Origin of the sequence: Actinomadura sp. B10D3 (genome assembly GCF_039871695.1) — a bacterium.
Taxonomy (GTDB): domain Bacteria; phylum Actinomycetota; class Actinomycetes; order Streptosporangiales; family Streptosporangiaceae; genus Spirillospora; species Spirillospora madurae.
Genome location: NZ_JBDPLY010000032.1, coordinates 1 through 56,195, shown reverse-complemented (window position 1 = coordinate 56,195; position 56,195 = coordinate 1). Strand labels below are relative to the sequence as shown.

The 56,195-nt window shown below is 73.0% G+C and carries 52 protein-coding genes and 1 pseudogene (1 of these 53 running past the window's edge); 27 read left to right on the top strand and 26 right to left on the bottom strand.

What is annotated here, in order from left to right:
- The 8 genes from ABGB11_RS34825 to ABGB11_RS34790 all read right to left on the bottom strand — a co-directional run.
- A protein-coding gene (locus tag ABGB11_RS34825) for a family 78 glycoside hydrolase catalytic domain (protein ID WP_347639737.1) crosses the window boundary here: on the bottom strand, nt 1–1,426 show its 5' portion. The gene continues 1,817 nt to the left of window position 1, outside the view; the window shows 1,426 of its 3,243 coding nt (coding positions 1–1,426); its start codon is at nt 1,424–1,426; its stop codon lies off the left edge, out of view.
- A gap of 26 nt (nt 1,427–1,452) precedes the next feature.
- Nucleotides 1,453–2,934: a BNR repeat-containing protein gene (locus ABGB11_RS34820; protein ID WP_347639736.1), complete on the bottom strand. Its 1,482-nt coding sequence runs from the start codon at nt 2,932–2,934 to the stop codon at nt 1,453–1,455.
- A gap of 2 nt (nt 2,935–2,936) precedes the next feature.
- A complete protein-coding gene (gene rhaI / locus ABGB11_RS34815) occupies nt 2,937–4,148 on the bottom strand; it encodes an L-rhamnose isomerase (RefSeq protein ID WP_347639735.1) in 1,212 nt (403 codons plus the stop codon).
- 105 nt (nt 4,149–4,253) lie between these two features.
- Nucleotides 4,254–4,589: an L-rhamnose mutarotase gene (locus ABGB11_RS34810; protein WP_347639734.1), complete on the bottom strand. Its 336-nt coding sequence runs from the start codon at nt 4,587–4,589 to the stop codon at nt 4,254–4,256.
- 10 nt (nt 4,590–4,599) lie between these two features.
- Nucleotides 4,600–5,685: a rhamnose ABC transporter substrate-binding protein gene (gene rhaS / locus ABGB11_RS34805; RefSeq protein ID WP_347639733.1), complete on the bottom strand. Its 1,086-nt coding sequence runs from the start codon at nt 5,683–5,685 to the stop codon at nt 4,600–4,602.
- Nucleotides 5,686–5,767: 82 nt separating this feature from the next.
- Nucleotides 5,768–6,757 (bottom strand): ABC transporter permease, encoded by a 990-nt coding sequence (locus tag ABGB11_RS34800; RefSeq protein ID WP_347639732.1) that lies wholly within the window; start codon nt 6,755–6,757, stop codon nt 5,768–5,770.
- Complete coding sequence (locus tag ABGB11_RS34795) at nt 6,754–7,866, bottom strand: ABC transporter permease (RefSeq protein WP_347639731.1); 1,113 nt, start codon at nt 7,864–7,866, stop codon at nt 6,754–6,756. Before ABGB11_RS34795 ends, ABGB11_RS34800 begins: the two co-directional genes overlap by 4 nt.
- A gap of 79 nt (nt 7,867–7,945) precedes the next feature.
- Nucleotides 7,946–9,484, bottom strand: coding sequence for a sugar ABC transporter ATP-binding protein (locus ABGB11_RS34790; RefSeq protein WP_347639730.1), 1,539 nt, complete (start codon nt 9,482–9,484; stop codon nt 7,946–7,948).
- Nucleotides 9,485–9,786: 302 nt separating this feature from the next.
- Between ABGB11_RS34790 and ABGB11_RS34785 the strand changes: the two genes are divergently transcribed.
- The 8 genes from ABGB11_RS34785 to ABGB11_RS34750 all read left to right on the top strand — a co-directional run bounded on the left by ABGB11_RS34785 (nt 9,787) and on the right by ABGB11_RS34750 (nt 22,274).
- Nucleotides 9,787–10,851, top strand: a complete 1,065-nt coding sequence (locus tag ABGB11_RS34785; RefSeq protein ID WP_347639729.1) for a substrate-binding domain-containing protein — start codon at nt 9,787–9,789, stop codon at nt 10,849–10,851.
- Between the two features lie 52 nt (nt 10,852–10,903).
- The gene (locus ABGB11_RS34780; RefSeq protein ID WP_347639728.1) at nt 10,904–11,617 is read left to right on the top strand and encodes a (Fe-S)-binding protein; all 714 of its coding nucleotides are present in this window, start codon (nt 10,904–10,906) and stop codon (nt 11,615–11,617) included.
- Between the two features lie 26 nt (nt 11,618–11,643).
- Nucleotides 11,644–13,068, top strand: coding sequence for a LutB/LldF family L-lactate oxidation iron-sulfur protein (locus tag ABGB11_RS34775; protein WP_347639778.1), 1,425 nt, complete (start codon nt 11,644–11,646; stop codon nt 13,066–13,068).
- Complete coding sequence (locus tag ABGB11_RS34770; RefSeq protein ID WP_347639727.1) at nt 13,065–13,685, top strand: LUD domain-containing protein; 621 nt, start codon at nt 13,065–13,067, stop codon at nt 13,683–13,685. The genes ABGB11_RS34775 and ABGB11_RS34770 overlap by 4 nt, the downstream gene beginning before the upstream one ends.
- 203 nt (nt 13,686–13,888) lie before the next feature.
- Nucleotides 13,889–15,268, top strand: coding sequence for a rhamnulokinase family protein (locus ABGB11_RS34765; RefSeq protein ID WP_347639726.1), 1,380 nt, complete (start codon nt 13,889–13,891; stop codon nt 15,266–15,268).
- A 247-nt stretch (nt 15,269–15,515) separates the two neighbouring features.
- On the top strand, nt 15,516–18,458 hold the full coding sequence (locus ABGB11_RS34760) for an AAA family ATPase (protein WP_347639725.1): 2,943 nt from the start codon (nt 15,516–15,518) through the stop codon (nt 18,456–18,458).
- A gap of 135 nt (nt 18,459–18,593) precedes the next feature.
- Nucleotides 18,594–19,688 carry an alpha/beta fold hydrolase gene (locus tag ABGB11_RS34755; protein ID WP_347639724.1) on the top strand — a complete coding sequence of 365 codons (1,095 nt, stop codon included), beginning with the start codon at nt 18,594–18,596 and terminating at the stop codon, nt 19,686–19,688.
- Between the two features lie 3 nt (nt 19,689–19,691).
- A complete protein-coding gene (locus ABGB11_RS34750; RefSeq protein ID WP_347639723.1) occupies nt 19,692–22,274 on the top strand; it encodes a GMC family oxidoreductase in 2,583 nt (860 codons plus the stop codon).
- A gap of 118 nt (nt 22,275–22,392) precedes the next feature.
- On the opposite strand, the gene ABGB11_RS34745 is transcribed toward ABGB11_RS34750, so the two are convergent.
- From ABGB11_RS34745 to ABGB11_RS34735, 3 genes are all read right to left on the bottom strand, one after another.
- Nucleotides 22,393–22,860, bottom strand: coding sequence for an SRPBCC family protein (locus tag ABGB11_RS34745; RefSeq protein ID WP_347639722.1), 468 nt, complete (start codon nt 22,858–22,860; stop codon nt 22,393–22,395).
- Between the two features lie 31 nt (nt 22,861–22,891).
- A complete protein-coding gene (locus tag ABGB11_RS34740; protein WP_347639721.1) occupies nt 22,892–23,434 on the bottom strand; it encodes a CGNR zinc finger domain-containing protein in 543 nt (180 codons plus the stop codon).
- A gap of 233 nt (nt 23,435–23,667) precedes the next feature.
- Nucleotides 23,668–24,345, bottom strand: a complete 678-nt coding sequence (locus tag ABGB11_RS34735; protein WP_347639720.1) for a hypothetical protein — start codon at nt 24,343–24,345, stop codon at nt 23,668–23,670.
- Between the two features lie 434 nt (nt 24,346–24,779).
- On the opposite strand from ABGB11_RS34735, the gene ABGB11_RS34730 reads away from it, so the two are divergent.
- From ABGB11_RS34730 to ABGB11_RS34720, 3 genes are all read left to right on the top strand, one after another.
- A complete protein-coding gene (locus ABGB11_RS34730; protein WP_207939555.1) occupies nt 24,780–25,268 on the top strand; it encodes a sigma-70 family RNA polymerase sigma factor in 489 nt (162 codons plus the stop codon).
- The gene (locus ABGB11_RS34725; protein WP_347639719.1) at nt 25,265–25,990 is read left to right on the top strand and encodes a zf-HC2 domain-containing protein; all 726 of its coding nucleotides are present in this window, start codon (nt 25,265–25,267) and stop codon (nt 25,988–25,990) included. The genes ABGB11_RS34730 and ABGB11_RS34725 overlap by 4 nt, the downstream gene beginning before the upstream one ends.
- A gap of 127 nt (nt 25,991–26,117) precedes the next feature.
- On the top strand, nt 26,118–26,867 hold the full coding sequence (locus tag ABGB11_RS34720; protein ID WP_347639718.1) for a hypothetical protein: 750 nt from the start codon (nt 26,118–26,120) through the stop codon (nt 26,865–26,867).
- Here ABGB11_RS34720 and ABGB11_RS34715 read toward each other — a convergent pair.
- Both ABGB11_RS34715 and ABGB11_RS34710 read right to left on the bottom strand, forming a co-directional pair.
- Complete coding sequence (locus ABGB11_RS34715; RefSeq protein WP_347639717.1) at nt 26,864–27,658, bottom strand: ABC transporter permease; 795 nt, start codon at nt 27,656–27,658, stop codon at nt 26,864–26,866. The two genes, ABGB11_RS34720 and ABGB11_RS34715, sit on opposite strands and share 4 nt — an antisense overlap.
- Entirely contained in the window at nt 27,655–28,611 is a 957-nt protein-coding gene (locus ABGB11_RS34710) for an ATP-binding cassette domain-containing protein (protein WP_347639716.1), read from the bottom strand. Before ABGB11_RS34710 ends, ABGB11_RS34715 begins: the two co-directional genes overlap by 4 nt.
- A 93-nt stretch (nt 28,612–28,704) precedes the next feature.
- Between ABGB11_RS34710 and ABGB11_RS34705 the strand changes: the two genes are divergently transcribed.
- Complete coding sequence (locus tag ABGB11_RS34705) at nt 28,705–29,454, top strand: TetR/AcrR family transcriptional regulator (protein WP_347639715.1); 750 nt, start codon at nt 28,705–28,707, stop codon at nt 29,452–29,454.
- On the opposite strand, the gene hrpB is transcribed toward ABGB11_RS34705, so the two are convergent.
- Nucleotides 29,441–31,942, bottom strand: a complete 2,502-nt coding sequence (gene hrpB, locus ABGB11_RS34700; RefSeq protein ID WP_347639714.1) for an ATP-dependent helicase HrpB — start codon at nt 31,940–31,942, stop codon at nt 29,441–29,443. The two genes, ABGB11_RS34705 and hrpB, sit on opposite strands and share 14 nt — an antisense overlap.
- A 296-nt stretch (nt 31,943–32,238) precedes the next feature.
- Between hrpB and ABGB11_RS34695 the strand changes: the two genes are divergently transcribed.
- Entirely contained in the window at nt 32,239–33,003 is a 765-nt protein-coding gene (locus tag ABGB11_RS34695; RefSeq protein WP_347639713.1) for a nuclease-related domain-containing protein, read from the top strand.
- A 210-nt stretch (nt 33,004–33,213) separates the two neighbouring features.
- Here ABGB11_RS34695 and ABGB11_RS34690 read toward each other — a convergent pair whose 3' ends face one another.
- Both ABGB11_RS34690 and ABGB11_RS34685 read right to left on the bottom strand, forming a co-directional pair.
- Complete coding sequence (locus tag ABGB11_RS34690; RefSeq protein ID WP_347639777.1) at nt 33,214–33,621, bottom strand: hypothetical protein; 408 nt, start codon at nt 33,619–33,621, stop codon at nt 33,214–33,216.
- Nucleotides 33,622–33,757: 136 nt separating this feature from the next.
- Entirely contained in the window at nt 33,758–34,123 is a 366-nt protein-coding gene (locus ABGB11_RS34685; RefSeq protein ID WP_347639712.1) for a hypothetical protein, read from the bottom strand.
- A 74-nt stretch (nt 34,124–34,197) separates the two neighbouring features.
- On the opposite strand from ABGB11_RS34685, the gene ABGB11_RS34680 reads away from it, so the two are divergent.
- Nucleotides 34,198–34,959, top strand: coding sequence for a histidine phosphatase family protein (locus ABGB11_RS34680; RefSeq protein ID WP_347639711.1), 762 nt, complete (start codon nt 34,198–34,200; stop codon nt 34,957–34,959).
- On the opposite strand, the gene ABGB11_RS34675 is transcribed toward ABGB11_RS34680, so the two are convergent.
- A complete protein-coding gene (locus ABGB11_RS34675; protein ID WP_347639710.1) occupies nt 34,919–36,358 on the bottom strand; it encodes a GAF domain-containing protein in 1,440 nt (479 codons plus the stop codon). The genes ABGB11_RS34680 and ABGB11_RS34675 overlap by 41 nt on opposite strands.
- 522 nt (nt 36,359–36,880) lie before the next feature.
- On the opposite strand from ABGB11_RS34675, the gene ABGB11_RS34670 reads away from it, so the two are divergent.
- The 4 genes from ABGB11_RS34670 (at nt 36,881) to ABGB11_RS34655 (ending at nt 40,862) form a co-directional block, all read left to right on the top strand.
- On the top strand, nt 36,881–37,441 hold the full coding sequence (locus ABGB11_RS34670) for a hypothetical protein (RefSeq protein WP_347639709.1): 561 nt from the start codon (nt 36,881–36,883) through the stop codon (nt 37,439–37,441).
- A 52-nt stretch (nt 37,442–37,493) separates the two neighbouring features.
- The gene (locus tag ABGB11_RS34665) at nt 37,494–38,552 is read left to right on the top strand and encodes a low specificity L-threonine aldolase (RefSeq protein WP_347639708.1); all 1,059 of its coding nucleotides are present in this window, start codon (nt 37,494–37,496) and stop codon (nt 38,550–38,552) included.
- A 108-nt stretch (nt 38,553–38,660) separates the two neighbouring features.
- A complete protein-coding gene (locus tag ABGB11_RS34660) occupies nt 38,661–39,848 on the top strand; it encodes a beta-ketoacyl synthase N-terminal-like domain-containing protein (protein ID WP_347639707.1) in 1,188 nt (395 codons plus the stop codon).
- Between the two features lie 102 nt (nt 39,849–39,950).
- Entirely contained in the window at nt 39,951–40,862 is a 912-nt protein-coding gene (locus tag ABGB11_RS34655) for an oxygenase MpaB family protein (RefSeq protein ID WP_347639706.1), read from the top strand.
- On the opposite strand, the gene cqsA is transcribed toward ABGB11_RS34655, so the two are convergent.
- Entirely contained in the window at nt 40,859–42,025 is a 1,167-nt protein-coding gene (cqsA, locus tag ABGB11_RS34650; protein WP_347639705.1) for an alpha-hydroxyketone-type quorum-sensing autoinducer synthase, read from the bottom strand. The two genes, ABGB11_RS34655 and cqsA, sit on opposite strands and share 4 nt — an antisense overlap.
- A gap of 150 nt (nt 42,026–42,175) precedes the next feature.
- Here cqsA and ABGB11_RS34645 point away from each other — a divergent pair, with 150 nt between their 5' ends.
- Both ABGB11_RS34645 and ABGB11_RS34640 read left to right on the top strand, forming a co-directional pair.
- Entirely contained in the window at nt 42,176–42,763 is a 588-nt protein-coding gene (locus tag ABGB11_RS34645) for a TIGR03086 family metal-binding protein (RefSeq protein WP_347639704.1), read from the top strand.
- A 105-nt stretch (nt 42,764–42,868) separates the two neighbouring features.
- Nucleotides 42,869–43,915: a lysylphosphatidylglycerol synthase domain-containing protein gene (locus ABGB11_RS34640; RefSeq protein ID WP_347639703.1), complete on the top strand. Its 1,047-nt coding sequence runs from the start codon at nt 42,869–42,871 to the stop codon at nt 43,913–43,915.
- A gap of 18 nt (nt 43,916–43,933) precedes the next feature.
- Here ABGB11_RS34640 and ABGB11_RS34635 read toward each other — a convergent pair whose 3' ends face one another.
- Nucleotides 43,934–44,743 carry an amidohydrolase family protein gene (locus ABGB11_RS34635; RefSeq protein WP_347639702.1) on the bottom strand — a complete coding sequence of 270 codons (810 nt, stop codon included), beginning with the start codon at nt 44,741–44,743 and terminating at the stop codon, nt 43,934–43,936.
- Nucleotides 44,733–45,305 carry a TetR/AcrR family transcriptional regulator gene (locus ABGB11_RS34630; RefSeq protein ID WP_347639701.1) on the bottom strand — a complete coding sequence of 191 codons (573 nt, stop codon included), beginning with the start codon at nt 45,303–45,305 and terminating at the stop codon, nt 44,733–44,735. The genes ABGB11_RS34635 and ABGB11_RS34630 overlap by 11 nt, the downstream gene beginning before the upstream one ends.
- Before the next feature lie 263 nt (nt 45,306–45,568).
- Here ABGB11_RS34630 and ABGB11_RS34625 point away from each other — a divergent pair, with 263 nt between their 5' ends.
- On the top strand, nt 45,569–46,738 hold the full coding sequence (locus tag ABGB11_RS34625) for a Cmx/CmrA family chloramphenicol efflux MFS transporter (RefSeq protein WP_347639700.1): 1,170 nt from the start codon (nt 45,569–45,571) through the stop codon (nt 46,736–46,738).
- Here ABGB11_RS34625 and ABGB11_RS34620 read toward each other — a convergent pair.
- Entirely contained in the window at nt 46,684–47,460 is a 777-nt protein-coding gene (locus ABGB11_RS34620; RefSeq protein WP_347639699.1) for an SGNH/GDSL hydrolase family protein, read from the bottom strand. The two genes, ABGB11_RS34625 and ABGB11_RS34620, sit on opposite strands and share 55 nt — an antisense overlap.
- Before the next feature lie 921 nt (nt 47,461–48,381).
- Nucleotides 48,382–48,660: a PGPGW domain-containing protein gene (locus tag ABGB11_RS34615; RefSeq protein WP_347639698.1), complete on the bottom strand. Its 279-nt coding sequence runs from the start codon at nt 48,658–48,660 to the stop codon at nt 48,382–48,384.
- Nucleotides 48,661–48,813: 153 nt separating this feature from the next.
- Between ABGB11_RS34615 and ABGB11_RS34610 the strand changes: the two genes are divergently transcribed.
- The 4 genes from ABGB11_RS34610 to ABGB11_RS34595 all read left to right on the top strand — a co-directional run bounded on the left by ABGB11_RS34610 (nt 48,814) and on the right by ABGB11_RS34595 (nt 52,081).
- A complete protein-coding gene (locus ABGB11_RS34610) occupies nt 48,814–49,320 on the top strand; it encodes an NUDIX domain-containing protein (protein WP_347639697.1) in 507 nt (168 codons plus the stop codon).
- Nucleotides 49,321–49,338: 18 nt separating this feature from the next.
- A complete protein-coding gene (locus ABGB11_RS34605) occupies nt 49,339–49,740 on the top strand; it encodes a PPOX class F420-dependent oxidoreductase (RefSeq protein WP_347639696.1) in 402 nt (133 codons plus the stop codon).
- A 164-nt stretch (nt 49,741–49,904) separates the two neighbouring features.
- A complete protein-coding gene (locus ABGB11_RS34600) occupies nt 49,905–51,428 on the top strand; it encodes a hypothetical protein (protein WP_347639695.1) in 1,524 nt (507 codons plus the stop codon).
- A complete protein-coding gene (locus tag ABGB11_RS34595) occupies nt 51,425–52,081 on the top strand; it encodes an NUDIX hydrolase (protein WP_347639694.1) in 657 nt (218 codons plus the stop codon). Before ABGB11_RS34600 ends, ABGB11_RS34595 begins: the two co-directional genes overlap by 4 nt.
- Before the next feature lie 31 nt (nt 52,082–52,112).
- On the opposite strand, the gene ABGB11_RS34590 is transcribed toward ABGB11_RS34595, so the two are convergent.
- The 4 genes and pseudogenes from ABGB11_RS34590 to ABGB11_RS34575 form a co-directional block, all read right to left on the bottom strand.
- Complete coding sequence (locus ABGB11_RS34590) at nt 52,113–52,379, bottom strand: hypothetical protein (protein ID WP_347639693.1); 267 nt, start codon at nt 52,377–52,379, stop codon at nt 52,113–52,115.
- Nucleotides 52,376–52,564 (bottom strand): hypothetical protein, encoded by a 189-nt coding sequence (locus ABGB11_RS34585; protein WP_347639692.1) that lies wholly within the window; start codon nt 52,562–52,564, stop codon nt 52,376–52,378. The genes ABGB11_RS34590 and ABGB11_RS34585 overlap by 4 nt, the downstream gene beginning before the upstream one ends.
- Nucleotides 52,531–53,139 (bottom strand): annotated as a pseudogene (locus ABGB11_RS34580) (AfsR/SARP family transcriptional regulator). The gene ABGB11_RS34585 and the pseudogene ABGB11_RS34580 overlap by 34 nt, the downstream one beginning before the upstream one ends.
- Before the next feature lie 42 nt (nt 53,140–53,181).
- Nucleotides 53,182–53,340 carry a hypothetical protein gene (locus ABGB11_RS34575; RefSeq protein ID WP_347639691.1) on the bottom strand — a complete coding sequence of 53 codons (159 nt, stop codon included), beginning with the start codon at nt 53,338–53,340 and terminating at the stop codon, nt 53,182–53,184.
- A 369-nt stretch (nt 53,341–53,709) separates the two neighbouring features.
- Between ABGB11_RS34575 and ABGB11_RS34570 the strand changes: the two genes are divergently transcribed.
- Both ABGB11_RS34570 and ABGB11_RS34565 read left to right on the top strand, forming a co-directional pair.
- Complete coding sequence (locus ABGB11_RS34570) at nt 53,710–54,615, top strand: hypothetical protein (protein ID WP_347639690.1); 906 nt, start codon at nt 53,710–53,712, stop codon at nt 54,613–54,615.
- Between the two features lie 109 nt (nt 54,616–54,724).
- Nucleotides 54,725–56,101, top strand: a complete 1,377-nt coding sequence (locus ABGB11_RS34565; protein WP_347639689.1) for an alkaline phosphatase D family protein — start codon at nt 54,725–54,727, stop codon at nt 56,099–56,101.
- The last annotated feature ends 94 nt before the right edge of the window (nt 56,102–56,195 follow it).

Here is a 56,195-nt window from a genome sequence, read left to right as displayed (position 1 = left end):
GCTTCTCCTCGCGGGCGTCGTAGGTCTCGCCGCCGTAGAGGGAGTCGAAACGGACCGGGCCCTCGGCGTACCGCCACGTCCCGTCGGTCGCGACGGTCTGGGTGCTGCCGTCGTCGTAGGTGACGACGAGCTGGGCCAGCAGCCGCGGCTCGGCCGTCCAGGGCGTGGAGTGCCAGTTCCAGACGTTCTGCTGGGTCATCCCGTAGAAGCCGCGGCCGAGGCGCGCCCCGATCACGTTGCCGCCGCGCCGCAGCATCCGGGTGACGTCGTGGGTGGTGTACTCGACGCGCTTGTCATAGCGGACGAAGCCGGGTTCGAGGACCTCGTCGCCGACGCGCTTGCCGTTCAGGCTCAGCTCGGCGTACCCGGCGGCAGCCGCGTACAGCCTGGCCTTGGCGATCTTCTTGCCCCGGACGGCGAAGTCGCGGCGCAGCAGCGGCTCGGGAAGGGTGGGCCGCTCGGGGTTCACCTCGCCCCACGGCGCGCCGCCCCAGGCGGTCAGGACCTTCGCCTCGGCCCAGCCCGCGTCGTCGTAGTCCGCCGCCCGCCAGTCGCCGGACGGCTCCTCGTTCGCGGAGCGCCAGTCCGCGCCGGTGTCGAACCGTCCCGGCTCCTGGCCGGGCAGTTCCAGCCTGCCGAGGAGCCCGGCCGGGCTGACCCGGCCGTTGGTGGCCTTGACGGCGATGACGTTGCGGCCCTGCCGGAGCTTGGACGTCACGTCGACGACGATCGGGCGCCGCCAGTTCTCCGCCTCCGGGGCGGGGTCGCGGGACCCGGCCTCGGCGCCGTTCACCCACGCGGTGAAGCCGTCGTCACCGGTCATGACCAGGCGGGCGCCCTGCGGCACCGAGGCGAGGTCGAACGTCCCGCGGAAGTAGCGCGACGCGGCGGGCGCCTCGGTGGCCGGCTCTCCCTCGGGGTACCAGATCCAGTTGGTGCCTTTCAGGTCCGGGGTGGACGCGGCGTCGCCGGGGGCGCCGATCCAGGAGCCGCGCCAGCCGTCCTTGGCGAGCGCGGTCTCGAACCAGGTCCGCTTGCTCCAGCCGGTCCAGTCGCCTTCGGCGTCGGCGACCTTGACCCGCCAGGTGTAGCGGGTCGCGGGCTTGAGCGCCGGGCCGCCGTAGCGGACGTCGTAGGAGCGGGCCCCGGAGACCGGGCCCGAGTCCCAGACGGTGCGGCCGCCGTCGGCGGTGGCGACCGAGATGCGGTAGGCGGTCTGCCGCTGGCCCCGCTCGTGCGAGGTCAGCAGCCAGCCGAGCCGGGGCTTGGGGTCGGCGACGGAGATCGGGGCGGTGGCGTGCTCGGTCTCCAGCCCGGCGACGCTCAGCGCCGCCTTCTCCCGGGCGTGGGCGGGGGCGGCGACGGCGAGGACGAGCCCGGCCGCGAGAGCGGCGGCGGTCCAGCGACGTGGTGAGGTTGGGGGCATCCTCGGGTGCTCCTTGTCGACCTTGTCTAGCCGAGCTTGAAGTCGATGACGCGGATCGGGGACGGGGTGGTGCCGGTGGACTTCTGCTGGTACATCACGGACAGGACGCCGTCGGAGGCGACCCGGGAGTCGTCGACGAGGACCTCGCCGAAGGCGTTGAGCGTGCGGTCGCCGCTGTAGTGGGTGCCGTCGAACAGCAGCTTCCAGTCGGTCCAGCCGCCGGCCTTGCTCGCGGCGGCGATCCGTCCGAACGGCATGATCACGTAGGCGTTGTCCGCCTTGTCGAACACGATCCGGGAGCGGCCGAACGCCTCGTTCGGCACCGGGATCTCGACCTTGCGCCATGTCCCGGCGGCGTCGCGGGTCAGGTGGAAGGTGCGCGAGTACGCCTTGCGCTGGGCGGTGAAGTCGGTGACGCACTGGGTGAACCGGCCCGGCACGTAGCTGATGATCACGTGCGGGCGGCCGGCCGCGTCCACGGCCTGGCTCTCCTGGTTCATCAGCGCGTGGTTCGGGTCGAGCGGGTCGACGACCAGGCCCGGGTCGTCGAGGGCGACCTGGTCCGCGGTGCCGGTGGTGCCGACCGTCTGGCCGGCGTCGTTGCGCCACGTGCGGCCGCGGTCGTCGGAGTACACGTAGCCGGTGTCGTGGTTGGACAGGCCGCCCGGGTGGCACAGGACGCCGAAGTTCTGCTCGCGCCAGGTGAACGCGGCGTGCAGGCGGCCGTCCGGGCCGTAGGTGATGCCGTGCACGTACATGTTCCGGGCGTTGCTGGTCTGCCCGTTGCCGGAGTAGGTGCCGGCGGCGCTGGACCACTTGCCGAGCTTGGTCCAGGCGCCCCCGCCCGCCGCGTCGTACTCGGCGATCTCGTTGGTGCCGTTGCCGGAGCCGCCCGTCCGGTAGACGAGCTGGAGCCTGCGCTCTGGCGTGACGGCGAACTGGGGATAGGTGATGCCGCCCAGGTCGGTGCCGTCGAGGGTGCGCTGGACCGGTCCGAAGCGGGACGCGTCCCAGCGGCTCGGACTCGGATCGGACGCCAGCCCCGGCTCGGACCTGGTGTAGTAGACCTGGTTGCCGTGGGTGTCCATCGCCACGTGCAGGCGGCCGTCCTGCGGCGACACGCCCATGGAGATGACGTTGTGCGAGTCGTTGGTGCTGAGCTTGTGCGGCAGCGTCACGGGCTTCCACGCGCCGTTCGGCAGGTGCCGCCGCGCGATGACCGCGCTGCGGTCGGCCGTGTACCAGCCGGCGTACTGGTAGCCCGCGTAGGTGAGGATGCCGCTCTGCTGGAACGAGCCGTTGTTGACCAGGCCGTCGTAGGACACGAAGTACAGCGCCTCCGCGTCCAGCCGCGTGTCCTTCAGCCTCTGCAGGGCCGGGCCTCCGGCCCGTTCCCCGGCGGGCGCGGCGGCGTCGGCCCGGCCGGCGCCGGTGAGCGCCGCCGCGACCAGGGCTGCGGTGGCCAGGGCCGCGGTCGCGGCGCCGCCCCGGCGGAGCGTCCCGGCCATGGTCAGGCTCCCCAACCGGCGGCCTGGCCGTCCTTGCGCTCCTCGGCCACCCGCTCGTAGTAGCCGGACGCCTTGTAGGCGGCGACCGGGTCCGGGTGCAGGCCCATCTCCTCGCGCAGCTCGGCGAGCAGCGGCCGGACGTCGGTGTTGTAGGCGTCCATGAACACCGCGTTCGCCCCGAGGACGTCGCCGGACTCCTGCGCGGCGCGCAGCGCGTCCATGTCGACCAGCAGCGCCTTGGCGGTGGCCTCCTGGACGTTCATCACCGAGCGGATCTGGCCCTGGATCTTCGGCTCGATGTTGTGACATTGGTCGAGCATGAAAGCCACGCCGGCTCCGCGCTCTTGCCGGGGGGTGTGGGGGGTCGCCACCCCACCGGTGTACGCGTCGTAGCCGCCGCCGCGCACCACCTCGTGCATGATGCGGAACAGCTGGAAGGGGTCGGCAGCGCCCACCATCAGGTCGTCGTCGGCGTAGAAGCGGGAGTTGAAGTCGAACCCGCCGAGCTTCCCCTCGCGCAGCAGGAACGCCACGATGAACTCGATGTTCGTGCCGGGCGCGTGGTGCCCGGTGTCCACCACGACCTGCGCCTTCGGGCCGAGCCTCACGCAGTGCGCGTAGGAGGCGCCCCAGTCCGGCAGGTCGGTCATGTAGAACGCGGGCTCGAACAGCTTGTACTCCAGCAGGAACCGCTGGTCGTCGCCGAGCCGCTCGTAGACGGCGGCGAGGGCCTCGGCCATCCGGTCCTGGCGGGCGCGGATGTCGTCCTGCCCCGGGTAGTTCGTGCCGTCGGAGAACCACAGCTTCAGGTCGCGGGAGCCGGTGAGGTCCATGATGTCGACCGCTTCGAGGAGGTGGTCGAGGGCCTTGCGGCGGACGGCGGGATCGGGGTTGGTGACGCTGCCGAGCATGTAGTCGTCGTCCTGGAAGACGTTGGTGTTCACCGCCCCGATCCGCACCCCCCTCTCCTCGGCGTGCGCGGCCAGCGCGGCGTAGTCGTCCACCTTGTCCCAGGGGATGTGCACGGCCACGCTGGGCGCGACGCCGGTGAAGCGGTGCACCTGCGCGGCGTCGTCGATCTTCTCCTGCGGGGTGCGCGGCACGCCCCGCTGGGCGAAGACCTTGAACCGGGTCCCCGAGTTCCCGTACGCCCACGAGGGAGTCTCGATCTGCTGGCGGCGCAGGGCGTCCTTCACCGCGCTGGTGTCTGTCACGGTTACCTCTCTCCTATAAAGCTGGGGGGGCGACCCCCCAGACCCCCCGGCAAGTGCGACTGACCGGTGCCCTCCACTCCGCTGGCGCTCCGTTCCAGTCACCGGTCAGTCCAAGTGGAAGACCTCGGTCAGCGGCCGCATGCCCTCATCGGGGCGGCCGTCGAGGTCCTCGAAGTACTGCGCCATCTCCGCCTGCCACCGGGCGTTCACCTCGGTGCGGGCCATGGCCTCCTGGGCGGCCTCGAAGTCGTCGGTCTCCAGGTAGCCGACGAGGAGGCCGTCCTCCCGCAGGAACAGCGAGTAGTTGTGCCAGCCGGTCTCGCGCAGAGCGTTCTGCATGTCGGGCCAGACCGCCTGGTGGCGCAGCTTGTACTCCTCCAGGCGGTCCTGCCTGACCTTCAGCAGGAAGCACACGCGCTTCCGGCTTCCGGGCGACGTCATCTGATCGGGATCAGAAGTGGTACTGGTCGATGTTCTTGGCGTCGAACACCGTGGGCGGGCCGAGGATGACCTCGCCGTTTGCGCCGATCGTGCGCTCGCCGAGCTTGCCGGCCTTGAACTTCTCGCCCTGCGCCCCGGTGATCTGGCCGGACGACAGCGCCGCCGCCGCGTAGGCCGCGAGGTACCCGAGGTTCTTGGGGTCCCAGAGCTCGAACGCCTCGACCGTGCCGTCCTTGACGAACTTGCGCATCTGGTCCGGGGTGCCGAGGCCGGTCAGCGCGACCTTGCCCTTGTACTTGGAGCCGGAGATGTAGCGGGCCGCGGCGGCGATGCCGACCGTGGTGGGCGAGATGATGCCCTTCAGGTTCGGGTAGGCCTGCAGCAGGCCCTGCGTCTGCTGGAACGACTTCTGGTCGTCGTCGTCACCGTAGGCGATCTTGACGAGCTTCAGGCCGGAGTACTCCGGCTTCTTCAGCTCGTCCTGCATGAACTTGATCCAGGTGTTCTGGTTGGTGGCGTTCGCGGTCGCCGACAGGATCGCGATCTCGCCCTTGCCGCCGATCTGCTCGGACAGCAGCTTGACCTCGCTGCGGCCGATCTCCTCGGAGCTGGCCTGGTTGATGAACAGGTCGCGGCAGTCGGGGTTGGTGTCGGAGTCGTAGGCGACGATCTTGATGTCCTTGGACATCGCCTGCTTGAGCGGGCCGCACACCGCGTTCTCGTCGTTGGCGGCGATGAGGATCGCGTCGTGCCGCTGCTGGATCAGCGTGTTGATGTAGGAGACCTGCGAGGACGCGGACGCGTCGGACGGGCCGACCTCCTTGGCCTCGCCGCCGAACTCCTTGGTCGCCGCGATGCCGGCGTTGTCGACGATCGTCTCGTAGGGGTTGTTGACCTGCTTGGGGAGGAAGGCCAGCTTCAGGCCCTTCTTCAGCGGCGCGTTCGGGTTCGCGGAGGCGTTCCCGCCGGCCTTGGCGTCCCCCGAGCCGGACGAGGAGTCCTTGGTGGTTCCGCCGCAGGCGGCCAGGCTGAGGGCCAGGACGCTCGCCGTGGCGACGGCGGCCAGCCGGCGCGGGGCGCGCAAACGAGTGGTCATCAGGATGCCTTTCAGAATTCCGGGTCGTGCTTCGGGGTGGGGGTGGACGCGGCGGGGGACGGTCTCGGCGGGTCTCGGCGGGTCATGGTGCGGCGGCGGGGACCGCGGGTCGCGCGCCCCGCCGCCGGCCCTGTGCCTCGCGCACCACGGCGATCAGCCGCGGCGTGAGGACGCTGATGATGAGCAGCAGCCCGGTGACGATGGACTGGACCTCGGTGGACACGTCGTTGAGCATCAGCAGGTTGCGGAGCAGGCCGATGAGCAGCACGGCCGCGATGACGCCGCCGAGGGTGCCCTTGCCGCCGTCGAAGTCGACGCCGCCGAGCAGCACCGCCGCGATGACGGTGAGCTCCAGGCCGAGGCCGTTGTCGGCGCGGGCGCTGCCGTAGCGGAGCGTGTAGACGATGCCGGCGAACCCGGCGACGAGGCCGGAGACCACGAACAGGATGAGCTTGATGCGCTTGACCCGGACGCCGGCGAAGTAGGCGGCGTCCTCCTGTGCGCCGATCGCGAACAGCGACCGCCCGATGCCGGTGGCGTGCAGGACGACGCCGGTGAGGAGGGCGAGCACGGCGAACAGCGCGATCGGGTACGGGATCGGGGTGCCCGGGATGGACTGGGTCGCGAGGTCGGTGTAGGCGACGGGGAACTCCGAGATCGCCCCGGTGCCGAGGGTCACGTACGCCAGCCCCCGGTAGAGGGTCATCGTGCCGATCGTCACGGCGAGGGACGGCAGCCCGAGCCTGGTGACGAGCAGGCCGTTGACCAGCCCGCAGACCAGGCCGACGACGAGCACGATCGGGATGATCGTCTCGATCGCCATGCCGCCGTCCCACAGCTTGCCGGTCAGGGCGCTGCACAGGCCGAGGATCGAGGCGACCGACAGGTCGACCTGCCCGCAGACCACCAGCAGCGTCATCGGCAGCGCGATCAGCGCGATCTCGCTGAGGTCGTCCAGCGCGAACGACAGGTTGTCGTTGTTGGCGAAGTCGGGCGAGAACCCGGCCCCGCTCGCGAACACCACGATCAGCAGCGCGGTGACGGCGGTCTCCCACCGCATCAGGCGGCTCATGCCCGGCCCTCCTTCGAAGCCTCGGCGGTCCCGGCCGCGCCGCCGCCGTTCACGTCCCGGTGGACGGTGGACTCCAGCGACCGCTGTCTGAGCGCGCGGGTGACGCGCAGCGCCAGGAGCCGGTCGACGCTGATGGCCAGCAGGAGCAGGACACCGGTGATGGCGTCCTGCCAGAACGAGTTGACCTTGAGCACCACCAGCACGCTGCCGATGGTGGTGAGCAGCAGCCCGCCGAGCGCCGCCCCGTACACGGTGCCGACGCCGCCGGTGATGGCGACGCCGCCGACGACCACGGCGCTGACGACCGTCAACTCCCAGCCGTGCGCGGCGTCCGCGACGACGGTGCCGAACCGGGCGAGCCACAGCACCCCGGCGAGGCCGGCCAGCGCGCCGCTGACCAGGTAGGCGGTCAGGACGCGGCGGCGGATCGGCACGCCCGCGAGCATCGCGGCCTCGGGGCTGGACCCGATCGCGTAGAACTCGCGTCCGGAGGAGTAGGAGCGCAGGTAGTAGCCGACCGCGAGCATCACGACCACGGTGATGATCGGCAGGTACGGGACGCCGAGGACGCCGTCGTTGCCGAGCTTGAGCACCGAGGACGGCAGCTCGGCGGCGCCGATCTGGTCGCCGTGCGCGATGCGGTAGTCGAGCCCCTGGATGACGTACAGCGTGCCGAGGGTGACCACCAGGGCGGGGACGCGGCAGAAGCTGACGAGCAGGCCGTTCACCAGCCCGCAGACCAGGCCGATGAGGACGCCCACCAGGACGACCAGCACGACGTTGCGGTCGCCGCCGGAGGCGAACTTGCCGGCGCTGAACGCGACGAGCCCGACGACGGACCCGACCGACAGGTCGATGTTGCGGGTGACGACGACCATGCTCTGCCCGACGGCGAGCAGCACCAGGATCGAGGCGTTGAGGAAGATGTCCTTGACGCCCTGCCCCGACAGGAACCGCGGGTTGGCGAGGGTCGTGCCGACGACGAGCAGGACGAGCGCGCCGAGGATGCTCAGCTCGCGGGCGCGCAGCACCAGGTCGACGAGGCGGCGGCCGCCGCCCGGCGGCCCGCCCGAGCCCGGCTTGGCCGGGGACTGTGCGAGGACGGTCATCAGGCCCTGCCTTTCTGGGGGGCGACCCCCAGACCCCCGGGCGGGCGGCCTGAAGATCCTCGCTTCGCTGCGGGGATCATCAGGCCGCCTTTCCACTGCCGGGCCGGCCGGTCGCGGCGGCCATCACGCTCTCCTCGGTCGCGTCCGCGCGGGCGATCTCGGCGGTGAGCCGGCCCTCGTGCATGACCAGGACGCGGTCGGCCATGCCGAGCACCTCCGGCAGGTCGGAGGAGATCATCAGCACCGCCAGGTCCTGCGCGGCCAGCTCCGACAGCAGCCGGTGCACCTCGGCCTTGGTGCCGACGTCGATGCCGCGGGTCGGCTCGTCCACGATCAGCACGGCCGGCTCGGTGGCCAGCCACTTGGCGAGCACGACCTTCTGCTGGTTGCCGCCGGACAGCACACCGACGGCGTCGGTGAGGCGGGAGTACTTGAGCTGGAGGCGCAGGCCCCAGTCGGCGGCGCGGTCGCGTTCGACCCTGCGGGAGATCAGCCCGCCGCGCCCGGTCTGGCGGCGCAGCGCCTTCAGCTGGGTGAGGCCCATGTTCCGCTCGATGGACATGTCCATGACGAGGCCCTGCTGGCGGCGGTCCTCGGGGACGAGGGCGAGCCCGGCCGACATCGCCGCGGTGGGGCTGCCGGCGGGCAGCGCACGGCCGTCGACCTCGACGCGGCCGGCGTCCCAGCGGTCCACCCCGAAGATCGCGCGGGCGACCTCGCTGCGGCCCGCGCCGACGAGCCCGGCCAGCGCGACGATCTCGCCGCGGCGGACCTCGAAGGAGACGTCGGTGAAGGCGCCCTCGCGGGTCAGCCGGCCGACCTTCAGCGCGACCTCGCCGGGCGTGACGTCCTGCTTGGGGTAGAGCGCGTCCAGGTCGCGGCCGACCATCCGGCGGACGAGGTCGTCGGCGGTGATGTCCTCGGTGCGGTCGGTGCCGACGTAGGTGCCGTCGCGCAGCGTGGTGACCCGCTGGCAGAGCTCGAAGATCTCCTCCAGCCGGTGCGAGATGAACAGGATGGCGCAGCCCTGGTCGCGCAGGGTGCGGGTGACCGTGAACAGCCGCGCGACCTCCTGGCCGGTGAGCGCGGCGGTGGGCTCGTCCATGATGAGGACCCGCGCGTCCCGGGAGATGGCCTTGGCGATCTCGACGACCTGCTGGTCGGCGATGGACAGCCCGCGGGCGGGCTGCTGGGGGTCCAGCGCGACGCCGAGCCGGCCGAACAGCCGGGCGGCCTCGGCGTGCATGGCGCGGCGGTCGATGCGGCCGAGCGCGCCGCGCGGCTGGCGCCCCATGAAGATGTTCTCGGCGACCGACAGGTCGGGGAACAGCGTGGGCTCCTGGTAGATGACCGCGACGCCGGCGGCCTGCGCGTCGGCGGGCCCGCCGAAGGCGACGGCCGTGCCGTCCACCCGCACCTCGCCCGCGTCGGGACGGTGCACGCCTGCGAACGTTTTTACGACGGTGGACTTGCCCGCGCCGTTCTCGCCGGCCAGTGCGTGCACCTCGCCCGCGTGGAGCTCCAGCGTGACGCCCTGGAGGGCGCGCACGGCGCCGAACGACTTACTCACGTTGACCAGTGCCAATGTCGGCGGCGCCGACCGGCCCGGTGCACCCATCGCGGCCCTCCTCGCGGGGGACGTCTGTGACGTATGAATGAAAAACGTTTTAACAGGATGTTGCGGAGGACGCTAGATGTGAGCCGGAGCACTCGTCAAGAGGTGATCTCCCGGCAGGCACCCGCTGAGCCTGCACAAAGCCCGTGCTCGCAAGGGCGCCGGAGTTTTCGAAATCGACCGCGGCCGGGACCGGCCAGCGAGGTTTGGCGCGCCCGCGTCCCGACTCCGGGGTTGACACGTTTTAATCCGATGACCCAAAGTGAGCGGCGACACAGGACGCGGACGGACCGGGGGCACACGGATTGAGCACTGACGACACCGGACGTCCCGAGAGCCCGCGCAGGACGGTCGGGATCAAGCAGGTCGCGGCGCACGCCGGTGTCTCGCCGGGCACCGTGTCCAACGTGCTCAACCGGCCCGAGCGGGTCGCCGCGGCGACCCGGGACCGGGTCGAGCGGGCGATCCGCGAGCTGGGCTTCGTCCGCAACGGCTCGGCGTCCACGCTGCGCGCCGGGCACAGCAGCACGATCGGCCTCATGGTGCTCGACCTCGGCAACCCGTTCTTCACCGACGTGGCGCGCGGGGTGGAGGACACCGCCAGCGAGCGCGGCTACGCGGTGATCCTGTCGTCGTCGGGCGAGTCGGACGAGCGGGAACAGCGCAACCTGCGGGTGTTCGCCGAGCAGCGGGTCCGCGGCGTGCTGCTGACCCCGGTCGGCGACGACGGCGAGACCGCCGACCGGCTGCGCGAGCGCAACGTCCCGGTGGTGCTGCTCGACCATCCGACGCCGCGCGCCAACCAGTGCTCGGTCGCCGTCGACGACGTCGCGGGCGGCGAGCTGGCCGTGGGCGAGCTGCTGGACGGCGGCGCCCGCACGCTCGCGTTCGTCACCGGGCCGACGGTGCTGCGCCAGTGCGCCGACCGCCGCAAGGGCGCGCTGCGGGCGCTGCGCGGCGCCGGCCTCGGCCGCGAGGCGATGCGCGAGGTGGCCGTCGGGGCGATGAACGCCCGGTCCGGGCAGGAGGCGGCGCGGCGGCTGCTGGAGGCGGGCCCGCCGCTGCCCGACGCGATCTTCTGCGCGAACGACCTGCTCGCGCTCGGCGTGCTGCGCGTCCTGCTGCAGGCCGGGGTGAAGGTGCCGACTGACGTCGCCTTGATCGGGTACGACGACATCGAGTTCTCGGCCGCGGCGGCCGTCCCGCTCAGCTCGGTGCGGCAGCCCACGTACCAGCTCGGCCGGATCGCGACCGAGCTGCTGCTGGAGGAGTGCGACGAGTCGGGCGGGCACGCCCACCAGCAGGTCATGTTCCAGCCCGAACTGGTGGTCCGCGAGTCCAGCCGCTCCCCCTCCGGAGGAAGCAAATGAGCGAAGCGAACCGGGGGGCGTGGGGGGCCGCCCCCCGCAGGAGGCCCGCCTCATGAAGGTCGCGCTGTTCCTCACCTGCGTCAACGACACGATGTTCCCGGGGACCGGCAAGGCGGTGGTCCGGCTGCTGCGGCGGCTCGGCCACGACGTCGAGTTCCCCGAAACGCAGACCTGCTGCGGGCAGATGCATCTCAACACCGGCTACCGGCGGCAGGCGCTCCCCCTGGTCAAGGGGTTCGCCGAGACGTTCGAGCCCTACGACGCGATCGTGACGCCGTCCGCCTCCTGCGGGGCGATGATCCGGGACTGGCATCCCCGGCTGGCGCCGCGCTCGGCCGGGGTGGCGTCGCGGGTGTACGAGCTGTCGGAGTTCCTGGTGGACGTCCTCGGCGTCACCGACGTCGGGGCGTACTTCCCGCACCGCGTCACCTACCACCCGACGTGCCACTCGCTGCGGATGCTGCACGTCGGCGACCGCCCGCTGCGGCTGCTGCGCGAGGTCCGCGGCATCGACCTGGTCGACCTGCCGGACGCCACCGAGTGCTGCGGGTTCGGCGGGACGTTCGCACTGAAGAACTCCGAGGTGTCGGCGGCGATGTGCGCGGACAAGGTCACCGCCGTCCGGGAGACGAAGGCCGAGGCGCTGTGCGCGGCCGACAACTCCTGCCTGATGCACATCGGGGGCGCGCTCACCCGCACCCGCGCGGGGGTGCGGGCCGTCCACCTGGCCGAGATCCTGGCCTCCACCGAGGAGGACCCGTCATGAGCGAAGCGATGCCGACCTATGTCGGGATGCCGTCCTTCCCGGACGCCGCCCGGCGCGCGGTGGCCGACACCCGGTTGCGCGGCAACCTGGCGCACGCGACCACGACGATCCGGGGGCGGCGCGCCTCCGCGGTCGCGGAGCTGGACGACTGGGCCGCGCTGCGCGAGGCGGGCAAGCAGATCAAGGACCACGTCCTGGAGAACCTCTCCCACTACCTGCGGCTGCTGGAGGAGAAGGTCACCGAGGCCGGCGGGACGGTGCACTGGGCGCGGGACGCGGCCGAGGCCAACCGGATCGTCGCCGACCTGGTGAAGGCGACCGGCGAGACCGAGGTCGTCAAGGTCAAGTCGATGGCCACGCAGGAGATCGGCCTCAACGAGTTCCTCGCCGAGGAGGGCGTCACCGCCTACGAGACCGACCTCGCCGAGCTGATCGTCCAGCTCGGGGACGACCGCCCGTCGCACATCCTCGTCCCGGCGATCCACCGGAACCGGTCCGACATCCGCGACATCTTCCTGCGCACGATGGAGGACGCGCCGGAGGGCCTCACCGACTCCCCCGCCGAACTGGCCGAGGCCGCCCGGCGGCACCTGCGCGCCAAGTTCCTGTCGGCGAAGGTCGGGGTGTCGGGGGTGAACTTCGCGGTCGCCGACACCGGCTCGCTCGTCGTGCTGGAGTCGGAGGGCAACGGGCGGATGTGCCTGACGCTCCCCGAGACGCTGATCTCGGTGATGGGCGTGGAGAAGATCGTGCCCAGCTGGCGGGACCTGGAGGTGTTCCTGCAGCTGCTGCCCCGATCGTCGACGGCCGAGCGGATGAACCCCTACACCTCCACCTGGACGGGCGTCTCCCCCGGCGACGGCCCGCGCGACTTCCACCTCGTCCTGCTCGACAACGGCCGCACGGACACGCTGGCCGACGAGGTGGGCCGGCAGGCGCTGCGCTGCATCCGCTGCTCCGCGTGCCTGAACGTGTGCCCGGTCTACCAGCGCGCGGGCGGCCACGCCTACGGGTCGCCGTATCCGGGGCCGATCGGCGCGATCCTGTCCCCGCAGATCAGGGGCATCGGATCGAAGGTGGACGCCTCGCTGCCCTACGCGTCGTCGCTGTGCGGGGCGTGCTTCGAGGCGTGCCCGGTCGCGATCGACATCCCGGAGGTGCTCGTCCACCTGCGGGCCCGCGCCGTCGAGAAGGGCCCGCGCCATCCGCTGGAGCGGGTGGCGATGGCGGCGGCCGGGTGGACGCTGCGCTCCCCCACCCGGCTGGCGCTCGCGCAGCGCGCCGCGTCCGCGAGCCGCCGCGCCGTCGCGCGCCGCGGCCGGATCCGGCGGCTGCCCGGCCCGCTGAACGCGTGGACCGAGACGCGGGACGCGCCCGCGCCGCCGCCCGAGTCGTTCCGCACCTGGTGGGCCCGCACGAACGGCGGCCGCGAGGAGGGGAAGGACACGTGAACGCACGCGAGGAGATCCTCGGCCGGATCGAGCGGGTGATGCCCGCCCGCCCGGCCTCCGACGTCGCCGCCTCCTACGACCGGATCGACCGCGGCTACCTGCGCCGCCACCACGAGGACGGCGTGCTCGACCTGTTCGCCGAGCGGGTCGCCCACTACCGGGCGACGGTCCTGCGGGTCACCCCGGCAGAGGTCGCCGCGACGGTCGCGGAGCGGCTCTCGGCCCGTCCCGGCTCGTACGGCGTCCCGTCCGATCTGCCGGAGGAGTGGACGTCCGCAGCGGGGGACGTGATCGTCCGCGACCCGTCGGTCCCGTCCCTGGACGGGCTCGCGGGCGCGGTCACCGGCTGCGCCGCCGCCATCGCCGAGACGGGCACGATCGTGCTCGACCACGGCGCCGCGCAGGGGCCGCGCGCGCTGTCGCTCGTCCCCGACTACCACCTGATCGTCGTCCTGGCGGACCAGGTCGCCCCGGACGTGCCGGAGGCGCTCGAACGGCTTGACCCGAGGCGCCCGCTGACGTTCGTGTCGGGCCCATCCGCCACGAGCGACATCGAGCTTTCGCGAGTCGAAGGCGTGCACGGTCCGAGGACGCTGGAGGTGTTGGTCGTTAAATGAGCGAAGCGAACCGGGGGGCGTGGGGGGTCGCCCCCCCACAGGAAGGGGCGAGCGAAGCGAACCGGGGGGCGTGGGGGGTCGCCCCCCCACAGGAAGGGGCGAGCGAAGCGAACCGGGGGGCGTGGGGGGTCGCCCCCCAGCAGGACGGGGCGAGCGAGGCGACATTCGCCGCCGTCGACCTTGGGGCTTCGAGCGGCCGTGTGATGGCGGGGCGCGTCGGGCCGGGGACCCTCGCCCTGGACGAGGTCAGGCGCTTCGCGAACCGCCCGGTCCGGGTCAACGGCACCCTGTACTGGGACATCCTCGGCCTCTACGGCAACGTCCTGGACGGCCTGCGCGCCGCGCCGTCCGGCCTGGTGTCGGCCGGCATCGACTCGTGGGCGGTCGACTACGGCCTGCTGGACGCGGACGGCGACCTGCTCGGCAATCCCGTCCACTACCGCGACGGCCGCACGGCCGGGGTGATGGAGCGGATCCGCGCCGAGCTGGGCGACGACCTGCTCTACCAGGCGTCCGGCCTGCAGTTCCTGCCGTTCAACACGATCTACCAGCTGGCGGCGGACGACCTGGCCGCGGCGGGCACGCTTCTCCTGGTCCCGGACCTGCTGGCCTACTGGCTGACGGGCGAGATCGGCGCGGAGCGGACGAACGCGTCCACGACCGGCCTCCTCGACGTCCGCGACGGCACCTGGTCGCGCGAGCTCGTCGACCGGCTGGACCTGCCGGCGGCGATCCTCCCGCCGCTGCGCGACCCCGGCTCGGTGATCGGCGCGCTCCGGCCGGACGTGGCGGCCGAGACCGGCCACGGCGCCCTGCCCGTCACGGCCGTCGGCTCCCATGACACCGCGTCCGCGGTCGTCGCCGTGCCCGCGACGACGGACCGGTTCGCCTACATCTCGTGCGGCACCTGGTCGCTGGTCGGGGTGGAGCTGGACGCGCCCGTCCTGACCGAGGCGAGCCGCAAGGCCAACTTCACCAACGAGGGCGGCGTCGACGGGACGGTCCGCTACCTGCGGAACGTGATGGGGCTGTGGCTGCTCCAGGAGTCCCTGCGCACCTGGGGCGGTCCGGACCTGCCCGCCCTGCTCGCCGAGGCCGCGGAGGTCCCGGGCCTGCGCTCCCTCGTCGACCCCGACGACCCGGAGTTCCTGCCGCCCGGCGACATGCCCGCCCGGATCGCCGCGCACTGCCGCCGCCGGGGGTTCCCCGAGCCGTCGACCCGGGCCGAGACCGTCCGCTGCATCCTGGACAGCCTCGCCCTGGCGCACCGCGCCACGCTCCGCCAGGCGTCCCGCCTCTCGGGCCGGGAGGTCGACGTCGTCCATCTGGTCGGCGGCGGCAGCCGCAACGACCTGCTGTGCCGGCTGACCGCCGACGCCAGCGGCCTGCCGGTGGTGGCGGGCCCGGTCGAGGCGACCGCGCTCGGGAACGTCCTGATCCAGGCCCGCGCCCACGGCGCGGTCGGCGACCTGGCCGAGTGCCGCGCGCTGGTGGCCGCGACCCAGGACGTCCGCCGCTACACACCGTCCGGGGACGAGGCGCGCTGGAGGGAAGCTGCCGCCCGCCTGGGGCTGGAGGGCTGACCCGTGCCTCAGGGCACCCCGATGTCACGGTGCCGGGACGGTTTACCTTCCCAAGGTTGACATGGGGCGCCCGAGGGCCGTTCATTGCTAATGGACGGAGGAGACGAGCCTGCGGGGACCCCTCGCGGGCGGGGGCGTGTTGCCCCCCCTTATTGACGTTCCACCCGATAAGGTAAGTCCGCCAGTTCTCAGGGACCACGACGACGAGCAGGATCACGGCGTATCGACCGCCTGGTGGGGTGTGAGCATGGAGGGTCGTGCGGCCCGCGGCGCCGGGGGGCGGCCCGGCAACGCTCCGCTGGTCGGCCGGCGCGACGCGCTGCGCGAGATCGACCGTGTGCTGGACGCGGCCGAGGGCGGCTACGGTTTCCTGGCGATGGTCGGCGAGCCCGGCGCGGGCAAGTCGCGGCTGCTCAACGAGCTGGCGGACGCCGCGGGCGCGCGCAAGCTGCCGTGCGTGGCGGGACGGGCGGCCGAGTTCGAGCAGGAGATGCCGTTCGGCGCCGTGGTCGACGCCCTCGACGACCACCTCGAAGACCAGACCCTGCACCTGTCGCCCGGCGCGCTGCGGCTGCTCGGCACGGTGTTCCCGGCGCTCGCCGACATTACCGGCGAGCCGCCCGCCGCCTCCCCGGAGTCCCGGACGGCGCGCTACCAGCTGCACCGGACCGTCCGGCACCTCCTGGAGGACCTGGCCGAGCCGTCCGGGCTGGTGCTGATCCTGGACGACCTGCACTGGGCCGACGACGCGACCATCGAGCTGCTGGACCATCTCGTCCGGCATCCGCCGCGCGGCCGGGTGCTGGTCGCGGTCGCCTACCGGCCCGCGCAGGCCTCGCCGCGGCTGGCGGCGCTGGTGGACGCGGCCGGCCCGCAGGGCGTGCGGATCGCCGCCGACCCGCTCAGCGAGAGCGAGGTCAGGGAGTTCCTCGGCCCGGACGTCAGTGGCACCCGGTGCAGGGCCCTGTTCAAGGCCAGCGGCGGCAACCCCTTCTACCTGGAGGCGCTGTCGAAGATGCCCGACGGGGCCGCCCCGGCGGGCGGCGACGGCATCGACCGGCAGAGCTGGCAGAAGGGCGTGGCGAGCCTGACCGAGGTGCCGCCGCCGGTGCGGGCGGCGCTGCAGGTGGAGCTGAGCGCGCTGCCGCCCGAGGCGCTGCGGATGGCGCGCGGCGCCGCCGTCGCCGCGGACGTGTTCGAGCCCGCGCTCGCCGCCGTCGCCGCCGAGATGGAGCAGAACGCCGCGCTCACCGCCCTGGACGTGCTGACCGGCCACGACGTGGTGCGGCCCGCGCCGGGCGGCCGGTTCCGGTTCCGGCACCCCCTCGTGCGGCACGTCGCCTACGCCTCCACGGCGGCCGGCTGGCGGATCGCCGCGCACTCGCGGGTCTCCTCGCGGCTGGCCGAGCTGGGCGCCCCGGCCGCCGTGCGCGCCCATCACGTGGTGCGGTCGGCGCGGTTCGGCGACGCCGAGGCGATCCGGACGCTGGTGGAGGCCGCGCGCGTCGTGGCGCAGCAGGCACCCGGCACCGCCGCGTACTGGCTGCAGGCCGCCCTCGACCTGATGCCCGACGGCGCCGACGCCGCCTACCCGGACCGCCTCGCGCTGCTGGTCGAGCTGGCCCACGCGCAGGCGGTCAGCGGCCACGCCGAGGAGGGCCGCGACAGCGCCCGCACCCTGCTCGGCCTGCTGCCGCCCGACGACACCGTCCGCCGCGCCCGCACCGTGCACATGTGCGCGGTGATGGAGCGCCAGCTCGGCCGGATCCACGAGGCGCGCGCCCTGGTGCTGGACGAGCTGCGCCGCATCACCGACCGGCAGACGCCCGAGGCGGTGCTGCTGCGGATCCGGCTCGTCGCCGACCGCATCCAGAAGATCGACACCCGCGGGTCGCAGGCCGTCCTGGACAGCATCCCCGAGCGCGACCCCGGCTGGGGCCCCGGGCTGACCGCGGCGGTGGCGTCGATGCGCCCGATCGTGTCGTACGGGCGGGGCGAGATCGACGAGGCGATCGCCTACGCGCGGACCGCCGACCAGCTGTTCTCCGCCGCGTCCGACAACGACTTCGCCGACTGCCTGGACTGCTTCGCCTGGCTGGTGTTCGCCGAGTCGTTCCTCGGCATGTACGACGAGGCGCTGCGGCACGTCGAGCGGCTGGTGTCGATCACCCGGACGACGGGCCAGACCTTCATCCTCGGCTACATGCTGGCCGGGCAGTCGCGCGTCCTGGCCCAGGTCGGGCGGCTGGAGGAGGCCTCCGCGGTCGCCGACGAGGCCACCGCCGTCGGCCGCGACCTGCGGTCCAAGGAGGTGCTGGCCTACGGGCTGATCCAGCAGTGCCTCACGGCGAGCTGGATCGGCGACCACGAGCGGGCGGTCCGCGCCGGGGACGAGGCCGTCGCCAACGACACCGGCTCGGGCGAGTGGTGGACCCACATGGCGCACGTCGCACGCGCCATCGCGGTGATCAACGAGGGGCGGCTGGAGGAGGGCGCGGCCGCGCTGATCGCCGCGTGCGGCGACGGCACCCAGGGCCTGGACTTCAGCACGCTGGTGATCTGCGCCGAGGCGCTGGCGGCCGTCCGCGCCGCGCAGGAGGACCACGACGACGCCGACGCGTGGGCCGGCATCGCCGACACGATCGCCAACCCGGCGCTGACCGGCGACATCGGGCTGGCCAGGCTGACCCGCGCGCACGCCGTCCGGGCGAGCGACCCGGCCGGCTCGGCCGCGCTGGCCGCGGAGGCCGCGGGCCTGCTCGCGAAGGCGGGCCGCCGGCCCGAGGCCGGCCGCGCCGAGCTGGCCGCCGGCCTCGCGCACGCGGCCGCCGGCGAGCGCGCCGCGGCCCGCGAGCGGTTGCGCGCGGCGGCGGAGATCTTCGAGGCGTGCGGGATGCGCGGGCTGCTGGCCCAGACCGCCCGCGAGCAGCGCCGCCTCGGCGTCCGGGTGCCGACCACGCCCGCGCCCCAGGGCCGGCCGAAGACCGCCGGGAAGGACCTGCCGTTCGGGCTGTCGCCGCGCGAGCACGAGATCGCGCTGCTGGTCGCCGAGGGCAAGAGCAACCAGCAGATCGCCGAGCAGCTGTTCCTCAGCGTCCGGACGGTGGAGACCCATCTCTCCCGCGTGTTCGCCAAGATCGGCGTCTCCTCGCGCGTCGGTGTCGCGACCGCAATGAACCGTTCCGACTAGATCCGACTCTTACATCACGTACGTCCCGTACGCGCGCCAAACCCCGCGGCGCACGTAAGTACGGGTTCTCCACGATGCCGCGCCGATATGCGGGTTTGGCAAGGTTGGGGCGTCGGAAACGCCGGAGGGATCACCATGGACCAGCAGCGGATCGCGCGCTTCACGCACGCGGGCGTCGGCGACGCCGAGGTGTCCGTGCACCCCTTCGCGACGGGGGACGGCCTCGGCCTGACCCTGAGCCGGTTCCGCCGCGCCGACTGCGACGACGTGGTCCTGCTGGTGCACGGCCTGACGACGTCCAGCGACATGTACATCATGCCGGAGCACACCAACCTGGTGAACTACCTGCACGACGCCGGGTTCGGCGACGTGTGGGCGCTGGACTTCCGGATGAGCGGCCGGTTCCCCTACAACGCCGAGACCCAGCGCTACAACCTCGACGACATCGCGCTCTTCGACCACCCGGCGGCGATGGCCGAGCTGCGCCGCCACATCGGGGACCGGCGCGTGCACGTGATCTCCCACTGCCTGGGCGCCATCTCGTTCTCCATGGCCCTGTTCGCCGGGACCGTCACCGGGGTCACCAGCCTCGTCTGCAACAGCGTCTCGCTGACGCCGCGGACGCCGCTCTGGTCGAGGGTCAAGCTCGCGTACGGGCCGGCGCTGATGGAGTACGTCGTCGGACCGTGCCATCTCGACCCGCGCTACGGCGCCGCACCCGTGCTCACCCGGGGCTGGACGCTCGCCAAGGCCGTCTCGCCGTTCCACCGCGACTGCTCCGAGCCCGCCTGCCACATGCTCAGCTTCATGTGGGGCGGCGGCGAGCCGATCTTCACGCACGAGAAGATGTCGCCGGTCACGCACGGGCGCCTGCCCGACCTGTTCGGGGCGTGCAACGTCCACTACTACCGGCACATCCACGCGATGGTGAAGGCCGGCCGCGCGGTGAAGTACGCCCCCCGCTCTCCCCGGCACGCGAGCCTGCCGGACGACTACCTGGCCGGCGCCGCCGAGGTCGCCACGCCGATCCTGTTCCTCACCGGAGACCGCAACAACGTGTTCACCGACTCCAACATCGTCTGCCACCGCACCCTGGAGAGGATCGCGCCGGGCCGGCACGAGCTGGCGATCCTGCCGGGCTATGGCCACCAGGACGTCTTCATGGGCAAGAGCATCGACATCGAGGTGCTGCCGCAGGTGCTCGACTTCCTCAAGCGGAAGGCGGGCTGACGCATGGAGCACGTGGACGCCGTCGTGGTCGGGTCCGGCTTCGGCGGATCCGTCGCCGCCTACCGGCTGGCCGAGGCGGGCCGGCGGGTGGTGCTGATGGAGCGCGGCCAGCCGTACCCGCCGGGCGCCTTCCCGCGCTCGCCCTCGGAGATGGGGCGGGCGTTCTGGGACCCGGCCGCCGGGCTGTACGGGATGTTCGACGTGTGGAGCTTCAAGGGCTGCGACTCCGTCGTCTCCTCGGGGCTGGGCGGCGGCTCCCTGATCTACGCGAACGTGCTGCTGCGCAAGGACGAGCGCTGGTTCGTCCACGACCAGCCGCTGCCCGGCGGCGGGTACGAGTCGTGGCCGATCTCCCGCGCCGACCTCGACCCGCACTACGACGCGGTCGAGAAGATGATGGGCGCGACGCCGTACCCGCTGGAGCAGGTGCCGTTCGACGACACTCCGAAGACGCACGCGATGCAGGACGCGGCGGCCGAGCTCGGCCTGCAGTGCACGCTGCCTCCGCTCGCGGTCAGCTTCGCCTCCCGGCCCGGCGGCACGCCCGGCCTGAGCCTGCCGATCGTGGACGCCGGGTACGGCAACATCCACGGCGCCCCCCGGCGGACGTGCCGGCTGTGCGGCGAGTGCGACATCGGCTGCAACGAGGGCGCCAAGAACAGCCTCGACCACACCTACCTGTCGGCCGCGGCGCACCACGGCGCCGACATCCGCACCTCCCACGAGGTCAAGGCGATCCGGCCGCGGCCGGGCGGCGGGTACGAGGTCGACTACGTCCACCACGCGGACCTGCGGGCCAAGAAGCCCCGCCTGCCGATCCAGACGATCTCCTGCGACCGGCTGGTCCTGGGCGCCGGCACCTACGGCACGACGTTCCTGCTGCTGAAGTCGCGGGAGGCGTTCCCCGGGCTGAGCGACGCGCTCGGCACCCGGTTCAGCGGCAACGGCGACCTGCTGACGTTCCTGATGCGGGCCAAGGACCGCAACCGGGTCCGGCCGCTGAACGCCAGCCGCGGCCCGGTGATCACCACGGCGATCCGGCTGCCGGACGAGCTGGACGGCGTGTCCGGCGCGGGCCGCGGCGCCTACATCGAGGACGGCGGGTACCCGGGGTTCACCGACTGGATCGTCGACGGCTTCGACGTCGGCAACGACTTCGAGCGCGCGGTGAAGTTCCTGTGGAACCGGTTCACCGACTTCTTCCGGGACGCGCCGGACACCAACCTGTCCAAGGAGATCTCCGACCTGATCGGCGACGGGGCGCTGACCGTCAGCTCGCTGCCGCTGCTCGGGATGGGGCGCGACACCGCCGACGGGCGGCTGCGGCTGAAGGACGGCCGGCTCGCCGCCGACTGGACGGCGGAGACCAGCGAGGAGCTGTTCGCCCGGGTCCGCAGGACGATGCAGGGAATCGCGGACGTGCTCGGCGCCCACTACGCCGACAATCCGATGTGGTTCCGCAAGCGGATCATCACGGTCCATCCGCTGGGCGGCGCCCCTATGGGCGCCCACCTGGACGAGGGCGTCTGCGACGCCTTCGGCGAGGTGTTCGGGTTCCCGGGCCTGTACATCGCCGACGGGGCGGCGATGCCGGGTCCGGTGGGCCCGAACCCCTCGCTCACCATCGCCGCGCACGCCGATCGGCTGGCGACGCGGCTGCTAGAGAGCTCGTCCGCACGACGGGGTGCGAGCGGTTCCACGACAACCGTCCCGTCCGCCACGGGGGCCGAGCCGGTCGGGGGACCCGGCTCGCCAGGCGGGGGCGGGGGGGAGAACGGCTCGGCGTACGAGTCGGTTTCCGGGGGGCGTGGGGGGTCGTCCCCCCACACGGCGTACGAGTCGGTTTCCGGGGGGTGTGGGGGGTCGTCCCCCCACACGGCGTACGAGTCGGTTTCCGGGGGGTGTGGGGGGTCGTCCCCCCACACGGCGTACGGTCCGGTATCGGGGAGTCGCGATGGGACAGGGGGACCGTCCCATGCGGCTGCCGGCCGTACGTCGCTGTCGTTCACCGAGGAGATGAAGGGCTTCGTCACCTACGGCGAGACCGATTCGCGGATCGGCGAGCTGGCCGAGGGGCGGCGGCACCTGGCGTTCCGGCTGACGATCACCGCGGAGGACACCGACCGGTTCCTGGCCGAGGCCGAGCACGAGGCGAAGGCCGAGGGCTGGGTGGAGGCGGCCGGCGACGGCGGTCGCCGCCCGGTCGAGAAGGGCACGTTCAACCTGTTCGTCGCCGACACCGAGGACGACCGCCGGCTGATGAAGTACCGGCTGTTCTACACCGACGGGGAGGACAGGCCGCGCACGCTGAGCGGGCACAAGAACGTCCTGCACGGGCCGCCGACGCGGATCTGGCCGGACACCAGCACGCTCTACGTGCGGCTGCTGGACGGGCACGTGGGCGAGGACGAGGAGGAGGCGGCCGAGATCGTCGCGGCGGGCGTGCTGCACATCCAGCTGACGGATTTCGCGCGGCAGCTCACGACGTTCCGCACGTCGGGCCCGGACGGGGCGGGCAAGCTGCTCGACTTCGGCAGGTTCTTCGCCGGGGAGCTGTGGGAGGTCTACGGCCCGGACCCCGCCTGAGAGGGGTCCGAGGGGGGCCAAGGTCGTGCAGGCCGAGGGAACTGCGGGGTGCTCTCGGCCTGCACCTTTTTCGCCGGAGGTCGCGCGGGGGGTCGCGCGGCCTCCGGCCCTTCTGGGGTCAGATGTCCCCGGCGCGACGGGCGGGGCAGTCGGCGGGGCAGTCCTCGACGTGCGCGGGCAGCCACTTGACGAACGTCTTCAGCATCAGCCGCAGCCCGAACCCGACCAGCGCGCCGGTTCCGGGGATCAGCGGCTCGAACGTGGCCTCCCACCGGATGAGCGTGCGCTGCCCGCCGTTCTCCGGCTGCTCGCCGTTCTCCAGGTGGACGTCGGAGCGGTAGCGGCGGACGGGGAGCCCCTTCAGCGCGATGTAGCCGAAGTGCGTGTAGGGCTCGTAGGCGACGGTCTGCTCGCTGGCCGGCCAGATCTTCTTGACCGTCCCGACCCCGTAGGTGGTCGTGTCGCCCTTGCGCGCCTGCCTGGCCGACGTGGGGAATCTGCCCCAGGCCCCCCATGCCTCGGGGACGGCCAGGTGCCGGAACAGATCCTCGGGCGCGGCGGTGGTGGTGGCGGTGGCCTGGATCATCGCCACACGCTACACCGCCGTTGGCGGGGTGTCAGGAGGAGTGGGCGCGGGCGCGGAACGCGGCGGCCTTGACGCGGTTCTGGCAGGCGGTGCCGCAGAACCGGCGGGTGCCGTTGCGGGAGGTGTCGACGTAGACGCGGTCGCAGTGCGGCGCGGTGCAGACGCCGAGGCGGTCGTACATCTCGCCGCCGAGGACGACCGCGAGGCCGGTCGCGCAGGAGGCACCCCAGTCGGCGGTCAGGGTACCGCCCGCGCCGGGGAAGTGCAGGTGCCACGGCTGGCCGTCGTGGCGTTCCAGCCGGGGCCTGGCCCGGGTCTGCGCCAGCAGCCGGTTCAGCTGCCCGGCGGCGGTGTCCACGTCGCCGGCGGCGACGGCCTCGAACACCACGCGCAGCTCGCGGGCGACGGCGGCCAGCTCGGCGGCCTCGTCGGCGGTCAGGCCGCTGCGCCCGCTGATGCCCTGGAGGACCTCCGTGGCCACGGCGACGAGGCCCTCCCCGGTGGGCAGCGTGTAGGGCCGGCCGCGCCGCTCCCCCTCGGTCAGCCCGTTGACGAGCTTCACGGTGGACGCCACCACGACATCGGTATGACTGTTGAAGTCCACTTGACCAGTTACACCCTTCCGAGCCAGCCTGTCACTGGTCAAAGGCTACATGACAGTTACAGGAGGGTCGGCGACGGCCTGCACGCGGACGACCTGAACGCCGACCCCGGGACGCCCGGCCTGGACCGGCTGGAGGGCGCGCTGCGCGAACGGGCGGCGACCCAGCGGCCCTCCGCCCGGCCGCGGACTCGCTCGCCCTGCCTTCACCTCACGGCGAGGGCCGGGAAGTCCAGGACGCGGGCGTGCGGGACGAGCCCCGGGTCCGGGCCGCCCCGCGCGGACCGCGCGCCGGGGCGGGCCGCGCAGCCGGTGAGGATGTGGCCGCGGAACGACGCGCCCTTGGCGACGACCTTGACCGCGTGGAACTCCCCCGGCGGCAGGGAGCAGAACCCGGTCCGCACGACGTCGTCGAACAGCGAGTCCGACACGACGTAGGCCAGGTCGCGGTCCTCGTCGTCGGCCAGCAGGCGGCGCAGCGGCGTCGCGTCCAGCAGCCGCTGGACGACGATCGGCGCGTCGCCGGCCGGGCCGAACGGCCCGGCGGTGAGCGTGCCGTGGTGCAGCGCCAGCCGCACCCGCAGCCGGAACCGGCCGGCGTCCTCGTTGGCCTCGCCCAGCGCCTCGTCGAGGCCGATCACGAAGTCGCCGGCCACCGTCGCCGGGTCGACCCCCTCGGGCAGCGTGGCGAGCTCCCCGTCCCCGCCGACCTGCTTGTCCCAGCCGGCGCGGTCGAGGCCGACGCCCCGCGCCGCGCGGTCGAGCGCGTCCGAGAGCAGCCGCTGCGCGCGCAACTGCTCGCGGGTGTCGCGCCGGCTGTACCCCTGGATGTCCACCGCCGCCAGCAGGCGGTAGCTGAGCTGTGCTTCCCCGTTTCCCTTCACTCTGCCGCCCCTCGTCATCGGTTGGGCAAATGGGCTCGGCGCCCTCATTCGCTCCACCACCGGAATGAATGTGCCCCCCGACGAAGACCCTGGCGCGGGCGTTCGGATCCTGCCGTCCCCCTTGCGAACCTGAGACGCGGTCCGGGGGACGCCCGGCCCCAGGGGTAAGGAAAAGGTGGCGAACTAGTAAGGGATCAACTGGAAAATTCACCTCGAAGCGGTCTCAGTTGAACCGGCGGGCCCAGGGGTCCCGTACTGCCTCCCAACGTGACACCCACGGTCACCGCGTCGACCCTCCCCTCGCACCCGCCCGGAGACCCCCGATGGCCCACAGATCACCGGCCGCCGCGTCGGCCACCCGCGAACGCCCTCCCGGACCGTGGAGCTGGTTCCGCGGCCCGCAGCCCGCCGGGGGCGTCGACGACCAGGTGATCGTGACCGAGCTGTACCGCGTGTACGGCCGTCCGCTGCTGTCGTTCGTCCTCCGTCTCACCGGCGGCGACCGGCACTGGGCCGAGGACGTCGTGCAGGAGACGATGATCCGCGCGTGGCGCAGCGCGCACCAGCTCGACGAGAACGCGGCCTCCCTGCTGCCGTGGCTCGCGACGGTCGCCCGCCGGATCGTCATCGACGACCAGCGCCGCAAGAACGCACGGCCGCAGGAGGCGGGCGAGGGCCCGCTGGAGAACATGCGCGTGCCCGACGGGTTGGAGGATCTGCTGCGCTCCGTCGTCGTGTCCGAAGCACTCCTCGCGCTGTCCCCCGCCCACCGCGAGATCCTCAACGAGACGTTCTTCCGGGACCGCTCGGTCAACGAGGCCGCCAAGCAGCTCGGCATCCCCGTGGGCACCGTGAAGTCCCGGGTCTACTACGCGCTCAGGGCGCTCCGCGTCGCCCTGGAGGAGAGGGGCGTGACGCCATGAGAGCGCCGGACATGCCGCACGTCGACGTCGGCGCCTACGCCCTCGGCCTGCTGGAGGAGCCCGACCGCCGCGCCTTCGAGGCCCACCTGTCGACCTGCTACTCCTGCCACGAGGAGCTGGGTGCGCTCCGCGGGCTGGCGGAGACGCTGGACGGCATCGGCCCGATCGACGACCCGGTGGACGCGATGCCCGCGCCGCCGGAGCCCGCGGTGGTCACCGACATGATGCGGCACCGCATCCGCCGCCGGAGGCGGCACCGCGCCGCCAGGTCGCTGGCCGCCGCGGCGGCCGGGATCGTGCTGCTCGGCGGCGCGGCCGGCACCGGGTTCACCCTCGGGGCCGACCGCGAGCGGGCGCCGGCCGGTCAGGACGGCGACACCGCCGCGCTGATGCGCGAGGGCCGGCTGATGTCGGCCTCCGACGAGGGCACCGGCGTCACCGGCACGGTCGCGATGCAGCAGAAGGCGTGGGGCAGCCGCGTCGGGCTCCAGCTCAGCAAGGTGGACGGGCCGCTGCGCTGCGAGCTGGTCGCGGTGGGCAAGGACGGCAAGGCCCACACCGTCGTCGGCTGGGCCGTCCCGGCCAAGGGCTACGGGCTGCCGGGCTCGGCGCAGCCGCGGCTCGCGGTGCAGGGCGGCACGGCCCTGCGGCCGCAGGAGATCAGCCGGTTCGAGGTCCGGACGATCGGCGAGGGCCGCACGCTGCTCACCGTCCCCGCCTAGACTCGAGCTTCGCCAGGACCCGCGGCGCGTCCACGCCGGCCCGGCCGCACCGGCCGCGCGGACGCGCCGCTGCGTCACGTCCCATGGGGCTGCGTCACGTACGGCACGGGTCTCATAGGCTGGTGCGGTGAGTGCGATCCGGCCGTCCGCGGGCCCCGGGCTGATGCTGCCGGGGCTGCGCGAGGTGTACGCCGCCTACGTCCGGGAGGCGGACGCCCTGCCCGCGCTGCCGGGCCCGCTGCAGGCGGAGGTGTGGACGTCCGCGCGGCTCGGCGATCTTGAGGCGGCGGCCCCGCACGCCCAGGGGCGGCGTGCCGCGCTCGGCGACCTGATCGGCTGCCTGCGGGCGGCGGCGACGCCGGGCGCCCGGACGTTCCTGCGGGCGCTCGCCGCGATCGGCCCGGCGGAGGCCCGCCGGGCGGCGGGGCGCGCGGCGGACGGCCTCGGCGACGTCCCGGCGGCGCCCTGGGAGGGCTCGCTCGGGCGGGCCGTCCCCGGCCAGGCGTGGCTGATCCAGGAAGGGCCGCTGGACGGCGACCGCCTGGTCTGCGAGTTCCGCTACGAGGACGCCGGAACCGCCGGGATGCACGCGCTGGCCGTCCGGCTGTCCCACGGCGACGTCCCGGCGGAGGTCGTGATCGTGGGCGACGTCCCGGCGCTGATGTCGGCCGCGCGGCAGGCGATGCAGGCCGAGCTGTGCGTCGTCCAGCCGTACGAGGCCGCGGCCGTGGGGGCGAGGCTCCGCGCGGCTCTCGATGCTTCGAGTCCCGGGGGGCGTGGGGGGTCGTCCCCCCGCAAGGGACACGCGGAGCCTCTGCCCGAGGCGTGCTACCCGGCGCTCGCGCTGGCGCGGCACCGGGCGTCCCTGCTCCCCTAGCGGCCGAGGGCGCGGTAGCGGCGGACCGACAGCGGGACGAACACCGCCGCGATCACCAGCGGCCACGCCACCGCGAGCGCCAGGCTGTGCTGCGCCGCCCACGATCCGCCCGTGACCGGGTCGCCGAACAGGTCGCGGCACGCCGTCACGGTCGCCGACATCGGGTTCCAGTCGGCGATCGCGCCGAGCCAGCCCGGCATCGTGCTCGGCGCGACCAGGGCACTGGACAGGAACCCGATCGGCCACACCAGGATCTGGATCGCCGCCACCGACTCCGGCCCCTTGGCGACCAGGCCGAGGTAGACGCCGAGCCAGATCAGCGCGAACCGCAGGAGCAGCAGCAGCCCGAGCCCGGCGAGGGCCCGCGCGGCGCCGTCGTGGACGCGCCAGCCGATGAGCACGCCGCACGCCGCCATGACGGCAAGGGCGACGACCGAGTGCAGCATGTCGGCGGTGGCGCGCCCCACCACGACCGCGGACGGCGACATCGGCATCGACCGGAACCGGTCCGTCACGCCCTTGGCCGCGTCGCTCGCGACCGCGGTGAACGTGGTCTCGACACCGAACGCCATCGTGAGGGCGAACATGCCGGGGACGATGAACGCGCGGTAGCTCCCGCCGCCGGGCACGTCCATCTGGCCGCCGAACAGGTAGCCCATCATCAGCACGACCATCACCGGGAACAGCAGCCCGACCGCGACCTCGCCCGGCCTGCGCGCCCAGTGGGCGAGGGCCCGCCCGGTCAGGGTCCGCCCGTCGGCAACGGCCCACCGCAACGTCTGGACGCTCATGAGGGCACCTCCTCTTTCTCCGTCAGGTGCAGGAACACCTCGTCCAGGGTGGGTCGGCGCAGGCCGATGTCGGCGACGGCGACGCCCGCCTCGTCCAGGGCCCGGACGGTCTCGGTCAGCGCGGCGGCCCGGCCGGACACCGGCGCCCCGACGCGCAGGGCCTCGGCGTCGACGTCCACCTCGCCGGAGGCGACCTTCCCGACGATCCCCGCGGCGGCGGTGAGCGACCCGGGATCGTCCAGGACGACCTCGATGCGGTCGCCGCCGAGCCGCGACTTCAGCGCGTCGGGGGTGCCCTCGGCGATGACGCGGCCGCGGTCGATCACCGAGATGCCGGAGGCGAGCCGGTCGGCCTCCTCAAGGTACTGGGTGGTGAGCAGGACGGTCGTGCCGCCGCCGACCAGCGCCCGGATCGCCTCCCACACCTCGCCCCGGCTGCGCGGGTCGAGGCCGGTGGTCGGCTCGTCCAGGAACAGCACCGGCGGCGCGAGGATCATGGACGCGGCAAGGTCGAGCCGCCGCCGCATGCCCCCCGAGTACTCCCCGGCGGGCTTGGCGGCCGCGTCGGCCAGCCGGAACCGCTCCAGCAGCTCGTCGGCGCGCCGCCGCGCCTCCTTCGCGCCGAGGTGGTGGAGGCGGCCGAACATGACGAGGTTCTGCCGGCCGCCGAGGATCTCGTCGACCGCCGCGTGCTGCCCGACGAGCCCGATCCGGCGCCGCACCTCGTCCGGCTCGCGGACCACGTCGTGCCCGGCGACGCGGGCGGTGCCGCCGTCCGGCCGGGCGAGCGTGGTCAGGATCCGGACGGCGGTGGTCTTGCCCGCGCCGTTCGGGCCGAGCAGCCCGTGCACGGTGCCGGCGGGGACGCGCAGGTCGAGCCCCGCCAGGGCCTCGGTGTCGCCGTAGCGCTTGCGCAGGCCTTCGGCGGCCACCGCGAGCCGTGGTTCCGTCACCCCGTCCTCCAAACTATGTACGCTGTACGGAATTACTGTCCCGGCCAATATAGCGTACGGAGTACAGAGTTTCATCCCTGAGAGGATCCCGGCGTGACCGAGTACAGCGGGGGCGGGGACCCGAAACGCAGTCTGGAGCTCCTGTGGGGCGTAAAGGCGCGCTCCAGGCGGGGGCCCAAACCGCGACTGACCCCGGAGGACATCGTCCGGACGGCGATCGCCCTGGCCGACGCCGAGGGGCTGGAGGCGCCGTCCATGCGGCGGATCGCCGACGAGCTCGGCGTGTCCCCCATGTCGATCTACACCTACGTCCCCGGCAAGGCCGAGCTGATCGACGTCATGGTCGACCGCGCGTTCGGTGAGCTGACGCCTCCGGAACAGGACACGTGGCGGGCCAGGCTGGAGCACATCGCCGAGGACGGCTGGGCGCTGTACCACCGCCACCCGTGGCTGCTGCGGGTGACGCTCGCGCGCCCGCCGATGGGCCCTAACACGCTCGCCAAGTACGAGTTCGAGCTGCGCGCCGTGGAAGGCCTCGGCCTCACCGACGTGGAGATGGACTCGGTCGTCGCGCTCGTCACCGGCTTCGCCGAGAGCGCCGCCCGCGTCTCGGTCAACGCCGCCGAGGCCGAGCGCCGCAGCGGCATCAGCGACCTGGAGTGGTGGGAGGCCACCGCGCCGCTGCTCGCCGAGCTCGTCGACGAGGCCGACTACCCGATCGGCACCCGCGTCGGCACCGCGGCCGGGCAGGAGTACAACGCCGCCGTCGCGCCCCGGCGCGCCTTCGAGTTCGGCCTCGCCCGCGTCCTGGACGGCATCGAGGTACTGATCAACTCCCGCTAGCCCGTTTCGTCCGCTTCGTCGGGGAGGCCCGTGCCGGGTCCTCGGGCCACGGGTGCTTCGGGTACCGGCCGCGCAGCTCCGCCCGGACCGCCTTGTAGCCCTCGCGCCAGAACGAGGCCAGGTCGGCGGTGACCGCGGCCGGGCGCCCAGCCGGGGACAGCAGGTGCACCACCAGCGGCACCCGCCCGCCCGCGAGCCTCGGCACCTCCTCCCAGCCGAACAGCTCCTGCAGCTTCACGGCCAGGACGGGCTGCTCGCCCGAGTAGTCGACGCGGATCCGCGACCCCGATGGCACCTCGATCCGCTCCGGCGCGTACTCGTCCAGCCGCGCGGCCTGCTCCCAGGGCAGGAGCCCCCGCAGCACGGCGGCGACGTCGACCCGTGCCAGGTCGGCGCGGCGCCGCGCTCCCGCCAGCCATTCCGGGAGCCGCTCCAGCAGCGCCGCGTCGTCGACGGCGGGCCAGGGGTCCCCGAGCGCGCCGCGTAGGAACGCCAGCCGCTCGCGGAGCGCGGCGGCCGCCGGGGTCCAGGTGAGCAGGCCCAGCCCCTCGGCGCGGACCCCGTCGAGCAGCGCGGCCCGCACCGCCGCCGGGTCGGGCCCCCGCAGCGGCCGGACGTCCAGCTCGATCGCGCCGAGCCGCTCGACGCGGCGCGCGACCACGTCCCCATCCCGCCACGCGACCTCCTCGTCCGCGCCGAGCAGCGGCGCCGCGGCCGACCGCGCCACGTCCTCGCCGATCACGACGGCCTGCCGCACCCGCGCCGACGCCGACCCGGCCGGGCGGTCGGCCGCCGCCACCGCGAGCCACTCCGGCCGCACTCCGGCCAGCGCCGACCCGTCCGCGAGGACGGCCCCCGTCCCGGACGCCATGAGGTACCCGCCGCCCCGCCTGCGCGCCACCCGTTCGGGGAACGCCAGCGCCACCACGACTCCGGCCACCCGGTCGTCCTCGTCCCGCCCGCGGGGCCCGCCGCCCGGAGACGCGGAGGCGAGCGCCTTCTCCAGGCGGGCGGTCTCGTCCCGCCAGCGGGCGGCGTGGGCGTCGGCGGGACGGCCGCGGCGGCGCAGGGCGCGCCAGGCGGCGGTCAGGTCGTCGCCGGCGGCGCGGGGCGGGGGCTCGGAGAGCAGCGCGACGACCTCGGCCGCGGCGCGGGCGCCGACCTCGCCGGCGCCGTCGACCAGGGCGCGGGCGAGGCGCGGGTGCAGCCCGACGCGGGCCAGCCTGCAGCCCCGGTCGGTGGCGCCTCGGGAGGACACCGCGCCGAGGGCGCGCAGGGTGGCGCGGGCGGCGTCCATGGCGGCGGGCGGGGGCGGGTCGGGCAGGGCGAGGCCGCTCGCGCCGGGGTCGCCCCAGCAGGCCGCCTGGAGCGCGAAGCCGGCGAGGTCGGCCAGCTCGATCTCGGGGCGTGGCCGGGCGGGGAGGCGGTCGTGCTCGGCCTCCGTCCAGCACCGGTACACCGCGCCCGGAGCCTCCCGCCCGGCGCGGCCGGCACGCTGCGCGGCGGTGGCGCGGGACGCGCGGACGGTGGTGAGGGAGCCGAGGCCGCGGGCGTGGTCGGTGCGGGGCTCGCGGGCGAGGCCGGAGTCCACGACGGTCCGGACGCCGGGCACGGTGAGGCTCGACTCGGCGACCGAGGTGGCCAGCACGATCCGGCGGCGGGAGGAGGGCGCGAGCACCTCGTCCTGCACGGACCGGGGCGCCTGCCCGTGGATCTGCAGGACGTCGGCCCCGGCGCCGACGAGCATCCCGGCGACGCGGGCGATCTCCCCGACGCCGGGCAGGAAGCACAGGACGTCGCCGTCGCGTTCGGCCACGGCCCGCCGGACGGTCGCGGCGACGTGCGCGAGGAAGGCCGGGTCGACGCGCATGCCGTGGGGCGGCGGGACCGGGCGCGGCGGCGGCGCCCAGACCGTCTCGACCGGGTGCAGCGCCGCCTCGGTCTCCACGACGGGCGCGCCGCCGAGGAGCCGTGCCCAGGGCCCGGTGTCGGCGGTGGCGGACGCGGCCACCAGCCGCAGGTCGGGGCGGACCGTGGCGCGGACGTCCAGCAGGAACGCCAGCGCGGTGTCGGCGTCCAGGTGCCGCTCGTGGCACTCGTCCAGGATCACCGTGCCGACGCCGGGGAGGTCGGGTTCGGACTGGAGCCGCTGCAGGACGACGCCCGTGGTGACGACCTCGACGCGGGAGCCGGGACGGGACTCGCCGCGCACGGTGACGCCGACCCGGCCGCCGACGCGCTCACCGAGGAGCCAGGCCATGCGGCGGGCGGCGGCGCGGGCGGCGAGGCGCCGCGGTTCCAGCACGAGCACCGTCCCGGCGGCGTGCGGGCCGCCGAGGGCGAGCCCGGCGAGGGCGAGCGGGACCAGGGTCGTCTTGCCGGTGCCGGGAGGCGCGGCCAGCACCGCCGTGCCGCCGTCGTCCAGGGCCGCGCGCAGGGCGGGGACGGCGTGGCGGACGGGGAGGTTCTCGGCGGCGCTCAGGTGCATCGTCCCAGTGTGCCGCCCGGGCGCACCGGCCCGGGAACGGCCCCGATGAATTGCGGCGAAAAAGGCTGTGTTTGTTGCGGTGATACTTGCACCGTGCCTTTCATGCACTCCGCCCGGCCTATTCTGGGTTTTCCCGCGAATCGTCCGTGCCAACCCTGCACGATTGACCAGGCACGCAATGCCGTCAAGGTCGGGACTGACTTCGGAGTTTGATTTAAGTCACCTTGCGAACCGTAGCGCCATTGCCGGGAGCCTCCCCATAATGAGGCTGTCATCGCAGGTGCTGGGAGGTTCCCATGTTCGGCAGCTCCATCTATCTCAGGGACCGTCCGGCCTTCACCGGCGGCTCACCGCAGGCGGTGTACGAGGAGCTCTGGCAGCGCGGCCAAAAGGGGCGTTTGCGGACGCGCGCCTTTCTGTCGGCGGCGGCGCTCGTGTTGTGCGCGATGCTCGTCAACCCCGTTTTCGGAATCCTGATGGGCGTTCTGGTGGCGTCCGCGGACACGTTCGTCCATTGGCGCATTCATAACGCGTCGCGGGTGTGGCGGCTCGGGCTGCGGGGCGAGGAGCGCATGAACCGCTTCCTGCGCCACACGCTGGAGCGCCGCGGTCACCGCGTCCTGTACGGGCGGGCGGTCCCCGGGCACGGCACCGCGGACGAGCTGGTCATCGGGCCCGGCGGGGTCTGGCTCGTGCACAACGAGGCGTGGGCCCCCGGCACCGAGATCTCCCAGCACGGCGGCAGGCTGTTCGTCGACGGCCGCACCCAGTCCAAGCTCGTCGCCGGGCTGACCGCGCGGGCCGAGGCCGCCGCGGCGGCGATCTCCCGGGTCGCGGAGACGCCGGTGCCGGTGACTCCGGTGCTGGCCGTGCACGGCGGCAAGCTCGTCCGGTCGCCCTTCGCCGCCGACGGCATCGTCTTCGCGCCGCCGCTGCGGCTGATCCGCTGGATGCTCCGCAACCCGGTCGCCGACCGGTCGCCCGAGGAGGTCGAGGCGATCACCAGGGCCGCGGTCCTCGCCCTGCCGATCGGCGGACACCACCTGACCGCCGCGGCATGACGGAGCGGAGCGAGGGCATGCCGCGGCACTTGCCGGGGGGCGTGGGGGGTCGCCCCCCACACCGGGCACGCATGACGGAGCGGAGCGAGGGCATGCCGCGGCACTTGCCGGGGGGCGTGGGGGGTCGCCCCCCCACACCGGGCACGCATGACGGAGCGGAGCGAGGACATGCCGCGGCGACCGACTTCTGAACACCTGTGGCCGGGGGGCTCACACGCCGCCGTTCACAGGGCGCCCACCGCCCGCGGAGGCTCCGCCACCTTCGCGGGCGGTGCGGCGCAGCCACAGCAGGCCGAGGACCGGGAGCACCAGCGGCACGAACCCGTAGTCGCGCCCGAACATGGACCAGACGGTCTCGTCGGGGAACGCCGCGGCGTCGGTGACGGTGAGCGTGCCCACGACCAGCACGCCGGCCAGTTCGGTCGAGCAGGCCGCGACGGCGATCCGGAACGACGTCCGGCCGCCGCGCGCGAGCGCGACCGTCGCCAGGACGTAGACGGCCGCGGCGAGCGCCGACAGCAGGTAGGCCACGGGCGCGTCGGAGAACTTCGTGGCGATCTGCACGCCCGCCCGCGCACCGGCCGCGAGCGCGAAGACCGCGTAGACGGCGACCAGCAGCCGTCCCGGCCCGCCCGCGGTGCCGCCGGGCCGGCCCGCGGCGCCCGCGCGGGTCTCGGCGCCGGCGCGGGCGCCGTCGCCCGCGCGGGTCTCGGGCCTCCCGCCCGCGGGCTCCCGGACGTCCTCGTGCTCGGGCTCAGGCACCGGTGCCGCTCCACAGCTGGTCCATCCGTACGACCATGACGGCGACCGCCAGGCCGGCGACGACGATCACGCCCGGCCCCCAGCGGGTCCGCTCCAGCAGGCCCCAGCCGGCGCCGGCGACGGGGATCAGCAGCGATCCGACCAGGTAGCCGACGAAGGTGGCGGGGCCGTCCGGGCCGTCGCCGCCGGACAGCTTCACGACGGCGACGACGGCCTGCGCGATCAGCAGCGCCTCCAGGACGCCGAGCGCGATGAGGTCGGCGACGCCCATCGCCCGGCCGCGCAGCGCGGTCACGAGGGCGTAGCAGGCGGTCAGCAGCGCGGCCGCGATGGTCACGGCGGCCAGGACGTCCGTCACGGCACCGAGAGTACTACCGGCTGTAGAGGACGGCGTCACCGCACCGGCGTCCGCACCCCGCCGGGCATGGCAGCATGGCGGGCGTGAACGCGCTGCAGTGGCTGACCCTGACCCGGCACGGTGAGAGCACCGGCAACCTCGCCTACCAGGCGGTGGAGGGCACCGACGCCGAGGAGGCCGGCATCCCCGAGCGGGACGCCGACGTCCCGCTGTCGGACACCGGCCGCGCGCAGGCGGCGACGCTCGGCCGCTGGCTCGCCGCGCTCCCCGAGGACGAGCGCCCCACGGTCGTCATCGCCTCCCCCTACCTGCGGACCGTCGACACCGCGGAGATCGCGCTCGCGCAGACGTCCTACGCCGCCCCGCATGACCCCGGCGGCGTGCGGATCAAGGTGGACGAGCGGCTCCGCGACCGGGAGCAGGGCGCGCTCCAGGGCCTGACCGCCCGCGGCGTCCAGAACCGGTTCCCGGAGGAGGCCGACCGGCTGCGGCGCCTCGGCAAGTTCTACTACCGGCCGCCCGGCGGCGAGTCGTGGGCCGACCTCGCGCTGCGGCTGCGCAGCTTCTACCGCGACCTGCAGGACGGCGCCCCCGGCGGGCGGGCCCTGGTCGTCACCCACGACGCGATCGTCGTCATGACCCGGTACCTGGTCGAGGAGCTGACCGAGAAGGAGGTCATGGCGATCGAGAAGGAGCCGGTCGCCAACGCCTCGGTCACCCGGTGGCGGCACGACGGCACCGGCCTGGCCGCCGTCTGCTACAACGACTGCGCCCACCTGACGGGGACGCCGGCGCCTACGGCTCCCCGCCGAGCAGCCGGGCGCGGCGCGAGCTGACCGCGGCGAGCCGCGGATCGCCCGGCGGCAGGACGGCGCGGAGCCGCTCCAGCGCCTCCAGGTCGGCGCGGCCGGGCTCGGTCTGGACGTAGGTCCACAGCGCCTCGGCCCCGCCGCGGTCGACCACCTGCCGCCGCACCCGCACCGCCAGCTCGTCGCGTTCGGCGCGGACGCCGGGCGCGTCGGACAGCGGCAGCAGCTCGCCCCCGTACAGCCGGGCCGCGGCGGCGGCGTCACCGCCGTCGAGCAGCCGCCGCACGGTGAGGAAGTCGGCCTCCACCGCGCAGCCGAGCCGGTAGGGGCGGGCGCGGACGATGCCGCCGAACTGCTGGCGGAGCCGGTGGATCTCGGGCCGGACGGTCGCGGGGCTGCCGTCGTCGCCGTACAGGTAGAGCGCGAGCCGGTCGCCGCTCAGCCCGCGCGGGTGCAGCGCCAGCAGCGCGAGGATCTCGGCGTGCCGCAGCGTCAGGTCGAACCGGCGCCCGTCCAGGTGCGCGTGCGGCTGCCCGGCGCCGAGGAGCGTCAGGGTCAGCAGCGGCGCGTCGCCGGCGGGCGGCGCCGCGGCGTCGCGGCCGGCCCGCGCGCCGGTGTCCACCCGGCCGACGAGGCCCGGCAGCCGCAGCAGGAACGCCTCGCCGAGCGGTTCGGCGACGGCGGTGCGCCCGTCCGGCAGGACGACCGTGCCGCCCGGTTCCGGGACGGGGACGCGCCGGCCGCGCAGCCGCTCGCCCGCGATGATGCGGCCGGTGGGGGTGACGAGGGCGCCGGCACCGCGCAGCCCGCGCAGGTGCGGCAGCAGCCGCTCGCGCAGCCGCTCGTCCCGGGCCAGCATCTCGTTCTCCAGCCGCGACTCCGCCAGCCGCGCGGCGGCGGCGACGAGCGCGACGGTCGCGGGATGCAGCGTGTCCACCGTGGCGCTGACGTCGATGCACCCGACGATCCGCCCGCTGTCGGGGTCGGTGACCGGCGCGCCCGCGCACGACCAGCCGTGCAGGACGTGCGCGACGTGCTCGGCGGCGTAGACGTACTCGGGCCGGCCGGTGGCGAGCGCGGTGCCGATCCCGTTGGTCCCGACGGCGTCCTCCGCCCAGCGGAAGCCCTCGGTCAGCCCGATCGCGTCGGCGGCGCGGCTGACGGCCGGCGGGCCCTGCGTCCACAGCGCGTTGCCGGTCTCGTCGGTGATCACCATCAGGTGCTCGGTCTCGTCGGCGACCTGCCGCAGCAGCGCCTCCAGCATCGGCAGGTGCCGTTCGAGGGGGTGCGCGGCGCGGGCGTCGGCGAGGACGTCCCGGTCGAACACCAGGGGCGCCGCCGCCACCCCGGCGTCGACGCCGGCGTCCCGGGACCGGCGCCACGACTCGGCGATCGGCTGCCGGACCGGCACCGCCTCGTGCACCACGATCAGCCCTTTCCCGCGGAGACCCTCGGCCGTCTGAGGATCGGTCCAACCCCGGCGGCGGCGCAACCGATTCCCGGGATCTCTCCCGGCCGGATTCGGACACACAGAGTGATGAGACGGTCGCAACCTGCATGCAACGTGGCGGCGCCTACCGTGTCGCTGCCGGGGAGCCGACGGGCCGTCCCAAGGGTCCCGCCGCCTCGTGCGCGTCCGGGGGGAATGCGTGCGGGGCGGCGCCGCTCCCCGCACTATGGGGAGGACGTCGGAACGCATGCTCTGCCTGACCTGCCACCGCGTCCGCCCGGCCCTGAGCCGGACGGACTACACCGCCGAACGCGCCTGGCTCATCGTCCGTCGGGGCCTGTGCGCCTGCGGCGCGCCGGCCGCCCCGGGCCCGCGTCCGAGGCCCGTCCGAAAGCACGTCCGCTCCCCTGAATAAACTCCTGAGTTCACAAAAGGTTCACGGTCGGTTCGCCTACAGTTTAAGGAGATTCCAGCCGCCCGCCCCGTGGAGGGAGCGCCATGACCATGATCCCAGGTCTCGTCCGCCGCGCCGCCGCCGAGGCGGAGCGCCATCTGCGCGAAGGCGCCGGCCTTCTCGTCAGAGCGGGACGGGATCTGGAACGGTCGGCGCGGCTCGCCCGGCTCCTGCCGGACTATATCGAGCGCGTGGCGGTCCTGGAGCAGGCCGTCCGCGACCAGGGCACCGAGGTGCGCGCGATCCGCACCGAGCTCGACTCGCTCGTCGGCCAGCTCAACGACCGGCTGCTGCCCCGCATCGACGAGCGGATGGACGACACCGAGCGCGACCTGGCGGCCGTCGCGACCAGCCTGATCCGCACCGGCCGCGAGACCGCCGGCCACGAGGCCCGGCTGGAGTCGGCCGAGCGGCGCATCGGCGAGCTGCGCACCAAGCTCGCCCAGCTGGAGCAGCGCACCGGGCTGTGGCGCGACCTGCAGTCCACCGTGGCCAGGTTCGGCGACGACCTCGACGCGATGCGCGCCCGGATGGCGCTGCGCGCCGCCGAGCCGCCGCCGGCCGAGACCGCGCCCGTGCAGAACATCACCGACCGCCCGGCCTGAGCGCGGCACTCCCCTGGCAGGCCGGAAACCGGGCGTCCTGGACAATGGACGCATGACTCTGCCGCCCGAATCCCGCCCGCCCGCGACACGCGGTTTCGCCAGCGACAACCAGGCGAGCGTCCACCCGGACGTCCTCGCCGCCCTGGCCGAGGTCAACGACGGGCACCAGCCCGCCTACGGCGACGACGTCGTCACCGCGCGGCTCCGCGAGGTCGTCCGGCGGCATTTCGGCACGCAGGCCGAGGTGTTCCCCGTGTTCAACGGGACGGGCGCGAACGTCGTGTCGCTGCAGGCGCTGTCGGAGCGGTGGAGCTCGGTGGTCTGCCCGGAGTCCGCGCACATCAACACCGACGAGTGCGGCGCCGCCGAGAAGATCGCCGGGCTGAAGCTGGCGACCGTTCCGGCGCCGGACGGCAAGCTGACACCGGAGATGGTCGAGCGGCACGCCACCGGCTTCGGCAACATCCAGCGGCGCGAGCCCGCCGTCGTGTCGATCACCCAGAGCACCGAGCTCGGCACCGTCTACACCGCACAGGAGACCGCGGCCGTCGCGGCGGCGGCGCACGAGCGCGGCCTGACCGTGCACATGGACGGCGCCCGGATCGCCAACGCCGCCGCGTCCCTCGGCCTGCCGCTGCGCGCCCTCACCACCGACGCGGGCGTGGACGTGCTGTCCTTCGGCGGCACCAAGAACGGGCTCCTGCTCGGCGAGGCCGTCGTCGTCCTGAACCCGGACGCGGTGCGCGGCCTGGCGTACCTGCGCAAGTCCAGCATGCAGCTGGCGTCCAAGATGCGGTACGTGTCCGCGCAGCTCGTCGCGCTGCTGGACGGCGACCTGTGGCTGCGCAACGCCGGGCACGCCAACGCGATGGCCCGCCGCCTGGAGGCCGCCGCCCGCACCGTGCCCGGCGTCCGGGTCACGCAGGCCGTGCAGGCCAACACGGTGTTCGCGATCCTGCCCGGGGACGTGGCCGGGCGGCTGCGCAAGCGGTTCCCCTTCTACACCTGGGACGAGTCGACCGGCGAGGTCCGCTGGGTCTGCTCCTTCGACACCACCCCGGACGACGTGGACGCGTTCGCCGCAGCGCTCGCCGAGGAGGCGTCCGCCTGACCAGGCGGCCCGGCGCGGGCGTCCCGGCCATCGGGAGGCCGCCCGCCGCCGCGCGGCCCGGCGCGTTATCGTGTACCGAACTGGATTCGGTTACAGGAGGCGAGCCCCATGGCCAACCGCACCTTCGTCGTCGGCGTGGGCATGACCAAGTTCGAGAAGCCCGGCTCCCGCGACTGGGAGTACCCCGACATGGCCAAGGAGGCCGTCGGCAACGCCCTGGCGGACGCCGGCGTCGGCTACGACGGCATCGAGATGGCCTACGCCGGCTCGATGTACGGGTCGATGGGCCAGCGCGCCCTCTACGAGACCGGCATGACCGGCATCCCCGTGATGACCGTCATGAACGCCTGCGCGACCGGCTCCAGCGCCCTGTTCCTCGCCCGCCAGGCCGTCCGCGGCGGGCTCGCCGACTGCGCCCTCGCCCTCGGTATGGAGAAGATGAAGAAGGGCTCCCTCGGCGCCGGCATGGGCGAGTCCAAGGTCACCATCATCGACCACCACCTGCGCTCCATGACCGCCGGCCGCGAATGGGAGCTCGACAAGGCGCCCATGCCGCAGATGTTCGGCAACGCCGGCCGCGAGCACATGGAGAAGTACGGCTCCACCCCCGACCACTACGCCTGGATCGGCTGGAAGAACCACAAGCACTCGGTCAACAACCCCTACGCGCAGTTCCAGACCGAGTACACGCTCGACGACGTCAAGAACGCCACGATGATCTTCGACCCGCTCACCAAGCTGCAGTGCTCCCCCACCTCCGACGGCGCCGCCGCCGCGCTCGTCGTCAGCGAGCGGTTCCTGGACCGGCACGACCTGTGGGACCAGGCCGTCGAGATCGCCGGCCACCACATCGCCACCGACACCCCCGAGAGCTTCGAGGACAACTCCTCCATCCAGGTCGTCGGCTTCGGCGTCTCCCAGCGCGCCGCCCGGAAGGCCATGGACGAGGCCCAGGTGACCATCGACGACGTCGACGTCATCGAACTCCACGACTGCTTCAGCGCCAACGAGCTCATCACCTACGAGGCCCTCGGCATGGCCGGCGTCGGCGAAGGCCACAAGCTCGTGGACGACCAGGCCACCACCTACGGCGGGAAATGGGTCGTCAACCCGTCCGGCGGCCTGATCTCCAAGGGCCACCCCCTCGGCGCCACCGGCCTCGCCCAGTGCGCCGAACTCACCTGGCAGCTCCGCGGCAAGGCCGGCGACCGCCAGGTCGGCGGCGCCCGCGTCGCCCTCCAGCACAACATCGGCCTGGGCAGCGCCTGCGCGGTAGCGGTGTACAAGAAGAGTTAGTCCACTCGGTGCGTTCGGAGCGGGTTTGGACGTGTGACAATCTTTGACTCTTGTCTCATCCGCGTTACTCTGGGGTCGAGTGATCGCTGGTCTGGAGGTGCGATGCCCGCCTCGTCCTCACCCCCGTCGGTCGCCACCGCCGCGGCTCCCCGCACCGTCCCCCACGCCCCGCTCGTTCCCGGAACGCTGCTGTGGCGGCACGCCGCCGACATGCGCTCCCTGCTCCCGGGCGCCGCCGCCGGGCTCATGCAGCTCATGCATCCCGGCATCGGCGCCGGGGTCGGCGAGCACTCCGCGTTCTTCGACGCCCCCTTCGAGCGGATCCACCGGTCCGTCCCGCAGATCTGGGCGACGATCCTCACCCCGGACGGCGCCGCCCGCGCCCGCGCCATCCGCGACCTGCACCGCGCCATCGGCGGCGTCGACGAGCACGCCCGCCGGTACCACGCCCTCGAACCCGAGACGTTCTGGTGGGCGCACGCCACCTTCACCTGGGAGATCTTCAAGGCGGCCGAGATCTTCCACCCCGGCACCCTCACCGCCGAGGATCACGAGCAGATGTACGCCGAGACGGTCACCTGGTACTCCCGCTACGGCGTCAGCATGCGTCCCGTCCCCGCCGACTACGCCGCGTTCCAGTCCAAGTTCTGGCACATCTGCGCCAGGACGCTCGAACTCACCCCGGCCGCCGCCCGCGCGCTGGAGATCGCCAAGCACGGCTCGGACACCGTCACGCTGCTGCCCGTCGGCGGCCCCCGCCTCGACCGCGCGGGCCGCCTCGTCATCGAGCGGCCGCTGCGCCTGATCACCTTCGGCTGCCTGCCGCCGCTCGTCCGGGAGCGGTTCGACATCCCCTGGTCGCCGCTCGACCAGGCCCGGTTCGCCGCCCTCGCCCTGGCCAACCGGCAGGGCTACCGAATGATGCCCACCGGCCTCAACCACTGGGCCCTGCGCAGCATGCTCCGCTACATCGGCGCCCAGACCCGCCAGAGCCGCTACCAGCCCGCCGCCTAGCCCGCGGGGGCCGACGCGGGGACGGCCAGCCGGGGGTGGAGTTCCGCGCAGGCCGCGAGGATCCGGGAGACGTCGTCGTCGCTCAGCGCGGCATGGGCGGAGAGGCGCACCAGGGTGCGTCCCACCGATGCCGACGGCGGGAACAGCGCCGCGCTGAAGATGTCGCGGCGGACCAGCGCGTCCCGCAGCATGGTCGCGTCGGCCTCCGAGCCGGTCTCCAGGGCGATGATCTGCGAGTCGGACTTGACGAGGCGGTAGCCGAGGCTCGTCAGGCCGTCCCGCAGCCGGGCCGTGACGGCGCGCAGGCGGTCCCGGCGCCAGCCCTCCTTGCGGACGACCTTCAGCGCCGCCGCGAGGCCCGCCACGTCGTGCGGCAGCAGGGTCGAGCTGAACACCGCGGGCAGCGCGGTGTGCGCGAAGTAGTCGGCGAAGCCGGGACGGTCGCAGGTGATCAGCCCCGCCCGGCCCGGCAGGGCCTTCGCCAGGCTCGCGGTGCGGAAGTCGACCCGCCCCGTCAGCCCCATCGCGGCGACCAGCCCCGCGCCGCGCTCCCCGTGCGTGCCGAGCGAATGCGACTCGTCCACCACCAGCAGGCAGTCGTACTCCTCGGCCACCTCCACGAGGCCGGCCAGCGGGCACACCGAGCCGTCGGTGCTGTAGACGGCGTCCACGGCGATCACCCCCGAACCGCCCACCTCGATCCGCCGCCGCAGGTGGTCCAGGTCGTTGTGGCGGAAGTAGGCCAGTTCGGCGCCCGCCGCCCGCGCCCCCTCCCACAGCGACATGTGCGCGAGGACGTCCAGGTAGACCGGGACGTCCGGCCCGGCGACCACCTGGAGGAGCCCGGTGTTGGCGGCCCACCCCGACGGGCACAGCACCCCGGCCCGCGCGCCCATGTGCCGCGCGACGTGCTCGCCGAGGACGACCTGCGGGTGGTCCTCGGGCAGGCAGGGGCCGGGGGCCTGCGCGGCGCCCTCCGACGCGCGCAGGCAGGCGATCATGGCCTCGGTGATCGCCGGATGCTCGGCCAGGCCCAGGTAGTCGCTACAGGTCAGCATGATCGCCCGGTCGCCGGGGGCCTTCGCGGTGGCCGGCCGCCGTCCGCCCCGCGTGCCCCGGAACACCCTGATGCGTTCGCCCAGCCGCTGGTGAGCGCTGGTCATGGTCGTCACTCTCCCCCGTCGAACCTTGGTCACGTCCTGTAGCGGCCCCTAATCATAGTGTGAAAAGAATCTCGGGAGTGGACCAAGGGGCCGTGGCGCGGAGAAAAGTTCGAGTGGAACGAATCATTCCGTTCTGATAGAATCGGTGGCATGAACCAGACCTCCGGCCGGGCCGTCCTCGACACCGCCCACGACATGCTGCGCACCGCCGTCCGCGGCCTCTCCGACCAGGACCTCGGCCGTCCGACCCCGTGCAGCCGGTGGGACGTCGCCCAGGTCGTCCAGCACGCCGCCGGCGACCAGCTCGCCTTCGCCGCCGCCATCACCGGCGAGCCCGGCCCCGGCTACGACCCGTTCCAGCCGTCCGGCACGCTCGACGGCTCAGCGATGGACCTGCTGGAGCCGTCCCTGACCGCCTGCGCCGCCGCCTGGGCGACCATCGGCCGCGACGCCGCCGTGGTCCCCGTCCCCGTGCCGCCCGGTTCCCTCGCGCCCGAGACCGGCGCCGGGGCCGCCGCGCTCGACGCCGCCGTCCACGCCTGGGACATCGCCGTCGCCACCGGCCGCCCGTCCCCGCTCACCCCCGAGATCTCACGGACGCTGCTCGGCGTCGCCCGGAAGATCGTGGAGCCGCTGCGCCAGTACGGCGCCTACGCCGCGGCCCTCCCCCACACCGGGCAGGACGACGTCGCCGCCCTCCTGCGCCACCTCGGCCGCGAGCCCGGCTGGACGGCCTGATCCGCACGTGACCTGCGCGCTTTGTGGATCACAGGTCACCCAACGTTCGCGTCCAGGGGTGCCAGAGGTCGCATACTCTTCAATCGAGTAGCCGACCACTGAGGTGTGGAGACGATCGCCGCCCCCGCAGAAACCGCGGCGTCCGCCAAGGTCACCGGAATTGGCGTCGACGCCCCCGCCCTCCCCTCCGTCCCGCGGACCCGCGGGGCCCGCTGGGCCGTCCTCGGAGTCCTGGCGGCCACCCTTGCCGCGGCCGCGCTCGTGGCGGCCGGCCCGCTACGGCCGGCCGCCGCGGCGATCGGCCACATGCGGTGGGTCTTCCTCGCGCCGCTGGTACTGCTGTCCCTGCTGCACTACGTCTTCTCGGCGATCGCGCTGCGCGGGGCGGCGGGCCGGCCGCTCCCGCTGGTCGCGACGACGATGACGCAGTTCACCGCGTCCGCCGCCAACCGGATCACCCCGGGCGGCCTCGGCGCCGTCGCCGTGAACACCCGCTACCTCGTCTGCCGCGGGCTGCCGCTCCCGCGGGCCGCCGTGGCGGTGGCCGTCCTGCAGGTGGCCGGCCTCCCCGCGGACCTGCTGCTGATGGGCGCCGTCCTCGGGCTCGGCACCGTGCTCCTGCCCGGCGCCGCCAACGACCGGATGCTGGACGCGCTCGGCCACCACGCCGCCCAGGCCGCCGACCTCGTCCCGCCCCTCCCGCTGCTCGTCGCGGGCGGCGTGCTGCTGCCCGCCGCGGTGCTGTGGGGCCGCCGCGCGCTCCGCTCCGGCCCGGCCCGCCGGGCCGCCGCCGGGTTCGCCGACCTGTGCCGCCGCCCGCGCGACCTCGCGGTCGTCCTCGGCGCGTCCGCCGGGACGACGCTCGCCCTCGGCCTCGCCTTCACCCTCAGCGTCCTCGCCATCCCCGGCACGGCGGCGGGGCCGGCCGACGCCCTCGCCCTCGTCGCCGCCTACCTGGTGGGCGCCGCGGCGGGCTCGGCCATCCCGACGCCCGGCGGTGTCGGCTCCACCGAGGCCGCGCTCGTCGCCGCGCTCGCCGCCCTGGACATCGGCACCGGCCCCGCCCTGCACGCCGTCCTGCTGTTCCGCGCGATCACCTTCTGGGCGCCGGTCCCCCTGGGGATCCTCGCGTGCCGGACGCTCCGGCGCTGACCTTTACGTTGTAGATCATTAAAGGCCGAAGACCCTCCGGGCGTTGCCGGCGAGGAACGCCTCCTTCGCGGTCTCGCCGAGGCCGAGGTCGTCCAGCCTCGCGAGGGCCCGCTCGGCGGTCATCATCGGGTAGTTCGTCCCGAACATGACCTTGTGGTGGCGGTCCTGCGTCATGTACCGGACGAGCTCCGGCGGGTACCTCCGCACCGTGTACGCGGACGTGTCGATGTAGACGTTCGGATGCTTGCGGCACACCGCGACCATCTCCTCCGTCCACGGGTAGCCGATGTGGCCGCCGACGATGACCAGCTCGGGGAAGTCGAGCGCCACCTGGTCGATGTACGGGATCGGCCGTCCCGTCTCGCTCGGACGCAGCGGGCCCGTGTGGCCGACCTGCGTGCAGAAGGGGACGCCCAGCTCCACGCACTCGGCGAACAGCGGGTAGTAGCGGCGGTCCGTCGGCGGTAGCTCCCACAGCCACGGAACCACGCGCAGGCCCTTGAACCCCAGCTCGCGCACGCACCGCCGGAGCTCCCGCACCGCCTCCATGGGCTTGCGCAGGTCGGCGGAGGCGATCCCGACGAGCCGGTCCGGGGCCTGCTCGACGAACGACGCCACCTCGTCGTTGCTCACCAGGTCGCCCTCCGGGCCGTACCAGGCGCTGATCAGGCCGACGTCCACTCCCCCGGCGTCCATCGCCGCGACCGTCGCCGCGACCGGGATCTCCTCCTCGGGCGGACGCTGCCCCGTCCACCGCCACAGCGAATCCAGCATCTCGTGCTGCAGGAACCGGACCGTCCCGTGCTGCATCCACGCGTCAACCAGCATGTTCGCCTCCCACCGACCGCCACGCGGCCTCGCTCAGCCATCCGGCCTGCCCGGCGTCCGGCTCCGGGGCCTGCCCGTTCAACCACATCCGGCACAGCTCCTGCGCGGGACCGAGCCAGAGGACGAACGCGGTCACCGCGTCCACGTCGGCCAGCGCGCCGTGGCGCGCATGGACCCGCCACCAGCCGCGGACCTCGCGGAAGAACATCCTGTTGCGCGCGGCCAGCGCCTCGCTCCCCGCCGGACGCTCGGTGAACATGAACCGCGCCCGGCCGGGGTTCTCCCTGCACCACCGGACGTGGAAGGCGACGACGCCGGTCACCGCCTCGCGCGCCCCGTCATGCGCCTTCAGCTCGGCGAGGAAGGCGTCCTGGTACATCGAGACGCACTCCACGAACAGCGCCTCCGCCACCTGCTCCTTGCCGGCGAAGTGGTGGTAGAAGCTCCCGACGCTGACCCCGCTCGCCGTCCGGAGCCCGCTCAGCGTCGTGCCGGCGACCCCGTCCCGCCCGAACAGCTCCAGCGCCGCCCGCAGCACCCGGGCCCGCCCCGCCTCCGTCATAGAACATTATTCTAGCACTCCAGAACAATGTTCTGTCAACCCGGGTCGCGGCCGCTGCTAGCCTGAGGACCATGTCCAGCCCCGAGTCGGATAGACGCTGACTCCCGGCGGCCCCCTTCCTGCGGGCCGCCCGAGGCGGGCTGTCCTCGCCCTCTGACGCGAGGGATCTCCTTCCGCCACCGCCGTCCGTGACGACACCGGACGGCCATCCCGGCACAGCCCCCACCGGTCAGCCGTCCTGTTCGCCGTCTCGGGAGTCTCCCTTGCCTTTCGCCGTCTATGTCCTCGGGCTGGCCGTGTTCGCCCAGGGCACCTCGGAGTTCATGCTGTCCGGGCTCGTCCCCGGCATCGCCGCCGACCTGCACGTCTCCATCCCCGCCGCCGGCCTGCTCACCTCGGCCTTCGCCATCGGCATGGTGATCGGCGCGCCGTCGATGACGCTGCTCGCCCGGCGGTGGCCACGCCGCCGGGCGCTGCTGGCGTTCCTGTGCGTCTTCGTCGCCGTGCACGTGATCGGCGCGCTCACCACCAGCTACGCTCTGCTGCTGGCCACCCGCGTCGTCGCGGCGCTGGCCAACGCCGGGTTCTGGGCCGTCGCGCTCACCACCGCGACCGCGCTCGCACCCCCCGCCGCCCGCGCCCGCGCCACCTCGGTCGTGGTCGGCGGCGTCACCGTCGCCTGCGTCGCGGGCGTGCCCGCCGGCGCGCTGCTCGGCGAGGCGTGGAGCTGGCGCGCGGCCTTCTGGGCGGTCGCGCTGGTCTCTCTTCCCGCCATCGCCGCCATCGCCAAGGCGATCCCGGAGGAGCGCCCGTCGGCGGGCGGCGCCCGTCAGGAACTGCGCGCGCTGGCCGACGGCCGGCTCTTGCTCACCCTCACGGTGAACGCGCTGTTCCAGGGCGCGACGTTCTGCACCTTCACCTACCTGGCGCCACTCGCCACGAACGTCACCGGCCTGGGCTCCGCATGGGTGCCGGCGCTGCTGGCACTGTTCGGGGTCGGGTCCTTCGTCGGCGTCACCCTCGGCGGGCGCATCGCCGACCGGCGCCCGGCGGCCCTCATCGCGGGCGGTATGGCGTCATTGACCGCCGGATGGGCCGCGCTCGCGCTGGCGGCGGCGCATCCCGCGCCGGCGGTCGCGCTCGTCTTCGTCCAGGGGATGCTGGCGTTCGGCACGGGCCCCGCGCTGATCGCGCGCGTCCTCGACCAGGGGGCCGGCGCGCCGACGCTGGCGGGCGGGTTCGCGACGGCCGCGTTCAACGTCGGCGGCACGATCGGCCCGTGGCTCGGCGGCACCGCGATCGGCGCCGGCCTCGGCTACCGCTCCCCCGTCTGGGTGAGCGCGCTGCTGATGGCCGGCGCGATCGCGCTGCTCGCCGGTCAGGCCAGCTTCTTCAGGGCCAGGCGGGCGGAGCCGGTCATGGCGGGCAGGTAGCCGGACCGGTGGCCGAGCGCGGTCGGGTGGTAGGACGACCCGATCGGGATCGTCACCGCGTTCAGCCAGTCGTCCCCGGAGCACAGCTCGTGCCCGGCGAACTCGTCCCGGACGTCCGACCAGACGAACCCGGCGCGGCCCGCGGCCGAGGCGATGACGCCGTCGAGGGTGTCGGCGGCGCCGTTCAGGGCGGTGCGCTTGGCGTTGCTCAGCCCCACGCACACGTCGACGATCTTGTAGAGGCGCGGGTAGCCGAGCACCACCACGCGCGCGGACGGGGCCTTGGACCGGATCTGCGAGTACAGGGAGTCGAGCCGGCCGGGAAGGGTGTTGCGCATGTAGCTCTCGGCCTGCGCGACCCTGCTCTGGCAGCTTGACGTCGACTCCAGGACGCACGTCTGCATGACGTTGGCGAAGCCCGCGTCATTGCCCCCGGCGGTGAGGCTCACCAGCGTCGTCGAAGACGACAGCGCCCCGAGCTGCCCGCTCGCGACGCTCGCGGTCGTCGCCCCCGAGCACGCCACGAACTTGAACGAGTCGGTGGCGTGCGCCGCCGCCCACAGCTTCGGGTAGGCGTTGGCGCTGCGGTTGCACGACCCGCTGCCGGGGTCGTAGTTCCCGGCCCCCGTGCCGGACGAGTAGGAGTCCCCCAGTGCGACGTAGTTGGTGGCGGCCGCCGAGGCGGACCCGGCCCACAGCAGAGAGGCGGCGGCGATGGTCACCGCACCGAAAGCGGACAGACAGGGGCGGGATGGACGCATCTGCACTCCGGAGCGACGGGCGGAATTCGGTTGCCCCACTCATACCCGTACCGCCATTCCCCCAAGCCACCGACTGATCAACACTATTTGTCACTATTCGCCATTGAAATCCGAAATATACGAGAATCTCAGCCCGTCAACCCACAAGAGGCAACAACCATTCCACGACAGATCCCGGTGGCCCCGGTGACCACACCCGTCCCTGTAACCTCCACCTGCCACCCGGGTTCCCGCAGGTACAGGCCGACCTCCCGAAGGCAGAGAATCTCAGCAATCACGACCGCCGCCCACGATTCCAAGCACGAACACCACCCCTGGCGCCGCACTCACAAGAAGAACTCCGCAGCAGTCAACGCAGCCAGAAACCCACCCCACCCACGCCCGCAGACAGAGATAACAATCTCCAACCCACGATCAAATTTCGTAAAACTCCCACCCCACCCGAAAATGATGTAACCCTCGCCCCCGGGTGGGCGCGGCCGGGCGAGCCATCACTGTTCTCGCACGTCGGTAAACGCTCAGGGCTCGTCGGCCGTCCAGCAACGTGACGAAGGTCGGGCGCGCCATGGCTCCCAGCGCTTCCGCAGTTTGCGGTACGAAGGAAGGTCGAGCCACAGGTGCATCCCTCTTCAGCGTCCAACCGCTGGGGCCTGGCATGACGGCGAGCAGGCCCTTGACGTCCCGAGACCCTGAGAGCCTTGGGCGCTACCGCCTGACGGGGCGCCTGGGAGAAGGCGGTCAGGGCGTCGTCTACCTCGCCGAGGATGCGGACGGCCGCCAGGTCGCCTTGAAGGTCCTTCATGACCGCGGCGGTTCACGCGACGCCTTCCGTCGGAACCGCCACGGCGCTCGCGGCGATCCGCGAAGCGGGTGTGGTCCACGTCAGGGCCTCTTGCGGCGGAGTTTGTTCCAGGCGGTGCGGGCGTAGGCGTTCAGGCGGGTGCTGAGGCGGCGGGCCGTGGGGAACTCGGTGCCGAGGAGGCCCAGGCCGGCGAGGATCGCGACGATGCCGGGGCCCGGCAGGACGAGCATGACGCAGCCGGCGACGATCAGGGCCACGCCCGCGATCGCGACGCCGACCTTCCGGAGGAGCCGGAGCGGCGAGCGGCTCTCCGGAGCCGATGCGCTCTCGGCCGTCGGTTCCATCGCGGTCGTGGTCACAAAGCCTCCCGGTTCGTCTGCGTTTCCTTGTGGGACGAGCCGGGCCCGCCGCTGGATCCCGATCACGGGGAGTGTGACGAGGACCACGTCCCGCGCGGTGCCGGCCGCAGGCGTTCGTCCGGCCGCGGGGACGGCGAGGGCTAGCATTCGATCATGAGAATCCCGGTCGGCGTGCCGCGCCGGCTGCGCGGGCGCCTCGGCCGGATCGTCGCGCGGGTCTGGAGGCGGCTGGGCGGGCGGGTGCAGTGGCGGCTCGCGCGGCTGCGGCACGACACGTTCCTGCTGTACGCGGGCGGGATCGTCCAGGACGACGAGGGCCGGATCCTGCTGCTGCGGCACCGGCTGTGGCCCGAGTACCGGGCGTGGGGCCTGCCGGGCGGGTACGTCAACGCGGGCGAGCGGCCTGAGGACGGGGTCAGGCGCGAGGTGCGCGAGGAGACGTCCCTTGAAGTCGAGGTCGTTCCGCGGCCGCTGGGGCTGGCCGGCGGCTTCCGGCACCGCGTCGAGGCGTACTACGAGGCGCGGATCGTGGGCGGGCGGCTCGACCTGGACGCGGCGGAGATCCTCGAAGCGCGCTGGTACCCGCTCGACGCGCTGCCGGACGCGATGTCCCCGCGCCTGCGCGCCGTGATCGGCGCGCTTGACCTCAAGGGAGGTTGAGGTTACAGGCTGGGCACCATGAGCCTTACCGATCTTGAACGCGAGTACCTCGCCGGGCAGCGGCTCGGCCGGCTGGCCACGGTGGGCCCGAAGGGCGACCCGCAGAACAATCCCGTCGGGTTCAGCTACAACGCCGAGCTTGGCACCATCGATATCCGCGGATACAGGCTCGCCGAGAGCCGCAAGTACCGCAACCTTCGCCACAACGACCGGGTGGCGTTCGTCGTCGACGACCTGGCCTCGATCACGCCGTGGCGCGTGCGCGGCGTCGAGATCCGCGGACGTGCCGAGACCGCCGTAGTGGACGCGGGCCAGGATGCGCATGTGACCGCCGACGTCATCCGCATCCACCCGCGCACCGTCTTCACCTGGGGCATCGACCCGGACGCCGATGGAATGATCAAACGCGTCGTCGGCTGACCACGCCGGTAAGGAATTCGGCAAAGGAACCACACCGCTGCGGCATACATCTGTTCAGCGTGCGCCGTCACCTTTGGCCACGGCCGGTCGGCGCCCGATTTTCCCGCGGCACCGGCGGCCTTCCCGCCTAGGGTGTGAGCTGTTTCCGCAGCCAAGGGGGTTCTATGCCGGTCGGCAACGTTGGGGACGTCAGCTTCACCCGGTTGATCTCCGCGGACTTGCGCCAGACCATCACCGCGGTACCGCAGTCGCTGGACAATCAGTGGTTCGATCGCGATCTTCTCGGCGAGGCGCTCAGGGCGGGCCGGGTCGGCCGGGATGTGCTGGAGAAGCAGGCGCGAAGATCACGGCGGGAGTACCTGCGGGCCCTGCTGAACGCCGAGAAGGTGCTCATCAACCGCGCCTTTCTCTACAACAACCCGCAGGTCTACCAGGACTACGCGAAGAAGGGCCCGGACCAGAAGGCGTTCCGGGAGATGCTGGCGAGCGGCGTGATCATTCCGATGCTGCTGTCGGAGGACGGGCCGCTGCCCACGGCCGGCCCGCATTTCCAGGTCACCGAGGGCATCGAGGCGTGGCGGCGGATGGCGGAGAGCACCGCCATGTCGTGCCTGAGGCTGTCCTGGGACGACACCGAGAACGCTCTGCTCGCCGAGGAGATGAACCGGACGTTCGGCGAGTTCCTCACGGGTTTCCTCCATTTCAAGGTGCCGGCGCTGCAGCGCGATTTCGGCCTGGACGAGGAAGAGGCCAAGAGCGCCCTCGGACGTCTCAAGGAGGTCGCGCGATGGGCGTTCGACGAGCTGGACGCCGGGCGGCCCGTGGTGCGGCAGAGGCTCTACGAGAGATTCGTCGTCGGAGACGGCGGGAACGTCGCGGAGCGGCAGTACGACGCCGGCCTGCCGCACATGCCCATCGTGAAACAGCTGGTCGACCTGAAATACGCCACGAACCTCGCCGACGCGGTCGACGTCTTCGCCTTGACGCCGAGCAATTCGCCGCGCCGCACCGCCTTACAGGAGGGGCTGGCGCAGGTCCGCCGGCGGCGAGACGGCGCGGCGACCGAGTCGACGGACGCCGACGAGCTGATCAGGCTTCTGCGGAACCTGAGCTTCGAGGACGTGCAGGGCCTTCTCGAAGCGGTGCCGACCCTCGACCGCCTTTCCCTGGCCGACACGTGGCGGGTCCGCAACGAACCGGAATGGCACGCGTACAAGACGGCGCTCGCCAGGGTCATCAACGCGCCCTCCATCCAGGCCCTGGCCGATCCGGGCACCGGTGTCGTCGAGATCAGCCGGGCCTATCTCGCGATGCTCCGGAAGGCGGAGGAGGTCCGCAACGACCGTTCCGGCGGGCGGTTCGGCGGGCTGACGGAAATCGCCATCGACATCGGGGCCGTGACCGTCAACGTCCTGTACATGCCGGGCGACGCCGTCGCCTACGAGGTGGCCGGGGAGGTCGCCAGCCTCGCGGGGACCCGCGTGGCCCGGGTTACGCTGCGCCTCGGCCTGGGCAGGTTCCTGGCGAGCAGAACGCGTCACCGGATCGAGACCACGGCACAGTTGCTGGACATGCGGATGGAAGACCCGTACCGGGAGGCCAGGAAACTGATCGGCTTCCTGTCCAGGCAGGCGGTCGAGCGAGGTTCTGTGGACGACGGCGCCGACCTGTCGAATGAGGGTGAATGACCACGCCTTTCGAGGAGTACGACCTGCTGCGCCGGAGCCGGCCGGATCTGTTCGCCAATCCGCCCGGCGCCGGGAGCGTGATTCTGGACGAGTTCCCACCCGAAGGCGGCCCGTACGGGATCTGCTACCGGGACCAGTACCTCACCCTGCTACGGGACCCCGTCGCATTCCCGGACGGCCGGACCGGCGGTTACCTCCGGGCCTTGCATTCCGGTGGCCACGCCGGGGCGGCCGTCCTCCCCGTCCATGACGGCCGGATCGTCCTGCTGCGGCATTTCCGGCACGCCACGCGCCAATGGCATTGGGAGATCCCGCGGGGATTTCCCGAGCCGGGCGAGCCCGCGGAGAAGACCGCGCGCAGGGAGGTGGAGGAGGAGATCGGCGTCCCGGCCGAATCGGTCGAGTTCCTCGGGGACGTCTACGCCGACACCGGCGTCGCGGGAAGCAAGGTCGGTCTGTTCTGGGCCGCCGTCGGCCGGCCGGACTTCTCGATCCGCGAGGAGGGCATCGACCACATCGAACTGGTCTCGTCGCAACGGCTCGATCTCATGCTCGGGCAAGGCGAGATAACCGACTCGTTCACGATGGCCGCGATCCTGCACGCCAAGCAACGCGCTTTGCCTCCGTTCTCCGGGCAGGACGGTCCTGCGTGACCGAATGGCTTCGGCGCCGCCCAGATGTGCGTCAGTTCTCCGGGGCGGTGATCTGCTGCGGTGTGCCGATGTCGTGGAAGACGAACGCCGCCTTAAAGTCGACGGACAGGCCCATCTTGTTCTTCCCGGTGATGAACTCGCTGTTGACCGTCAGCCGGCGCGGGCGGTCGTGGCCGTCCACCCAGAGTTCGGCGGTGAACATCGCGTCGCCCGGATACACCTGGAGTGCGCGGCGGCGGGCCTCGGGCGACTTGGCCAGGCACTGCGCCACCTCGCAGGCGATGGAGTAGACGCTCATCCGCTCCCCCGCGCGGGTTTCGTCTCCGGGCTGATCAGCAGGCTCCGCTGCCCGCGGAACATCTCCGCGATCAGCGTGGTCCGCATCAGGCTGGCGGCGCCCGCCGGGTCGTAGCCGCGCCGCCCGGTCACCTGCGGCGCACGCGGCGGCGTCAGCCACCGGTCCGACTGGAGCGTGTTGCGCACGTACGGTCGGGCTCGGGCTCGGGCGGACTCGGCGGCGGGTCCGGTTCGGTGCGCCAGGGCTCCACCTCGTCCCTGAGGATCGCCTCATGAAGATCGCGGAGCCGTTCGCCCGGTTCCAGGCCCGTCTCCTCGATCAGCAGCGTCCAGCCGTCGCGGAAGGCCTGGAGCGCTTCCGAACGCCTGCCGCAGCGGTAGAGGGCGAGCATCAACCCTGCCCGCAGTTCCTCGCGAAGGGTGCTCGTCAACGAGCGAGGCCAGCTCCGCCACGATCGCCCCATGCCGCCCGAGGTCCAGCTCGACGGCGAGGCACTGCTCTATCGCCGCGCGGCCTCACGCGGGACGAACGCCCCGTCCGCCCCGTCCAGTGCGGGACCACGCCAGACGCCGAGCGCCTCCCGGAAGGCATCGGCCGCCTCCGCCAGACGACCCACCCCGACGTGCGCCCTGGCCCGGTCGACAAGGTCGGCGAAAACGGCGAGATCAACCTGCGCCGCCCCGGTGCGCAGCAGGTATCCGGGCGGACGCGTCTCCAGCAGCTCCGCCGCCTCACCCAGCGCCCGCCGGACCCGGTGCACCAGCGTGTGCACCTGGGTACGGGCGGAGGACGGCGCGCTCACCTACAACTCGTCCACGAGCCGGTCCACGGACACCACACGGCCGGCGCTCAGCAGCAGCGCCGCCAGAAGGGCCCGCTGCCTCCCGCCGCCCAGAGCCACCGTCCGGTCACCGACGTTCGCCTCGACCGACCCGAGCACCGAGAAGGCGACGTCGGGCATGGACCCCTCATCTCAGGACGGCGGCGGACCTGCTGAATGCATGCCATCAGCAGGCCGCATTGTCCAGCGAACACCCGCATCCGGCCACCCGGCGCGCGGAGGCACGACGGAGCGGGGCCCCGCCGTCCTCCCGCTCGTCCACCTGTTCACACCGCAGGCGAATCCGGCTCGTCCCATTTCAGCTCCACCACCCATGCATTTCTTTCACAGTTGTTGACAGGTGAGTCGAGAAGCCATCAGAATCCGGCGAAGCCGAGCGCCGCCCCTCTTCCCCGGGCGCACCCCGCGGAGCTCGTGCATCTCTTTCAGCCGACGCCGGAAACGGTCCGCCGCACAGACGCTCCGTCCGGCATGACCATCGGGAGAGCGATGAACGAGAACGCGGAGGAAACCCGTCCCTGGCTGCGGGTGAAGAAGGAGGACTGCCCGGTCGGCGCACCGCAGCAGGCGTGGATCGAGGCATCGATGACGTGGTTCGCGAGCGAGTTCGGCCGGGAGCCGCTGCTCGGCGGCATCGTCCTTCCAGGGCCGAGCCTGGCGTCCGGGTACACGGGGACGCCGCGGCAGATCAACCGCCTGATCGCCGGCGTGTGCACGGTCATGTCGCTGGAGCCGTCCGACCTGACCGTGGAGTTCTTCGACCTGCGGGACGAGGAGGACAAGGACGGCAAGCGCGCGGTCGGGCACTACTACGTCCGCGACGGCCGGCCGGTCATCGGGCTGGACGTCGGCGAGGCGTCCGACGCCGAGTACCTGACGGCGATCACCGCCCACGAACTGTGCCACGTCCGGCTCCTCGGGGAAGGGCGCATCACGACCGGGCGCAAGGACCACGAACGGCTGACCGATCTCCTCACCGTCTATTTCGGTTTCGGGATCTTCAGCACGAACGCCGCACTGAGATTCGCGGACGGCACACCGGGTTTCTCCGTCCGGCCCCTCGGTTATCTCGACGAACGCGCGCTGAACGCCGCCCGCAACGACGGCTATTCACGGGTCGGATATCTCACCGAACCTGAGTTCGGGTATGCGATGGCCTGCTACGCCTGGCTACGCCAGGAAACAGAGCCCTCGTGGGCCCGCCACCTCGACCCGGGCCCGCGCACGCACCTGGAGCAAGGGCTGGCGTATCTGTCGCGCTGCGCGCCCAAGGGCCAGTTCCCGACGACCAAGGCCGGAGCCATCCGGGTAGCGGTGCGCGTGGGACCGAACACCGCGGCCGCCGGCCTGTCATTCCCGGTGTTCACGCGCGGCGGCGCCCGTTCAGAACGCTAGCACCACTCTGGGCGTTGTTCGCGCTGTTGTCGCTTCCGCGTCGGCATGCGCACCTGCCCCCGTTAACCACCACCGGGCCATCCTCCTGTGTCGATCACAGGGAGGGTGTATGTCGGAACAGTTTCCTCGCCGCCGGTTCCTCGCCACCGGCGGAGCGGCCTCGGCGCTGGCCGCCGGCCACGTCCTGCTGGGCCCCGCGCTGCCGGGGCAGGACGGGGCGGTCGCCGCGGTCCGTTCGTACGGCGGCGTCCCGTTGCCGCGTGGCCTGTTCACGCTCGGGGTGGCGTCCGGTGACCCGTCGCCCGACGGCTTCGTGCTGTGGACGCGGCTGGCGCCCCGTCCCGTCGACGGCGGAGGCATGCCCGACCGTCCCGTCCCGGTGGCGTGGCAGGTCGCCGAAGACGAACGCTTCCACCGGATCCGCGCAAGCGGCACCGAGACGGCGCGCCCCGCCCAGGGACACGCGCTGCACGTGGAGGTCGGCGGCCTGCATCCCGACCGCGAGTACTTCTACCGGTTCCGGGTCGACGGGGAGCTGTCACCCACCGGCCGCAGCCGCACGGCACCATCGCCTGGGGCCGTCAAACGTCGGCTGAAGTTCGCCCTCGCGTCCTGCCAGAACTGGCAGGACGGCTATTTCACCGCCTACCACCACCTGGCGCAGGAAGACCTGGCGTTCGTTGCCTTCCTCGGCGACTACATCTACGAATCCGTCCCGCGAACCACGACCGTCCGCACCCATGAGGGCACCGACGAGCCCTACACGCTCGCCGACTACCGCAACCGGCACGCGCAGTACAAAACCGACCCCGACCTCCAGGCCGCGCACGCCGCCTTCCCCTGGCTCACGACGTGGGACGACCACGAGCTCGACAACAACTGGGCCGACGAGATCCCCCAGGACCCGGACCAGCAGCCGCACACCGCATTCCTGGCCCGCCGTGCCGCCGCGTTCCAGGCGTACTACGAGCACATGCCCCTCCGCCGGTCCACCTGTCCGCGCGGCATCGACATGCGGCTGCACCGCAGGCTCGCCTTCGGCCGCCTCGCCACCGTCCACGTCCTCGACACTCGCCAGTACCGCAGCGACCAGCCCGCCACGCTCGCCGAGGCCGAGGACCCCACCCGCACCATGACCGGCGCCGCCCAGGAGAAGTGGCTGGTGGACGGCATGTCCCGCTCCGGCACCCGCTGGAACCTGCTGGCCAACCAGGTGATGTGGGCGTCCAATGACCGCATGGCCGGCCCCGAGCAGGTCTACGACTTCGACAACTGGGACGGCTATCGCGCGCAACGCCGGCGCCTGCTGGACTTCTTCGGCTCCGGCCGGACGGCGAACCCGGTCGTCCTCACCGGCGACCGGCACGCCACCTGGGTCTGCGACCTGAAACCCGACTTCGCCGACCCCGCGTCCCGCGTCGTAGGCGCGGAGATCACCAAAAAATCGATCAGCTACGGCAGCTGTAGATCGTGGCTGTGGGGATGATGCTGCTGGTCGGCGGGGCGCCCGGGATGATCACGATCGGGTGGAGTGCCGGACATGCGAGACGGCCGCCGTGATCGTTGCTTTGTGTGACAAA

What these genes read in the sequence shown, in the direction of transcription:
- ABGB11_RS34595 (WP_347639694.1), top strand. Translation starts at nt 51,425, where the DNA reads ATGACCACGCCTTTCGAGGAGTACGACCTGCTGCGCCGGAGCCGGCCG.
- ABGB11_RS34570 (WP_347639690.1), top strand. Translation starts at nt 53,710, where the DNA reads ATGAACGAGAACGCGGAGGAAACCCGTCCCTGGCTGCGGGTGAAGAAG.
- ABGB11_RS34715 (WP_347639717.1), bottom strand. Translation starts at nt 27,658, where the DNA reads ATGAGCGTCCAGACGTTGCGGTGGGCCGTTGCCGACGGGCGGACCCTG.
- ABGB11_RS34755 (WP_347639724.1), top strand. Translation starts at nt 18,594, where the DNA reads ATGGACCAGCAGCGGATCGCGCGCTTCACGCACGCGGGCGTCGGCGAC.
- ABGB11_RS34635 (WP_347639702.1), bottom strand. Translation starts at nt 44,743, where the DNA reads ATGCTGGTTGACGCGTGGATGCAGCACGGGACGGTCCGGTTCCTGCAG.
- ABGB11_RS34760 (WP_347639725.1), top strand. Translation starts at nt 15,516, where the DNA reads ATGGAGGGTCGTGCGGCCCGCGGCGCCGGGGGGCGGCCCGGCAACGCT.
- ABGB11_RS34655 (WP_347639706.1), top strand. Translation starts at nt 39,951, where the DNA reads ATGCCCGCCTCGTCCTCACCCCCGTCGGTCGCCACCGCCGCGGCTCCC.
- ABGB11_RS34605 (WP_347639696.1), top strand. Translation starts at nt 49,339, where the DNA reads ATGAGCCTTACCGATCTTGAACGCGAGTACCTCGCCGGGCAGCGGCTC.
- ABGB11_RS34630 (WP_347639701.1), bottom strand. Translation starts at nt 45,305, where the DNA reads ATGACGGAGGCGGGGCGGGCCCGGGTGCTGCGGGCGGCGCTGGAGCTG.
- ABGB11_RS34775 (WP_347639778.1), top strand. Translation starts at nt 11,644, where the DNA reads ATGCCGTCCTTCCCGGACGCCGCCCGGCGCGCGGTGGCCGACACCCGG.
- ABGB11_RS34795 (WP_347639731.1), bottom strand. Translation starts at nt 7,866, where the DNA reads ATGACCGTCCTCGCACAGTCCCCGGCCAAGCCGGGCTCGGGCGGGCCG.
- ABGB11_RS34695 (WP_347639713.1), top strand. Translation starts at nt 32,239, where the DNA reads ATGTTCGGCAGCTCCATCTATCTCAGGGACCGTCCGGCCTTCACCGGC.
- ABGB11_RS34665 (WP_347639708.1), top strand. Translation starts at nt 37,494, where the DNA reads ATGACTCTGCCGCCCGAATCCCGCCCGCCCGCGACACGCGGTTTCGCC.
- hrpB (WP_347639714.1), bottom strand. Translation starts at nt 31,942, where the DNA reads ATGCACCTGAGCGCCGCCGAGAACCTCCCCGTCCGCCACGCCGTCCCC.
- ABGB11_RS34575 (WP_347639691.1), bottom strand. Translation starts at nt 53,340, where the DNA reads ATGCCCGACGTCGCCTTCTCGGTGCTCGGGTCGGTCGAGGCGAACGTC.
- ABGB11_RS34780 (WP_347639728.1), top strand. Translation starts at nt 10,904, where the DNA reads ATGAAGGTCGCGCTGTTCCTCACCTGCGTCAACGACACGATGTTCCCG.
- ABGB11_RS34565 (WP_347639689.1), top strand. Translation starts at nt 54,725, where the DNA reads ATGTCGGAACAGTTTCCTCGCCGCCGGTTCCTCGCCACCGGCGGAGCG.
- ABGB11_RS34745 (WP_347639722.1), bottom strand. Translation starts at nt 22,860, where the DNA reads ATGATCCAGGCCACCGCCACCACCACCGCCGCGCCCGAGGATCTGTTC.
- ABGB11_RS34680 (WP_347639711.1), top strand. Translation starts at nt 34,198, where the DNA reads ATGGCGGGCGTGAACGCGCTGCAGTGGCTGACCCTGACCCGGCACGGT.
- ABGB11_RS34590 (WP_347639693.1), bottom strand. Translation starts at nt 52,379, where the DNA reads ATGAGCGTCTACTCCATCGCCTGCGAGGTGGCGCAGTGCCTGGCCAAG.
- ABGB11_RS34670 (WP_347639709.1), top strand. Translation starts at nt 36,881, where the DNA reads ATGACCATGATCCCAGGTCTCGTCCGCCGCGCCGCCGCCGAGGCGGAG.
- cqsA (WP_347639705.1), bottom strand. Translation starts at nt 42,025, where the DNA reads ATGACCAGCGCTCACCAGCGGCTGGGCGAACGCATCAGGGTGTTCCGG.
- ABGB11_RS34645 (WP_347639704.1), top strand. Translation starts at nt 42,176, where the DNA reads ATGAACCAGACCTCCGGCCGGGCCGTCCTCGACACCGCCCACGACATG.
- rhaS (WP_347639733.1), bottom strand. Translation starts at nt 5,685, where the DNA reads ATGACCACTCGTTTGCGCGCCCCGCGCCGGCTGGCCGCCGTCGCCACG.
- ABGB11_RS34610 (WP_347639697.1), top strand. Translation starts at nt 48,814, where the DNA reads ATGAGAATCCCGGTCGGCGTGCCGCGCCGGCTGCGCGGGCGCCTCGGC.
- ABGB11_RS34660 (WP_347639707.1), top strand. Translation starts at nt 38,661, where the DNA reads ATGGCCAACCGCACCTTCGTCGTCGGCGTGGGCATGACCAAGTTCGAG.
- ABGB11_RS34820 (WP_347639736.1), bottom strand. Translation starts at nt 2,934, where the DNA reads ATGGCCGGGACGCTCCGCCGGGGCGGCGCCGCGACCGCGGCCCTGGCC.
- ABGB11_RS34765 (WP_347639726.1), top strand. Translation starts at nt 13,889, where the DNA reads ATGGCGGGGCGCGTCGGGCCGGGGACCCTCGCCCTGGACGAGGTCAGG.
- ABGB11_RS34600 (WP_347639695.1), top strand. Translation starts at nt 49,905, where the DNA reads ATGCCGGTCGGCAACGTTGGGGACGTCAGCTTCACCCGGTTGATCTCC.
- ABGB11_RS34725 (WP_347639719.1), top strand. Translation starts at nt 25,265, where the DNA reads ATGAGAGCGCCGGACATGCCGCACGTCGACGTCGGCGCCTACGCCCTC.
- ABGB11_RS34800 (WP_347639732.1), bottom strand. Translation starts at nt 6,757, where the DNA reads ATGAGCCGCCTGATGCGGTGGGAGACCGCCGTCACCGCGCTGCTGATC.
- ABGB11_RS34750 (WP_347639723.1), top strand. Translation starts at nt 19,692, where the DNA reads ATGGAGCACGTGGACGCCGTCGTGGTCGGGTCCGGCTTCGGCGGATCC.
- ABGB11_RS34790 (WP_347639730.1), bottom strand. Translation starts at nt 9,484, where the DNA reads ATGGGTGCACCGGGCCGGTCGGCGCCGCCGACATTGGCACTGGTCAAC.
- ABGB11_RS34810 (WP_347639734.1), bottom strand. Translation starts at nt 4,589, where the DNA reads ATGACGTCGCCCGGAAGCCGGAAGCGCGTGTGCTTCCTGCTGAAGGTC.